Here is a 57,671-nt window from a genome sequence, read left to right as displayed (position 1 = left end):
TCGAAAACGTATGGGAGCTGCACTTTCTAAGGAGCAGCCAGTACCAGGGGCAGATATTGTTGTTGGTGTACCTAATTCAAGCTTGTCAGCTGCAGCAGGTTTTGCTGAGGCTACAGGTTTACCTAATGAGCTAGGTCTGGTAAAAAACCAATATATTGCGCGAACGTTTATTGAACCAACACAAGATAAACGTGAACGTGCTGTGAGAATGAAACTAAGTGCGGTTAAAGATGTTGTACGAGGTAAGAACGTCGTGTTGGTGGATGATTCTATTGTTCGTGGGACGACTTCTATGTTTATTGTCCGAATGTTAAAAGAAGCAGGGGCAAAATCAGTGCATGTTCGGATTGCTAGTCCAGTATTTAAATTCCCTTCATTTTATGGTATTGATATGCAAACTACTGAAGAGTTAATGGGCGCCACAAATTCACTAGATGAAATGCGTGATAAAATCGAAGCAGACTCAATTGGGTTCCTATCGGTTGACAGTCTGGTTGAAGCAATTGATTTACCTTATGATGGCGAAGGAACTGGACTCACGACGGCATATTTTGATGGTCATTATCCGAGCCCAATTTACGACTATGCGGCGAGTTTAGATCAATTTGTGGCATCAAATCGTGTTGGCTTTTCGCCTGAACCAACCACGACTTATCATCCACGGCAAGTGGCATCGTTGCGTAATGAAGAAATTTTGGACGATGGTACAATTCATTTAGATTCTCAAACAATTCAGGGAGTAGAATGATGACTGAAAAAAATGCCTATCAACAGGCAGGTGTAGATATTAAAGCGGGTGAACAAGCAGTTGAACTCATGAAAGATGCGGTGGCTGATACATATACACCTAATGTGTTGGATGGCATCGGTGGATTCGGCGCGGCATATGCTCTTGGGTCTAACTACAAAAATCCAGTTTTAGTGTCTGGTGCAGATGGCGTTGGAACAAAATTATTATTAGCCATTGCAGCTGATAAACATAATACGATTGGTCAGGATTTGGTGGCCATGGTGGCTAATGATATTTTGGCACAGGGTGCAAAACCAGCTTTCATACTAGATTATTTAGCAGTAGATAAAATGAGACCAGAAGTTGTTGCAGAAATTGTTACCGGTGTTGCAAAGGCTGCAAAGGCGTCTGGTATGGCACTTATTGGTGGCGAGAGCGCAGAGTTACCAGGTTTATATGCCAAAAACCACTATGATTTGGCAGCTTTTGCGGTTGGTGTGGCTGAGCGGGAGCAACTATTGGATCCCAATAATGTTGCCGTTGGTGATGTTTTAATTGGGTTACCATCATCAGGTATTCATTCGAATGGCTACTCATTAGTTCGACAAGTCTTAGGAATTACAACAAGTGAGCGTTTCAAAGATTTACCTATTGCCATGCAAGAAACGTTGTTAACACCAACAAAGTTGTATGCGCAGGCCGTATGGCCTTTAGTTGAACAAGGATTTGTGCAGTCAATGGCACATATCACGGGTGGCGGGCTCACTGAAAACTTGCCACGTGCGTATGCCAAAACATTATCTGCTAAAATCAACTGGGGTTCATGGCCTATTCTACCTATTTTTAACGAATTACAAGCAGCTGGAGACTTGTCTTTGGAGGACATGCTATTAACGTTTAATAATGGGCTAGGCATGGTTTTGGTTGTAAAATCAGAAGATACTCAAAAAGTTATATCACAATTATCGCAAACGAATCAAGCAGCTTATATTATTGGTGAAATGGTTAATGGTCAAGAGAGTGGTGTTGTTTTTGAAGGGGATGCACCATGGTGAAAAAAGCACGTTTAGCTATATTTGCTTCAGGAACTGGTACAAACTTTCAAGCCTTACATGATGCTGTTTTACAACGTCAACTCAATGCAAAAATTGTACGCTTAATTGTTGATAAATCAACAGCTGGTGCGCTTAATTTGGCAAAGTTGTTTGGTGTTCCTGCAACATTTATTAAATATTCAGATTATGCAACAAAAACGGATGCTGAACAGGCCATTTTAAAACAACTTGAAATAGACGATGTTGATGGCATTTTACTTGCCGGGTACATGCGTATTTTGACGCCAACATTGATTGATGACTATGCTGGTAAAATTGTAAATTTGCACCCAGCTTTATTACCTCACTTTCCAGGTAGGCATAGTATTTTAGATGCCTATGAAGCAGGTGTAGAATTTACTGGCGTGACGGTTCATTTTGTTGATACTGGCATTGACACTGGTGAAATTATTGTGCAACAAAAAGTGCCACGATTACCCAGTGATTCATTACAAGATTTAGAAACACGAATTCATCATGTTGAACATGTTTTGTATCCAAACACATTAGAGCAGTTACTTAACGAAGGAGTATTTTTAAAATGACACGTGCATTACTTAGTGTTTCTGACAAAAACGGGCTGGTACCATTTGCCCAAAAATTGGTTGAGCTTGGTTATGAGCTAGTTTCAACTGGTGGCACACATAAAGTTCTTGCTGAAGCAGGACTAGATGTCATTGCAATTGATGATGTGACGGATTTTCCAGAGATGTTGGATGGCCGTGTAAAAACATTACATCCCCGTGTTCATGCTGGATTATTGGCACGACGTGATTTGCCGGAACATATGGCAAAATTAGCGGAATTTAATATCACACCAATTGATTTAGTTGTAGTCAATTTATATCCATTTAAGGCAACAATTCAAAAGCCAAATGTTAGTGAGGCAGAAGCCATTGAAAATATTGATATTGGTGGTCCCTCGATGTTACGCTCGGCAGCTAAAAACTTTCAATCTGTTTTACCAATCATAGATCCAGCTGATTATGATAAGGTCATTGAAAAATTAGAGACAGATCATGTTGATGAAGCATTTCGTCAAGGATTAGCAGCCAAAGTATTTCAACATACGGCAGCTTATGACGCTTTGATTGCTGACTATCTCACAAAATCAGAATTTCCAACAAATTTGACGTTACCATATGAAAAATTTGATGATATGCGTTACGGTGAAAATCCACATCAAAATGCTGCTGCATACACAACGGCATTGCCAGAATCTTATTCGGTTTTGAATGCAAATATTTTACATGGTAAGCAATTGTCTTATAATAATATACGTGATGCTGACGCTGCTTTACGAATTATTGCTGAATTTGATGACACAACTGTTGTGACAGTTAAGCATATGAATCCAGCAGGTATTGGACAAGGGCAGACTTTAGAAGTAGCTTGGGATGCGGCATTTGCTGCAGATGATATCTCAATTTTTGGTGGCATTGTGGCATTGAATCGTGAAGTTGATGTCGCCACAGCAGAGAAGATGCATAACATTTTCTTAGAGATCATTATTGCACCAAGTTTTACACCAGAAGCGTTTGATATTTTGTCAGCAAAGAAAAATCTACGTTTATTGACATTGCCATTCACAACAAAAATATCTCAAAATCTAGAAGTAACATCTATCTTAGGCGGTGTGGTCGTACAAGAACGTGATTTAATCGGCGAATCAGAAGCTAATTTTGAAGTTGTTTCAAAAGCACAACCTACTGATGAACAATTACGCGCTATGATATTTGCTCAAAAAGCAGTGAAGCATGTGAAGTCAAATGCCATTGTTGTGGCACGTGATGGACAGACATTGGGTATTGGCGCAGGTCAACCAAATCGTATTGATTCAGTTATTTATGCAATTCAAAAAGCTGAAAAGAAACCAGGATATGACCAGGCAGTTTTGGCATCTGATGCATTCTTTCCGATGGATGATTCCGTACAGTATGCAGCAGATCACGGTATTAAAGCAATTGTTGAGCCGGGTGGATCAATCAAGGACAAAGATTCAATTGCCAAAGCAGATGAGCTTGGTGTTGTATTAATCTTTTCTGGATCGCGACATTTTAAACATTAAAAATTATTGTAAAACGCTGATTTCAGCGTTTTTTCTATGCTATAATTTCTCACAGAGGGTTAAAAATGGCACGAACAACACCAATTGAACTGACAAATATGATTATGATTGAAAATCCAAATACTCGTGAAATCTTAGTGCAAGATCGTCACAATCCAAGTTGGCCCGGTGTAACGTTTCCGGGTGGACATATTGAACCTGGTGAAACTGTTGTAAATAGTGCCATCCGTGAGGCAAAAGAAGAGACAGGTTTAATGATAGAAAATCCGCGCCTAGTTGGCATCAAGGAATGGGCACTAGACGGAGATGCTCGCTATATTGTAATGTTGTTCAAAGCAACAAAATTCCGTGGTGAAATTCATGCCAGTACAGAGGGCGATATATTTTGGACGACACGTGAATCATTGAAAAATATGAAAACACCACATACGTTTTTAGAGATGTTACCAGTATTTGATGAGGAAAAAATCAGTGAATTAGCTCTAGGAGATCCAGAAAAAGGGGAGCAAGTCATAACGTGGTTGTAACCGCATACATTCCAAACGTTCGTTTAAGAGTCTGAATATATTAATAACGTTCGTTTTTCACGAACATTCTTAATAATTGTGAGAAAAAAATAATTTATTAACGAACAAAAAATAAAAGTAATCTGCTAAACTAAGGTATAACATAAAATAAACAGTTTAGAGGTCATAATGAAAAAAGTATTGGTCATCGGTTCTGGGGCTCGAGAACATACATTAGCTCAGACATTTTTACGCAGTGAAGCGGTAGATACGGTCATTGTTGCACCTGGAAATGATGGCATGACAGATCCTGGATTAAGACGTGAGTCTATTGCAGTAACAGATTTAATAGGATTACGTGATCTTGCATTATTGGAAGCTGTCGATTTAACATTTGTCGGTAACGAAGAACCTCTAACTCTAGGTATTGTTGATTTGTTCCAATCCTCTGGCATAAGTATTTTTGGTCCATCTAAAGTTGCCGCTCAATTAGAAGGATCGAAGTCTTTTACAAAAAATCTTTTACAAAAATATGCAATTCCTACAGCACAATCGGTAACAGTCAATTCGCTTGATACGGCAATGGCGGTTTTACAAAAATTTGGTTTGCCAATTGTTTTTAAATTAGATGGTTTGGCGCTGGGAAAAGGCGTCACTATATTAACGAACGAATTAGAGGCGAAGAACTATCTAAATGATTTGTATGTTCAGGATGCAAACGCAACTTTGGTGATTGAAGAATACCTTGATGGTGTTGAATTTTCAATTTTCTCTCTCGTTGGTAAAAATGGTGTGGTAACACACGCGCCATTAGCGCAGGACCATAAACGTCGTTATGATGAAGATAAAGGGCCCAATACCGGCGGCATGGGCGCCTATAGCCCTGTTAATTGGCTTAGTGAGGAGATTAAAGCGCGTGCTATTTCTGAACTTGTGCTGCCCACAATTGATGCTATGGCACAAGAGGGCACACCGTTTACTGGTGTTTTATATACAGGTGTCATGTTGACCAAAGAGGGACCAAAAGTAATTGAATTTAACGTACGTTTTGGTGATCCAGAAGCTCAAGTTGTATTACCTCAGTATACAGGAGACTTTTATGAGTTAGTTACTCAGCTATTGGCCGGCAATCAAATTCATCCAAGTTGGCAAAAAAAGTATGTTTATGTTGGTGTTGTGTTAGCAGCAGCAGGGTATCCAGGAAATCCAAAGAAGGGCGCAATCGTACCAACTATCACTGATGTATCACCACTAACAATCAATTATGCAGGAGTGAAATCTGGTAAGGCAAATGGTGGTCGTGTTGTCACGATTGTGGCTCATGATGTGAATGCAACTTTGGCACAAAAGCGTGTCTATCGTACAATAGAAAACTTAGATACGGCACTACAATATCGCCATGATATTGCATATCAAGCAGTACAACATGAAAATAGTTAGTAGTTCTATTAATTTTTATTGATAAAATTATTTTAAGTATCAACTAACATATTTAGAAAATAGGGAAGGATCACAATGCAAACAGATATTGAAATTGCGCAAGCTGCTCATGTTAAACCAATTACTGAAATCGCAGCAAAAGCAGGACTACAAAGACAAGAAATTGAACCCTATGGTTATGACAAAGCTAAAATTAAGCTTGATCCATCAGTTAATCGTAAACAAGAATTAGGGAAATTAATTCTTGTCACATCAATCAATCCAACACCAGCTGGTGAGGGTAAATCTACGGTAACAGTTGGTTTGGCTGATGCTTTGCAATTGGCAGGCAAAAAGACAATGATTGCTCTGAGAGAACCTTCTTTGGGACCAGTTATGGGCATGAAGGGTGGTGCTACTGGGGGCGGGTATTCACAAGTTGTCCCAATGGCAGATATTAATTTACATTTTACGGGTGATTTTCACGCTTTGACGTCAGCACATGATACACTAGCTGCTGTTTTAGATAATAGTTTACAGCAAGGAAATCCTTTAAATATTGATCCGCGTCGTATTTTATGGAAACGGGTTTTAGATATTAACGATCGTGCATTACGCCACGTTAATATTGGTATGGGCGGACCAACTTCTGGTGTACCGCGTGAAGATGGTTTTGATATTACGGTTGCTTCTGAATTGATGGCTATTTTAACGTTATCGACTGATTTGATGGACTTGAAATCACGCGTTGAACGTATTGTTGTTGGTTACACTTATTCTAAGTCACCAGTGACCGTCAAAGATTTAGGAGTTGCTGGTGCATTGACTGTTTTACTTAAAGATGCCATTAAGCCTAATCTTGTTCAAACATTGGCGCATACACCAGCCATTATTCATGGTGGACCGTTTGCTAATATTGCTCAAGGAACAAACTCTATTTTGGCAACAAGAACTGCCCTACAATTGGCTGATTATGCTGTAACAGAAGCTGGTTTTGGTGCTGATTTAGGTGGAGAAAAGTTTTTAGATATTAAGGTACCATTACTTGGAAAAACACCTGATACAATTGTTGTTGTAGCAACGATTCGTGCATTAAAACATCATGGTGGGGTTGCGCTAACTGATTTGAATGAAGAAAATGTGACTGCATTAAAAGTTGGTTTAGAAAATCTTGGACAACATTTGAGTGCAATGGGGCGCTACGGTGTACCTGTCGTTGTGGCTATCAATCGATTTACCGCTGACACAGAAGCTGAACTGCAAACCATTAAAGATTATGTTGAGCAGTTTGGTTCAGAAGCCTACACGACTGAAGTTTGGGCAAAAGGCGGTGCTGGTGCTAAAGAACTAGCCGCTGCAGTGATTGAAAAAACAGCTCAGCAATCAGATTTCACACCATTATATAAAAATGAGGATTCAGCGATTGATAAACTCAATGCTATTGTTCAAACAATTTATGGTGGTGCACATGTTGTGTTATCTGCGTTAGCTCAAAAGCAATTAGAAGAGTTTAAACAACGTGGCTGGGATAAGTTACCAATCATTATGGCTAAGACGCAGTATTCATTGTCTGATGATGCTAAAAAATTAGCGGCACCAAAAGATTTCACCATTCACGTTCGAGAATTCGTACCTAAACTAGGTGCAGGTTTTCTTGTGGCTATGACTGGTTCAATTTTAACGATGCCTGGATTACCGAAGCATCCGGCAGCATTAGATATTGATATCGATGAAGATGGGGTCATTACAGGTCTTTTTTAGGCAAAGACTAAAAGTAATGGTTCAAAAAAATTTGATAAGTATTGATATATGTGAGAGGAGTGAGTATGGCTTTTTTACAGGTGAACTATTATTCTGAAGTTCTGGGAATGGACCGTGTGATGAATGTTATTTTGCCAGAATTATCTGATCATAATCCAGATTGGACAGTGGCTGATTTACAAGACGTCCCAGTCTTATATTTATTGCATGGCATGTCAGGAGATCAAGCGGTTTGGCAAAGACGAACTAGTATCGAGCGGTTAATACGACAAACACCCTTAGCTATTGTCATGCCATCTACCGATTTGGCTTGGTATACCAATACACAGTATGGCATGGCATATTTTGACGCCTTAATTGATGAATTGCCTCAAAAGGTAGCAACACTTTTCCCACAAATTTCAAAAAAACGTGATAAGAATTTTGTTGCGGGTTTGTCGATGGGTGGTTATGGTGCTTTTAAAATGGCATTTGCTAGCCAGCAATTTAGTTATGCTGCCTCATTATCTGGTGCGTTAATTGGCGATTTGAATTTTCCTGGTCGCGATGATTGGCAAAATAGTGACTATTGGCGTGGCATATTTGGTAACTTGTCAAATTTTAAGGGCTCTGAAAATGATATTCTTGCGTTAGCCAAAAAACAAAAAGAAGAACAAAATTTATTGCCCAAACTTTATGCTTGGATTGGTGAGCAGGATTATTTATTTGAGAATAATCAACACGCTATTGCCAACATTAAGACACTTGGATATGATGTGACCTTTGAAACCAGTCCGGGTGAGCATGAATGGTATTATTGGGATAAAAAAATCGAACGGGTGCTTGAATGGTTGCCCATTCATTATCAACCAGAAAAAAGATTATCTTAAGAACGCTCTTTTAGATAAGTGTTAATTTAGATGTTTTATAGTGTCACTTTAAAAATAAATAGTTGAAATTACAAGATGGGAAATTAGCATGGAAAATAAATGGGTGAGAGCTGCTTTACCGGCCTTATTGATTCATGGAAGTATTGGCACTGTTTATGCTTGGAGCGTTTTCAAACAAGCAATTGCAGATGATATTGGTACGACAGTGCCAAACACAGAATGGGCATTTTCAATTGCAATATTATTTTTGGGACTGTCAGCTGCAGCATTAGGGCACTTCGTAGAACGCGATATAAAAAAAGCGGCCTTAGTGTCCACATTGTTTTTTGTTGTTGGTATGATTGGTACGGGAATAAGTATCCAGCAAAAATCACTACTTGGCATTTATATATTCTATGGTGTAATTATGGGGATTGGACTAGGAATTGGCTACTTAACGCCTGTAAAAAATTTAATGTTGTGGTTTAAAGATAATAAAGGCCTTGGAACTGGTTTAGCCGTAGCTGGTTTTGGCTTAGCAAAAATGATTTTTTCGCCGATTATGATTTATCTACAAGCACAATTTGGTTTATGGCAGATGTTTGTCATTTTGGGTGGGGTATTTGCCATTATGATGTTGATCGGTTCTGTTTTGATTCAAAAGCCAAGCGACTGGCAAGAAAAACCGCTTAAAAGCAGATTTAATCCAGTAGTGCTCATCAAAAATCCTAACTTTATTGGTATTTGGTTGATGTTTTACCTTAATATTACGGCGGGCTTAGCAATTATTTCCCAAGAAAAAGATATTTTAATGTCTTTAACAAATAGCGAGGGTGTTGCTGTATTTTCAGTTGCTACGATTACAATCATTGTCAGTATTGATGCATTTTTTAATGCTGCTGGACGTATCGGATTCGCTAGCTTTTCGGATCGGTTAAAAGATCGTAATACAATTTATCGCGTTATATTTATTATGTCATTACTCATTTCACTTGTCGCATATTTAATGCCGGATCATTCGATTGTATTACCAATAATTACTGTACTAGCTTTTTTCCTCATTAATGCTGGTTATGGTGGTGGATTCTCAGCACTACCACCACTATTGGCAGATCGATTTGGTATGCAGGCTATTTCAAAAATTCATGGCATCGCCTTGACAGCTTGGGCAGCAGCTGGATTATCTGGGAATCAATTAGCCAGTTTTATTGTTCACGGATTAGGTATGCATTACAGTGTGGTCTTTGTTGCGATTGCTGTGTTATATACAATTGCTTTTTTAATCTCGATAAGTGTTGTCAATTCAAAACAAACATTAATTAAGTAAAACGCTTACATACTTAACGTTCGGATTTGTTTTTTTAAGACGATCTTTTATAGCTAATAAACGAACAATATCTCTTTATTGTGAGATAAAACTTATAAAATTGCGAACGCAAATCACCAATTAACTGGTACAATTATATTGAAAGATAGAACATAGACATAAAGGAACTGAAAAAATGATAGAACGATATTCTCGTCAGGAACTCCGTGACATTTGGTCAATGCAAAATCAATACCAAACTTGGCTCGATGTTGAAATTGCCGTTGATGCTGGTTGGGTAGCTGCTGGTCATATTCCAGCAGACGATCTTGAAAAAATTCGTGACCATGCCACATTTGATCCAAAACGTATTGCAGAAATTGAACTGTCAACGCGTCATGATGTTGTTGCTTTTACTCGGAATGTATCAGAATCACTCGGTGATGAGCGAAAATGGATTCATTATGGTTTGACGTCAACAGATGTTGTGGATACAGCACAAGCATTGCGTCTTCGCCAAGCTAATCTAATTATTAAACAAGATTTGCAGGAATGGCGTGAAGCAATTAAGAAACTAGCTTTAGAGTACAAAGATACAGTGATGATGGGACGTACACATGGTGTACACGCAGAACCAACAACTTTTGGGTTAAAAATGGCACGTTTCTATGCTTCAGCAACACGTGCGATTGAGCGATTTGATCGTGTTGCAGCAGAGGTTGAAACTGGGAAATTATCTGGTGCTGTAGGTACATTTGCTAATGTACCACCACATGTTGAAGCTGTTGCAATGAAAGAACTTGGTTTAACGCCGCAACCAATAGGGTCACAAGTATTACCTCGTGACTTGCATGCGGATTATATTCAAACAATTGCTCTCATTGGTACGCAAATGGAAGAATTAGCGACAGAAATACGCTCGTTGCAACGTTCTGAAATTCATGAGGTTGAAGAGGGCTTTGCTAAGGGTCAAAAAGGTTCTTCGGCAATGCCACACAAACGAAATCCAATTGGAGATGAAAACATTACTGGATTAGCCCGTGTTTTGCGTGGTTACGCTGTTACTGCCTTAGAAAATGTGACTTTGTGGCATGAACGTGATATCTCACATTCTTCTGCCGAACGTATTATTTTAGCTGATGCAACTGCGCTTATCGATTATATGCTACAACGACACACAAGTATTTTGGATAACCTAGGTGTATTTCCAGATACTATGCGACAAAATATGGATAGAACATATGGCTTAATTTATTCTCAACGATTGTTACTGAGCTTGATTGATGCTGGTTTGTCACGAGAACAAGCATATGATACTGTCCAACCTCTAACGGCGCGTTCATGGGACGAACGTTTGATGTTCCGTGATTTGGTTGATGCCGATAAAACGATTACATCTAATTTATCCAAGGAACAAATTGATGAAGCATTTGATTACCACTATCATCTGCGCCATGTGGATGAAATTTTTAAGAGAGTTGGCTTGTCATGAGATCATTAATTAACCATCCTGCTATTAAAACAGTTTTGGCAACAGAAACTGATATTCAGGCGCAAGTACAGCGGGTTGCTAATGAGTTAACGGATAAATTTGAAAACTGCAGTCAGCGTCCAATATTTATTGCTGTGCTCAAAGGTGGCGTGATTTTTGCGACTGACTTGTTACGTAAAATGCCACTTGATGTTGATTTTGATTTTATTGATGTCAAAAGTTATTCGGGAAAGGCATCAACTGGGCAAGTGAAAGTTGTGCACGATGTTAGCATGGATTTAACTGATCGCGATGTTGTGATTGTGGATGAAATTATTGATTCTGGTCGAACAATGCAGTGGTTGAATAATTATTTTGAACTCAAAGGCGCATCTAGTGTAACAACAGTGGCGTTGGCGGATAAGAAAACAGCACGCGTTGTTGATTTTGAAGTTGATTATTTTGGATTAGATGTGCCAGATGAATTTTTAGTAGGGTATGGAATGGATTACAATAATTTTTTCCGTAACTTACCAGTTATTGCTGTTATTGACTTTGATAAGTTAGATTTAATTAAATAGGTGTCAACTACAAATGAAAACGCGACTTTTAACGAGTCGCGTTTTCATTTTGTTGTATAAAATTATATAAGCTTGGTGAATATAAACGTTCAGCTTGCTGTAAGGCCTTGATATTTTTTGATCCGAGCAGTGTAAATAGACGTGGCAGTGCATGTTGCCAATCATTTATTTGTTGGATAAGTGCGTTTTGACCTTTGTCCATCAATGTCTCTAGCATAAAACCAGCACTAGATGTTAGTGTTGCACCTAGCATGATACTTGTGACGATATCATTGGCAGTTTGAATGCCACCAGTTGCGACAATTGGCGTATTATTAGAAGTCAATTGTGCTGATAATAAACTTTCAACAGTTGATAAGCCATATTGATCAAGATTAAAAGTGTCAGGTTGCCGGTTGCGACGACGTTCAATAATAGCAAAATTAGTACCGTTAGCACCACCAATATTTATCGCACTTGGATTAAGCTTTTTAATGATTTCAACAGATCTGGTACTCATGCCAAATCCAACTTCTTTGATAATAACTGGGACAGGCGACTTAGCAATAACAGTTGCAAGGTTATCTAGCCAATAAAAATCGCGATCACCCTCAGACATGACTAACTCTTGTGCCACATTAACATGCATTTCGATTGCATTTGCATCAATCATATCAATTGCATCTCTAACATTTTCAATAGGATGATCAGCGCCAAGATTTGCGATTAAAAAACCATCGGGATGGTTTTGCCGTGCGATTTTAAAAGAAGATACGGCATCAGGTTCTTTTAAAGCAATTGATTGTGAACCTACCGCCATTGCTAAATCTGTTTTTTGTGCAACTTGCGCTAATTCGCCATTGATGCGACCGGTTAAATTAGAACCACCAGTCATTGCTTCAATGTAAAAAGGCCATTTAAAATCATGGCCCAAAATATTAGTGCTAACGTCAACATCTGAGACTGACATTTCTGGGAAAGTCGTTGGTAACCAACGTATATCATCAAACGTGGCACCAACCTGCAATCGTTGTGATTGGCGCCAGAGATTGACACCAAGTGATAAATGTTCATCTTTGCGATGCGCCTGATTAGATTCACTCATAGTTAACCTCGTTTTTGTGGTGAAATCATGATTACTTGTGCATCAATGTGATGTGTTGTCCAAGTAGTGATGATTTTATCAGCATTGTCGCGAAATACAGCAAAGCCATTATCTCCAAAACCAGCGCCACTAACTTTGCCAGCAACATCTTTTAAACTTTCAAGTAACAATGTAAGCTTTGGTGTAAGATAACCCGCAGGTAAGTTATTATTAAGTAAAAGTTGATTCGCACGTAATGCTTTGGAAAAATTAGCATAGTTATTATCTAAAACAGTGGTAATAATATTTTGAACAATATTTTGACTTTCAGATAAAAATTTCTTGGCTAAATTGATATTGGCAATTGCAGATTTTGTGTCAGCAGATTCATGTGTTGCACCTAATAATAATTGCCAATGTGTCGGCCAAGGTAAGGGTATAACAGATAGTTTTGGCCATTTTGCGTCGATAATTTCAGGATTTAACCAATCATTTTTGGTTTGCAAAAATGATGATAAATCTGGACTTTGATATGCAATAACACCGCCATATGTAATCGCTGCAATATCACCTAAAGAACCATTTTGTTGCACATGCAGATGAGCTATACTGGCTAGTTTAAAGCGTGTCAAAATAGGTAAGTTAAGTTGAAAGTGTGTATCTAGGGCTTCAATTATACCAACAACAACAGCAGCAGAAGAACCGAGCCCGATTTTACCAAACTTACTATTTAATTCGCTAGTAATGGTAATGTTAACTTCATTCAAACTAATTTTGGCATGATTGAAATCAATATATGTTTTTAGTAATTTGATGGCAGCACGTACATAACGCCAGTCGTCCACATATTGATTTTCTATATGGTTAATTTGAAATTGCCATTGCTGAGAAAGTGTATTTGAAGTACTTGTTGATATGGTGTCTGTGCTGTTAATTTCAATGGTTAAACCAGTTGCTGTTGCAGCGATGATTGCTGTATTGCCTGGATTTGTAATCGCATATTCACCAGCCAAAAAAAGTTTACCCGGGATGAAAACCTTAGTCATAATTTATACCTGATCCGCTTGTGGCGGTTTCTATATGAATGTGTGGCAGTGCATCATGTAGTGCAGCTGTAACAATTGGTGCAGTTGTTATTGTCGTAATAATTTTAACATTTGGTCCAGCATCTATTGTAGCAAAAGCTAAAATTCCTTGTTGACGTAGATCTTGCACAATGGCCAATATTTGTTGTGTTTCACTAGTAAAATACGTGAAAGGTTTTTGACTGGCCGTTAGATTAAGTGCATGCATACTTAAGGCATTATCTTCTGCAATGCTACCAATTTTTTCTATGTCCGTAGCCATAACAGCTGACTGCATATCTTGAAATTGTAGTTTACTCTTAGTTAACCAATCATGATAGTTTGGTGAGGTAAGTGCACGTCGCATACCTTCGCTGGAACTAACCTTTTTAACACGAGAAGAAACTTCAGCAACGACAAGGGCAATTGGCATGTCAGGGGCGTTCAAGCTTTCAGAAAATGAAGTAACATCATCTACTCCTTCATGCCAAACAGCAAAATGACCATAAAAAGAACGTGAAGCTGAGCCTGAACCACGACGAGCAAGCCGTGACAGTGCTACTTTATTCAAATCACAGCCAATTTCACGTGTGACAGCGCCGGTTAATGCCGCAAATGCTGAGGCAGAAGATGCAAGTCCAGCACTAGTAGGAACATGATTCTCTGACGTCACAGTTAATGGGCTAAAATGGCCCAGTTGACCACGTAAAACATCTAAAAATTGGTGTGTTCTAGTTGTATCTGATTCTTCACCATTCAAAATTAATTGATCAGCCAGAGCATTAGGCGTTACAGTGGTCACTGTGTAAAATTGTTTAAGCGTCAATGACAGTGAACTAGTTGTTGGTAGGTTTAAACGAGTATCTTTTTTTCCCCAATATTTAATCAGGGCGATATTTGTATGGGCAGTTGCAGTGGTTGACATGAGGGCATCTTTCTAAAAATATAAGTTACTTTAATATTATCATATTTAATTAATTTCAGCAGTATTCATAGTTGAATTAACTAAATAACCTAAACGATGAGTGGCTTGAATATGTTAATATAGAAGCAATAACTTATTTCTATAGTCACATCTCGCATTGATTTGGATTTATAAATAATAACTGGAGGGTTTCATGATAAGAGATAAAGAACAAAAATCATGGTATAGTCGATGGTTTTCAGGTAATAATATACTACATGGATTGATTGTCATATTAATGATTTTGCTAATTATATTCTTAGGCTGGCAGATACGGTTTGTATTTGAACCGGTCCGAGCATTATTTACGGCTGTGGGGGCACCGATTTTAATTGCAGGAGTATTGTATTACTTGCTTAGCCCGGTCGTTAATTTAGTCAGTAAATATACGCGATTACCACGTGGTTTGTCAATAGGAATCATATTAGTACTACTCTTTGCTATAGCAGCTGGGATTTTAACTGTCGTTGTACTTGTGTTACGTGAGCAAGTGATCACATTTATTGATAATTGGCCAAGTTACTGGCACACAAGTCAAAATTTTATTAATGAAAATTTCAGTTCTGACCAATTTAGGCAAGTACGTGAGTTTTTAAATCATACAAATACAAATATTAACCAAAATGTGATTGACTGGAGTCGTACGTATTTAACTAGTGGAGTAGCAGGCATTAGTTCATTTGCATCAACGATTACAACTGTCAGTGTTACAGCCATAGCAACGCCATTTATTTTATATTATATGTTGCTAGATGGTCACAAATTTTCAGGTTTTATTTCTGAAAAATTTCCACCACAAGCAAAACACTCTATACAACAATTGCTACGAGACATTAGTAACCAAATCGCTCAATATATTCGTGGTCAATTAGGTGTTGCTTTTGCGGTTACCATCATGTTTAGTATTGGTTTTACTGTAATTGGTTTACCATATGGTATTCTACTTGCGTTGATGGCTGGACTCTTTAATATGATTCCATATGTTGGATCAATACTAGCACAAATACCTGTTTGGGCTGTAGCACTTATAGCTGGTGGACCTAAATTGCTTGTCTTAGCAATTATTGTTTTGGCAATTGAACAACCAATTGAAGGGCATGTTATTGCACCTAAAATTTTGGGTGAGGCACTGTCTATTCATCCAGTAACAGTCATTGTTGTATTATTGAGTAGTGGTCATATTTTTGGTGTGTTAGGAATTGTTTTAGCAGTACCAACTTATGCTGTTGTAAAGGTTATCGTGACACGTATCTATACTTGGTGGCGCCATAACTCTGATTTTTATAAAGATGAAGTGGAAGAAAGACAAAAATGACAAACCATATTGTATTATTTGAACCCTTAATGCCAGCAAATACTGGTAATATTGCACGTACAACTGCGGGAACAAATGCAGTGTTGCATTTAATTGAACCACTAGGTTTTGAACTTGATGATAAACATGTTAAGCGTGCGGGATTAGACTATTGGGAGCATGTGCAGTTAGTGAAACATCCAAGTTTACCGGATTTTCTGTCGACGTTAACACCACAAGATCATCTATATTTGGTTTCAAAATTTGCAAACATGGATTATACACAGCCAGATTATACGGAATCACAAGGTGATCATTATTTCTTATTTGGTAAAGAAACAACAGGATTACCAGAAATTTTCATGCGCCAGAATCCAGAAAAAGCAATTCGTATACCACAAAATGACAAGCATATTCGTTCATTAAACTTATCTAATACGGTTGCGATAGTTTTGTATGAGGCGTTACGGCAACAAGATTTTCATAATTTAGAAACAATCCATACGTATGAGCAAGATAAGTTGAAGGGTTGACAATGTATTAAATCGTTGATACTATAGTATAGTTGTTTCAGTAATGAAAACATCACTGACCATGGCTCGTTGGTCAAGTGGCTAAGACGCTGCCCTTTCACGGCGGAATCGAGAGTTCGATTCTCTCACGAGCTATATCAAGTCGCAACTTCGGTTGCGGCTTTTTATATTATAAACGATAGTTTAAAAATTAAAACGAACAAACGTTTGCTTTAATTTCATGTTAAAATAAAGTATTAAGAAATAATTAACTATAAAGGGTAAGAAAATTGGCAACTCGAAAAACACCACAAAAACGGCGTACAACTAGATCACAAAAAAGAACAAATACAAATCGTATTATTAGCAAAAACGTACTCATTTTGTTGAGCGCACTATTTGGTATATTGGGTATATTTAAATTAGGGTTATTGGGCGTATACGTTGCAAATATCTTTCGTTTTTTCTTTGGTAATTTGTATTTAGGCTGCTTGGTTCCTCTAACTGTCGCTGCACTGTATTATTTTATTTTCAAAAAGCTGCCCAAAATTTCAGGTCATTTCTTGGTTGGCCTCGTGATGATTTTTACTGCGTTGCTGACAATATCTTCGTTGCTTTTTTTCACATATACACTTAAAAATGGTAATGGTTATGCGCAAGAAATTGTGCGTTTAATCGGACGGGACTTTATAAATAAGGCGGCCAATACACCTGTTGGGGGTGGCGCCTTAGGGGCAATACTTTATCAAATCTTATTTACGTTGATGGCAAATATTGGTACATGGATATTTACATTAATTTTACTATTTGGTGGTGTTGTCGTATTTTTCCGTATTCCCGCACGTGATTTAACTCAAAAAGGTATTGAAAGAGCACAGGAAGGTGTTGCATATGTGCAAGAAAAACGTGCAAATATGACAGAAAGAACACCACTTTTCAAAAAACGTGATCGACAAAAAAAGAGCAGCGTTGATTTTGGAAACGATCCACTGGGAGTTCATAAAAAAACAGACACGGACCAATCAACGATAGATCAAAATCAACTGCCCTCTACGAGTGAGACACAACAAACAGTTGATGATTTTGTTGAGCCGGAGATTAAATGGGGTGGTCCTATAACTGAGGACACCAAAAACACAGATAAAACGATTAGTGAGACACATTCAGCTTCTGAACAGAAACGTGATACGGACACTAATGACAATGAACATATAGAATTAGCTACTGGTACACAAGAAAGTGACAATCCAGATTACCAGCTACCAACAATTGACCTACTAACGCGAGTTGCGCCAACTGACCAAACAAAAGAATTTAAAAGTTTAACAGAGAAGTCGCGACTAGTTCATGACACGCTATTGAGCTTTGGTGTCGAGGCAGAGGTCACGAGTGTATCTCTTGGACCTACTGTTACGCAGTATGAACTCAAACCAGGTCAAGGTGTTAAGGTAAATCGTATTGCTAATCTAGCAGATGATTTGGCGTTGGCGCTTGCGGCCAAATCAATTCGTATTGAGGCACCCATACCAGGAAAACCATATGTTGGTATTGAGGTACCAAATGATACGCAATCCATTGTAGGTTTTCGTGACATGATTGAGCAAGCGCCAAAAGATGATGAGCACTTATTAAATGTGCCATTGGGACGTGATGTTACAGGAAATATTATTATGGCAAATCTAGCTGATATGCCACATTTGCTTATAGCTGGATCAACAGGATCAGGTAAATCAGTTGGCTTAAATGGTATTATTATATCTATAATATTAAAGGCAAAACCAAGCGAAGTAAAACTGATGATGGTAGATCCTAAAGTGGTTGAGTTATCAGTCTATAATGGCATTCCACATCTATTAACACCGGTAGTCTCTGATCCTCGAAAGGCTGCTAAGTCTTTGCAAAAAGTAGTTGATGAGATGGAGAATCGCTATAAGCTACTCGCACAGTTTGGAAAACGTAATATCGGCGAATACAACTTAGCCGTTGATAAGCAAAATGATGAAGCAAAGGAAACAGGAGCTTCAATTATGCAAAAAATGCCTTATATTGTTGCAATAGTTGATGAGTTTGCTGATTTGATGAGTACTGTAGGTTCCGAAATAGAAGTGTCGATTGCACGATTAGGTGCAAAAGCTCGAGCTGCAGGAATTCACATGATTTTAGCAACTCAAAGACCAGATGTAAAGGTTATTAACGGTACAATTAAGAGTAACATTCCTGGAAGAATTGCTTTTAGAACGGCTTCAGGTATTGATTCACGTACAATTTTGGATAGTAATGGTGCGGAAAAGCTGTTAGGTAAAGGTGACATGATTTTTGCGCCACCTGGTAAACCAACGCAACGTGTTCAGGGTGCATTTATCAGTAATACTGACGTTACCAACGTGGTGGAATTTGTTAAATCACAACAAGAAGCACAATACTCCGAGTCAATGACTGTGACTGATGAGGAAATTTCTCAAGACACTAGTGATGGTGTGAGTCAAGGAGACAGTGAGGATGAGTTATTTCAAGAGGCAATCCAATTTATTATGGCGCAACAAAAAGCATCCACTTCGTTGCTACAAAGACGTTTTCGAATTGGATATAATCGCGCAGCACGTTTAATTGATGACTTGGAAGCAGGGGGATATATTGGACCGGCTGATGGTTCACGGCCACGTCATGTCAATATCAGTGATGGTAGTTCTGGTGTTGAACACGATTAAATTAGATGCTATTTAAAAAATACAGGTACTAAGAAACGCAGTTTCTTAGTACCTGTATTTTTATTTTTCAGTAAATAGTGGTTTGATTTGCTTAGCGAAACTACCGTCTGGATCAGTAATGAATTTAGTGTAGTCATGCCAATAATTATCGGATAATATAACGGGTTCGGCAATATTATCTGGAATTAGTTTTCTAGGAATGTTGCCCTGTTCAGTTAGCGGCCCATCATATTGATCTGAAAAGTCGTGTAGTTTTTTTTCAATAACGATGGATTGTGGTCCGAACCAATTATAAGGCTCTCGATGTATTTTACTATCATCTGTTGAAAAGAGAGTATATTGCGTTGGAATTTTAAATGGATGAACAAGAGAGACAAATGTCATCTGATTATTATTGACATAGACGATACCGCCAGCCATTTCGGAGGGTAGATTAGGCTTTATATTTTTTTCAGCAGCTAATAATAATAAACCAGAATAATTAATTTCTAAATCAACTGATTTGCCTAGTAATATTGTTAATAATTTTTCGGGTGAGATGCTGAGTGTTTTCATAACTAGTCCTGTACCTTAATAAATGAAAAACTATTGAAGTCAAACAAACCTTGATCAGTTATTTTTAAGCTTGGAATAACTGGTAAAGCCATGAACGACAGTGTCAAAAAGGGATCATAATTGATATCACTAATTTTAGCGAACGCATCTTGTAACAGTTGATTAGCCTTAATAACATCAGCAAACGGTTGATCAGACATCAAACCACCGATAGCTAGAGGTAAGATGGTTATTTGACCATCAGACACAACGACCTGACCACCACCTATTTCACGTAAGGTATCTGCGGCTTTGATAATATCATCATCATTGGTACCGGCAATAATCAGATTGTGTGAATCATGAGCAATTGTGGATGCAATAGCACCAGATTTGAGGTTAAAGCCCTTGATAATACCGATTCCATTACCTAAATTATGATAACGTTCTGCAACTATAATTTTGGCATAGGACTCATTTGGTGTGAAATAGCCACTGCTACTTGGTACATTTTCGATAACGTGTTGCGTTGTGATGTGATGTGGCATAATACTGATAACGTGAGCTGGCTTATTTGGATTAATTGGTAAGGCGATATCTGACCGAGACAAAGTAAAGTTGAGCGATTGATTAGCAAGGGGAGTGACAGTTGTTTCAGGCTGGACATACCAATTGCCATCAATCATTGTTCTTTTTACTGTGAAATCTTCTAATTGGTCAATAACAACTAAATCAGCAACGAAACCATCGGTCAGGGCACCAACATATTGTAAATGTTGTGCTTGCGCTGCGTTATAACTGCTAAGAGTAAATGCCATAGCCGGATCCATGCCATTTTGAATGGCTAGCCTAACGTTAAAATCAATTGAACCTTCACGTTGAATATCATTGGCAGTTTTATCATCAGTGGCAAATGAGAAATGTGATTGATTAGCGGCGTTTATTGCTGGTAGTATAGCAGCTTCGTCACGTTCTACTGTGCCTTCACGGACAAAAACGGAAAAACCAGCACTTAAACGTTCAAGTGCTTGGGCTGCGTTCTCACTTTCATGGTCCGTATCAATGCCGTATTTTCTATAAATGGCCAATTGTTGACGAGACAAACCAGATGCATGACCATCAACATGTTTACCAGCTGACTGTGCATCAATGATTTTTTGATGCATGTCATCATCTTCATTGAACACAGCAGGAAAATCCATTACTTCAGCAAGTCCGTTGACTTCAGGTACACTATAAAAAGGCTTGAGTGCATCAGCATGTAATGTGGCACCAGCATGCTCAAACGGTGTGGCTGGTACTGACGAAGGTAACATATAATGAATGTGTAGTGGTGATTGTCGGGCTTCTTCTAACATGTATTGAATACCAGAAACACCGGAAACGCTTGCAATTTCATGTGGATCAGCAAAAATTCGTGTAATACCATGAGGCAAGACAAGTTTGCTAAATTCACTAGGTGCTAAGAGAGAACTTTCAACGTGTACGTGCGCATCGATTAATCCAGGAACAATGTATTGTCCTTGAGCATCATAAGTATTTATTGCTTGAAAATCAGAACGTTTACCACGATAAACAATTTTTGTTTGATCAATCCAAAGTTCAGTTTCTTCAAATTCAAGGTTAAACACATCTAAAATTTTGGCATTAATGATATGCCATGTCACGTTTTTTGTCACAACAAGTCTCGCTTTCAGTTTTTAATAGTTTAACACAAGTTACTGCTTGATAGCGTGAGCAAATTGAACGACACGCATTTAAATAACTGTAAAAAGTAACTATACCAATTTTTAAAATTGTTGACAAATCATTGCTATTACTTTAAAATATTGAGTGTTAGTTAAATATACAACTATTAATCAATTTAAAAAAGAGGATATATTATATGTGTGGAATTGTTGGTGCTACAGGTGTGAATCAAGTCTTGCCAAGTTTACTAAAGGGATTAGAAAAGTTAGAGTATCGTGGTTATGATTCAGCTGGTGTGTACGTTAATGGCGGAAAAGACGGTGATTTTTTAGTACGAGAAAAAGGGCGTGTTTCGAGACTAAAAGCAGCAACCGAAAATAAACATATCACGGGAACAGCCGGGATTGCCCATACACGCTGGGCTACGCATGGTGGCGTTTCAGTTGAAAATGCACATCCTCATATGTCAGAAGATGGTAGATTTTATTTGGTTCACAATGGTGTAATTGAAAACTTCGATGAACTACGTGATAATTATCTTCAAGGCGTTAAATTACAATCAGAAACCGATACAGAAATTGCTGTACAATTGATTGATAAGTTTTCTAAAGAAGATAATTTATCAACATTTGATGCATTACGTAAGATGATTTCTTTATTAGACGACAACTCAGCCTATGGATTCTTGTTAATGGATAATGAAACACCTGACTTAATGTATGCTGCTAAAAAGAAGTCACCTTTACTGATTGGTGTTTCTGATCAAGCAAATGTTGTGACATCAGATGCTGCAGCTATGCTTGATATTACGCAAGATTTTATTGAATTGATGGATGGTGAAGTAGCCATTATTGATAAAGAAAAAGTTACTTTGTTTGACGTTCAGGGCAAGCAAATTGAACGCGAATCATTTCATTTAGATATCGATGCATCAGAAACAGATAAGGGTGTCTATCCATATTATATGTTAAAAGAAATTGACGAACAGGTTATCGTAGCTCATACTTTGTCACAACACTATTTTGACGATGATGCTAATGTCCAAAACATTGATGATGAAATTATTGATGCCATTAAAGCTTCAGATAGATTATATATTGTGGCTGCAGGAACTTCATACCATGCAGGTCTAGTGGGTAAACGCTATTTTGAAAAATGGACCGGTATACCTACAGAAGTTCATATTTCTTCTGAGTTTGCGTATGATCAACCACTCTTGAGTCAACGACCATTTTTTATCTTTTTAAGTCAGTCTGGTGAAACAGCGGATTCACGAGAGGTGCTTGATAACGTTGTCAAGCAAGGCTATCCTTCATTAACCATTGCTAATGTTATGAACTCAACTTTAACACGTGAAGCTACTTTTGCTTTACCTTTGCTAGCAGGACCAGAAATTGCTGTGGCTTCTACGAAAGCATATACTGCCCAAATTATTGTTGAAGCAATTTTGGCACATGCGGTAGGTAACAGTGAAGTAGATTTGAAAAACGAACTAGCAAAAGCTGCAGTTGAGATGCAAGTGATTATTGATCAAAAAGATAAATTCAAAATAATTGCAGAACAAGCATTGAAAAATCAATCATCAGCTTTTTACATTGGTCGTGGTTTAGATGCAGCAGTAGCTGTTGAAGCAGCATTGAAACTTAAAGAAATATCATATATTCAAACAGAAGGTTTTGCAGCAGGCGAATTAAAGCATGGGACAATTTCATTAATTGAGGAAGGGACGCCTGTTCTAGGTTTGGTGACACAATCAAAAACTGCTGGATTGGTACGTGGTGAAATAGCACAAGTTTCAGCACGAGGAGCCAATACGGTGATCATTGCTAGTAAGTCTCTTGCAAAGGCAAATGATGCTTATGTGTTACCAGATGTTGACGAACTATTAATGCCATTGCTCACCGTTATCCCTGCACAATTAATTGCTTATTATGCGACGTTAGATCGCGGATTAGATGTTGATCGTCCAAGAAATCTAGCAAAATCAGTTACTGTACAATAATGAATAGACGTGATAAGTAAATTCTTATTACGTTTTTTTGTGCATGAGCCTTACTTCTGGTAAAATATAATAGATATCATTGCGCACAATGTGCATGAAGGAGGGGGCCGCTTTGGCGCTTTTTAAAACAAAAACAGATATGAGTGTTGCACAGATGCAACTTAAAATACCCAATCATATTGCAATTATTATGGATGGTAATGGTCGTTGGGCTAAACGACGATTAATGCCACGTGTTGCCGGTCATAAATCGGCGATGAATACTGTCAAAAAAATTGCAACAGCAGCTAGTGATTTGGGCGTTAAAGTGTTAACGCTATATACTTTTTCAACTGAGAATTGGTCACGTCCTAGTGATGAAGTAAACTTTTTAATGCAACTACCAATTGATTTTTTTAATGATTTCGTACCTGATTTGATTAAAAATAATATCAAAGTACAAGTTATGGGTGATATTGAAGGTCTACCAGATGCGACACAAATATCAGTCAAAAATGCAATCAAACAAACGGCACAAGGCACGGGAATGATTTTAAACTTTGCTTTGAATTATGGTGGACAAATTGAAATTATTGAAGCCACAAAAAAGCTAGCTCAGCAAGTTGCAAATGGTGAGATATTACCAGATGATATTGATGAAACGACTTTCTCACAGGCACTACAAACTGGAAATCTTGGTAGCATGGCAGCGCCTGACTTGATGATTAGAACGTCAGGTGAATTACGTTTAAGTAATTTTATGCCCTACCAGTCAGCATACTCTGAACTGTATTTTACTGATATACTATGGCCGGATTATACAGCTGAAAATTTAGTAGAAGCAATTGAGTCATTTACATTACGTGATCGTCGATTTGGCGGTTTGAACGACAAAATCGAAAGTGAGCCTTAACGCATGAAAACACGTGTTATAACGGCCGTTGTGGCCTTGATTGTTTTTATACCTCTTCTAATTATTGCTAAATTACCTTTATTGATTTTGACGTTGATAATGGGTGTTATTGGTGTCAGTGAAATTTTACGTATGAAACATAGTTTTTTTGTTTCAACAGAGGCCATAATTTCATTTCTAGGTGTTATTGCAATTATTTTACCCAATAGTTTTTGGCACAATGTACCATTTATTGAAAGCTCCCATGTTGTTTTTTATATTTTGGCTTTCTTAATGTTACTTAATACAATAGTTGTTCGTAGACGCTTTAATTTTGATGATGCGGGAGCATTGACGCTTGCTATGCTTTATATTGGTACTGGATTCCATTATTTTTATCAGGCAGCCAGTGTGAATTTAGCAACAGTTATGTTTGGTATGTTAATTGTATGGATAACGGACTCGGGGGCCTACATTGTTGGTCGTGCCATTGGTAAAAATAAATTAGCACCAAAAATAAGTCCCAACAAAACTTGGGAAGGATCAATTGGTGGGAGTTTGATTGCTGTGGTAGCTATTCCTGTATTGTTTAGTATTTTTTCTTGGTTACCTCATTACAACTTCTTTGAATTATTGCTATTTGCTATTGTATTATCAATAGCTGGACAACTTGGTGATTTAATCGAATCAGGATTTAAACGTCACTATGGTGTAAAGGATTCTGGGAATATATTACCTGGTCACGGCGGAATATTAGACCGTTTTGACTCAATGCTCATTGTTATGCCATTGATGGCTATTTTAGGCATGTTAGGATAAAGACATATGAATTTAACCGCAATTATTGCATTTATATTTGTTTTCGGTATTTTAGTAATCGTACATGAATTTGGTCATTTTTTTGTTGCTAAAAAATCTGGTGTGCTAGTTAGGGAGTTTGCCATTGGCATGGGACCAAAATTACTCAGCTGGAACCGCAATAACACAGCCTATACACTGCGTATATTACCAGTCGGTGGCTATGTACGCATGGCTGGGTTGGATGAAGAATCAGATTTGGATCCCGGACAGCGATTACGACTGAGCTTTAATGAACAAAATCATATTATAAAAATAGATACACGTGTTGATGAAGCTGTTTATGGTGTGCCATTTCAAGTTGACACTTTTGATTTAACAGATGACTTAGTATTAACTGGATTTTTAGATAACGATTCAACAATAAAAACTTTGACAGTTGATCATGATGCAACGATTGTTGAAACTAACGGAACAGAAGTACAAATAGCACCGAGAGATTCTTGGATTCAAAGTGCTAAAGTATATAAACGTGCATTGATAAATATTGCAGGTCCCTTTATGAATTTTGTTTTGGCATTGGTCGTATTTTCTGGACTAGCTTTTGCATTACCTAGAGTGACACTAAATGAACCAATTATCGGCACTGTTCAAAATAATATGCCTGCAGAGGTTGCTGGTTTGAAGTCAGCTGACCGCATAATTGCCATTAATGACAAAAAAGTGACAACTTGGAATCAAGTTGCAACGACAATTAGTACATCAAAAAACAAATCTTTAACATTCTCTGTGTTACGTGGTGACAAGACGCTTAGTTTTAAGATGGTGCCAAAAATTGTTAAAGTTGACGGTGTTAATAACGCACTTGTAGGTATCACTAACAAGACGTATACTGATATTGGATCAAAAATTAAGTATGGTGTCTTAACAACTGGTGCAGGAATACAAAGAATATGGTATGCCTTAACCCACCTTTTTTCTGGTGGCTTTAGTCTCGATAAGCTCGGTGGGCCGGTCTCTATTGCAAGGCAAACATCGACGGTAGCGAAAGCAGGATTCTTAAACATTTTAGCGTTTATGGCTATGTTATCATTGAATTTGGGTATCATGAATTTGATTCCAATACCAGCGCTAGATGGTGGAAAACTAGTGTTAAACGCTATCGAAGCTCTATTGCGTCGACCATTACCAGCATCATTTGAAAATGCTGTAACAATTGGTGGTGCAGCATTTATGTTTGTTTTGATGATTGCTGTAACGATAAATGACTTATTACGATAATTAAAATTGGTTATCGTAATAGATTTAATCTGGCGCGTAGCGCCGTACATAATTAAAAAAAGAAAATTGAGGACTAATCATTCATGCAACAATCTAAATTATTTATGCCAACCTTAAGAGAAGTACCGGCTGATGCCGAAGTGAAAAGTCACCAACTACTTTTAAAAGCTGGTTTCATTCGTCCAGTTGCTGCGGGTATGTTTTCATATTTGCCACTGGCTAAGCGTGTGCTTAACAAAATTGAACGTATTATTCGTGAAGAGATGGACAGCATTGATGCAAATGAAATGTTAGTACCAGAAATTTTACCGGCTGAACTTTGGGAAAAATCTGGTCGATATGAAACATATGGACCAGCGCTTTATAAGTTTAAAAATCGCCAGAATCGTGACTTCATCTTAGGACCCACTCATGAAGAAACTTTTACACAATTATTGTCTGATGATATTAAATCATATAAGAAGTTACCATTGGTAGTTTATCAAATTCAACCAAAGTTTCGTGATGAAAATCGACCACGTTTTGGTTTATTACGGACACGTGAATTTATTATGAAGGATGCATATTCATTTAGTGCAGACCAAGCAGGACTAGATCAAGCTTTTCATAATATGGAAACAGCCTATATTAAAATTTTTGATCGTATTGGTTTGTCTTATCGTGCAATTGTTGGTGATGCGGGTGCAATGGGCGGTTCTGATTCAAAAGAATTTTCAGCACCAGCGGTTGCTGGTGAAGATATTATTGCCTACTCTGACGCAACAGACTATGCTGCTAACTTAGAAATGGCTAAAGATTTTTACCAACGCGAAAATGTTAACACACAATTAGAATCTTTGAAGACAATTGATACACCAAATGAAAAAACAATTGATGATACAGCAGCTTTGTTGTCAGTACCAAAATCTAAGCTAGCAAAAACAATCATGTTTATTGCTGATGGAGAATTAGTTGCAGTTGTTACAACAGGTGATTTTGAAGTAAATACTGTTAAGGTTCAGAACTTTTTACATGCAGATACGCTTGAAGTTGCTGAAGAAAAGCAAGTGCGTGATATAGTTGGTGCCGGTTTTGGATCACTTGGTCCGGTCGGCCTACCAGAAGAAGTGCGTTTACTAGTTGATGAACGTGCAGCCGACTTGGTTAACTTTGTTGCTGGAGCTAACGAAGACGGCAAACATTATCTTAATATTAATTGGCAGCGAGATGTTGTGATACCGGAAGAAAATATTAATGATTTCCGAACAGCCCGAGAGGGTGATTTAGCTGTTGATGGTAAGGGGCACTTGGTATTTACGCCGGGTATTGAAATTGGGCATATTTTCAAATTAGGTACGCGTTATTCAAAGTCCTTGGGCGCGCAAGTATTAGATGAAAATGGTCGTCAAACGGATATGATAATGGGATCATATGGCATTGGTGTATCACGGTTACTTAGCGCAATTGTTGAGCAAAAGGCTGATGAAGACGGCTTAGTATGGCCATCAAGTGTGGCACCATTTGATGTGCATATTGTACCTGTTAACGCAAAAAATGATGATCAAATGCGTGTGGCGGAACAATTAAATGAATTATTAACAGCACAAGGTTTAGAAGTGTTAGTTGATGATCGTAAGGAACGTGCTGGTGTTAAATTTGCTGATGCAGATTTGATTGGCTTGCCAATTCGTATCACAGTTGGTAAGAAGGCAAGTGAAGAAATTGTTGAAGTTAAAGTACGTGCAAGCAATACAAACATTGAAATGCGGCTTAGTGAGGTTGTTGATTCTGTGTCAGTTTTGTTAAACGGTGATAAATAAGTCAAAAAGCCGATTTTTTCGGTTTTTTTAATCAATTGATTAGGGGAAGATATGGCATTAACCCAAAAAGAACAATTGCAACATTTGATAAATCAAATTCAATTACCTGAAGAAACTAAACATTTTTTTACAAATGGTGAATTAACACGTGTGTTAGTTGCTAGAAGCGCTAAAACGTGGACTTTTCAGGTGGTGCTTGAGCAGGTATTGCCGGCTAATGTATTTATACAATTTCGCCAATATTTAAAGACGGCATTTACCAATATCGCAAATACGTCATTAGTAATTAAAACACCAATTCAGGCACTCGATGATGATCTGGTAAACCAATATTGGCATATTGCATTATCTAGTTCAAATCTTAACCATGCAGAAGTTCAACAAATAGCAAGTAATACAATCCTAAAAAGAATTGATGAAAACCAATATGATATTGCTGTTGGTGCACAATCATTATTTAACGCTTTAAACGATTCAGCATTAGATTCAATTGTGACAGCCTACCAAGGTTTTGGGTTTCCAAAAATCATTTTAACACCCAGTCAAGATTCAGCGTTAGCACAACAAATCCAGGAAAGTGTTGCACAACATCACGCCAAAGCACACGAAGATTTACAAAAGGTTATCCAAGCAAACGAACAAACAAAACCAAAAGCGTCAGGTAATGGTGTGGCTTTAAAATTAGGGCGCAAAATCAGTTCGGATGCTGAAATAACACGTATTGAAGAAATTGATAGTGAAGAAAATCGTGTTGTTGTGGAAGGCTATATTTTTGCTAGTGAGGTTCGTGAGTTACGTTCCGGTCGTAAACTTATGACAATCAAAGTGACGGATTATTCAAGTGCTATTGCTGCAAAAAAGTTTTCAAATAATGAGAATGAAGAGGCCGTTTTTGAAAATTTGAAGATTGGTACCTGGGTGCGTTTGTCTGGTAATGTACAAGAAGATACCTACGCTAGAGAATTAGTGCTTAATATTTATGATTTGCAAGCTATTGACCATGAAGGTCGTCAAGAGACTTATCAGGGTGACAAAAAACGTGTTGAACTACACGTTCATTCCACAATGTCAACTATGGATGCTGTAACTGATTATGCGTCTGTTGCAAAATTGGCTAAAAGTTGGGGTCAGGAAGCGTTAGCGGTTGTTGATACAGCTAACGTGCAAGGATTTCCAGAGGCAGTTGCTGCTGGTCAAAAAAATGATCTCAAAATGATTTATGGTATGGAGGCAAATCTTGTTGAAGATGGTGAACCAATAGGTTTTAATTTAGCACCAACTGACTTACTTGCTAAAGATACGATGTATGTGGCTTTTGATTTGGAAACAACTGGATTGTCAGCTGTTACCGACAAAATTATTGAATTATCAGCTGTAAAAATGCAATTGGGTAATGTGATTGAAAAATTTTCTGAATATATTAATCCAGGTTTTCCATTATCAGAATTTACAACGAAGTTGACTTCAATCACAGATACAATGGTAGCAAATGCTGATACAGAAGAAAGTATCATTGGTCGTTTTCGTCAATGGGCTGGAGATGCTATTTTAATTGGGCACAATGTGACGTTTGATGTTGGCTTCATGAATGCTGCCTACGCGCGATATGGTCAACTGCCAATTAAAAATCCAATTGTGGACACATTACCATTTACACGGTGGTTGTATCCTGATTACAAATCGTATCGTCTGGGTACAATTGCAAAGCGATTTAATATTAATTTAGAACAAGCACACCGTGCAATTTTTGATGCTGAAACAACTGGTCACATTGCATGGCGGTTAATTAAAGAAGCCAATAGTCGTTATGCATTGATTCGACATGATCAATTAAATGATCATATGACTGAAGGCGATGCTTGGCGACACGGGCGACCAGTTCATATTACATTACTTGTACAAAATGATTTAGGCTTGAAAAATCTATATAAACTCGTCACGAGATCAAATATTGAATTCTTTTCTCGTGTACCAAGAATTCCGCGTTCTATTCTAGATCAGCATCGTGAAGGTTTGATTATTGGAACTGGTGATACGAGTGGTGACGTCATTGTTACTTTGATAGAAAAAGGACGAGAAGAAGCGCTTAGAAAAGCAAAGTATTATGACTACATTGAGATTCAACCAACTGCAAATTACAGTCCGATGCTTGAAACTGAATTGATAGCCAGTACAGAAAAGTTATATGATATTTTAAAAGATATGATTTCGATTGGGGATGAATTGCATTTACCCGTCGTGGTAACAGGCGATGTTAAATATACAAATCCCGAAGATAAAATTTATCGAGACATTTTAATTGCAACACAACCCGGAAATCCACAAAATAGAACAGCTTTACCAGATCTTTATTTTCGTACAACACAAGATCTGTTAGATGACTATGCTTTCTTGGGTGAAGCAACCGCCAAAAAGGTCGTCATCGATAATACTCACACTGTTGTTAATATGCTTGAAACAATCAAGCCATTAAAAAGTGGATCATATCCACCCAATATTCCTGGCGCTGGTGACGAACTTACAAAAAGAACGTTTGAAACTGCAAAAAAATGGTATGGTGATCCACTACCAGATGTTATTCAAGCACGAATTGATCAAGAACTAGCCGCAATTATTGGTAATGGCTTTGCGCCACATTATATTATTGCACAACGGTTAGTTGAGAAATCTAATAAAGATGGCTATTTAGTTGGTTCTCGAGGATCTGTTGGTTCTTCCTTTGTTGCAACAATGTCTGGTATAACTGAAGTTAACCCATTTGCGCCACACTACCGTAGCGCTTATGGTGATTATTTTGAGTTAGCAGATACAACAATTTATGAATCGGGTTATGATCTTCCTGATAAACCCGACCCTAATCATCCCGGAAGTATGTTAATCGGAGATGGCCAAAATATCCCTTTTGAAACGTTTATGGGATTTAAGGGTGACAAAGTGCCAGATATTGATTTGAATTTTTCTGGTGATTATCAACCAATCGCGCATAATTATATGAAAGTGTTGTTTGGTGAACATAATGTTTATCGTGCAGGAACAATTGCAACAGTAGCTGAAAAAACCGCGTTTGGCTATGTTAAAGGCTATGAAAGAGATCATGAAAAGCAGTATCGTGGTGCGGAAGTGGAACGCTTAGCCCAAGGTGTAACAGGTGTTAAACGTACAACGGGTCAACATCCTGGAGGCATTTTGATTGTGCCGCGTGAGTATGAAGTATATGATTTTACACCAGTTCAGTATCCAGCAGATGATCAAAAATCTTTGTGGCAAACGACGCACATGGATTATCATTCAATTCACGATAATTTGTTAAAAATGGATATTTTGGGTCATGATGATCCCACTATGGTGCGTACCTTAAAAGATATGTCAGGAATTGATCCTCAGTCCATTCCGGTTAATGATCCTGGTGTGTTAAGCTTATTTACCTCACCAAAAGCATTAGGTGTAACCGAAGAACAAATTTTTTCAAAAACAGGAACACTTGGCTTGCCAGAATTTGGGACAAATTTTGTTCGCGGTATGTTAGAAGAAACCCAACCTCACAATTATTCTGAATTGTTACAAATTTCTGGATTATCGCATGGTACAGATGTTTGGTTGGGTAATGCCAATGAGTTAATCGAAAATGGTACAGCAACTATTGGTACTGTGATTGGAACACGTGATAAAATTATGACTGATTTAATTAACTGGGGATTTCCGTCTGCTGATGCTTTTAATGTTATGGAAAAAGTACGTAAGGGTAAGGGCATCACTGATGAATATCAGGCACAATTACGTGAAGCGAAAATACCAGAATGGTATATTCAGTCCATGTTAAAAATAAAGTACATGTTCCCACGTGCTCATGCGGCAGCTTATGTTTTGATGGCTTTGCGTATTGCATATTTTAAAGTATATTTTCCGACTATTTATTACGCGACATATTTTTCTGTTCGTGCAGATCAGTTTGATATTGTGGCAATGAGTCGTGGTAAGAATGCAACAAAAGAAGCGCTAAAACGTTTACGTGCACTTGGTAATGATGCCACTGTTGGAGATAAAAACTTACTCACAGTCCTTGAAATGGCAAATGAGGCGCTTGAACGTCATATCACTTTTTCAATGGTTGATTTATATAAATCGGAAGCAAATGAGTGGGTGATTGATGGAGAAACTTTGATTCCGCCTTTTTCTGCAGTACCTAGCCTAGGTGACAACGTTGCAAAGCAGATTATAGTGGCACGTCAAGAGAAGCCTTTTTTGAGTAAAGAAGATCTTAAAAAACGCGGTAAAGTATCACAAACCGTTATTGATTATTTAACGCGGCATTCAGTTTTAGATGGTATGCCAGATGAGAACCAATTAAGCTTGTTTGATTTTTAAGTAGTTATCAAATAAAAAGCGAATCAAAAAACATACAGCTATTAAATTTATTGTATGTTAAAAAATAGGAGCCCGTGTATGAGACATGAATGGCATCAAAAAGTTGCAAACTATTTTGAATATGTATTAAATATCGTGATGATTATCATTGGTTTTGTTATTTTTGGTTTTTTGCTACGTGAAATTTATAATTTAGCCCACTTATTATTAACAATCGATAATACACGCGTACATTTTAACGAAATAACTGAGGCGACACTAGCTGTATTTTTATTTTTTGAATTTATGAGTCTTGTACGAGAGTATTTTATTAAAGATGCCCATATTAGTATGGAAAGTTTTTTATATATTGGTGTGACAGCGCTTATTCGTGCTATTTTGGTATATCATGATCAAACAACTAAGACATTATTATTAGCAATCTCAATTTGCTTACTGGTTCTAGCTTTGACAATTTATCGTTTTTTCAGAGAAAAAACAAAAAATATTGAAAAGACTAATGCGATTCAAAAACAAGATGCCTAGTTATTGCTATGGTTAAGTATGCGCTACTTTTGCTTACTATCAAAAAAATGGGAACTAGGTTAAGATCTAGTTCCCATTTATTTTAGACAATTTTTTTCAAAGTGTTGACATGATTTAACTATATTAGCAATCATGGTATGATAATAGATAACAGAAAAATGACGGAGGAAACATGTTTAATCACAATACCTATCGACACTTTAGATGGCTTGTTAGGTGATCACACACCTTTAAAATCATCTCATATGTTAGTAAAAAAATTGTGGCTAAACGTTTTAAAACATGACTAAAAATATCGTTGTACTCGGTAGTTTAAATGCCGATAATATTATGAAGATGCCACGTATGCCACTTGTTGGGGAGACAATGGCGTTGACAGACGTCACAACAGCACCAGGTGGAAAAGGTGCTAATCAAGCAGTTGCTGCGTCACGACAAGGTGCAAATGTATCCTTTATCGGTGCTGTGGGTAATGATAGTAATGGTCAATTTATGCGAGCAACATTACTTACAAATGGTGTTAATGTGGATGCCGTTACAACAAATAGTGAGGTACCTACAGGATCAGCATATATTATGCTACAAGAAAATGGTGCAAATACAATTTTGATTCATGGTGGCGCTAATCAAGCGCTAACGACTATGGAAATAGATGCAGATGTCATTGCGCAAGCAGACACTTTAATTGCACAATTCGAAGTACCCTTGGATGTTATTACAACTGCTTTTAAGATTGCAAAAGCTAATAATGTACAAACAATTTTAAATCCTGCACCAGCTGTCTATGACTTAACACCTGAACTTATGCGTGTGACTGATATTATATTACCAAATGAAACTGAGGCACAATTATTGTCTGGTATAACTGTTAAAAATGATGAGGCAGTTTTGAATCGTGTGAGTGATGCATTGTTGGCAAAAGGTGTGGCACGTAGCATTATCACACTGGGTGCTGCTGGGTCATTTGTTGCGGATGGTGATAAACGTTGGTGGGCAAAACCGAATAAAGTGCATGCTGTGGATACAACTGGAGCAGGAGATACATTTATTGGTACATTAGCAAGTGTTATTGATTCAGATTTTAGTAATTTAGATGAAGCTGTAAAACGTGCCAGCATTGCTAGTGCCATTGCAGTGACCAGGGCAGGAGCAATTCCGTCCATTCCAACACGTGATGAGGTTGATGCTTTCTAATGGCAACTTTACCAGAAAAATTCATAGAAAAATATACGCGTTTACTGGGAACAGAAGCGCCTAATTTTTTTAAAACATTTGATGAGCCAATACAAAAAGGCTATCGTATTAATCCGTTAAAAGCAAATACGCATACTTTTGACACAACAGATGATGGAAAGATACCATATGGTGATTGGGGTCATTATGGTACGGTATCCGGTCACGCTGTGTCGCATGTGACGGGTGTTGTTTATTCCCAAGAACCTTCAGCACAGTTTGTCGGTGAAGTTGTTCATCCAGACCTTGGAGAAAAAATATTAGATTTAGCTGCTGCACCTGGTGGAAAAACTACCCATTTAGCTGCATTTATGCAACAAACGGGTCTTTTATGGTCGAATGAAATTTTTATGGGCCGTGCTAAAATACTGAGTGAAAACGTTGAGCGTATGGGTGTGCAAAATGTTATTGTGAGCTCACATTCACCAGCAGAATTAAGTGCTAAATTGCCACAGTATTTTGATAAAATATTACTTGACGCACCTTGTTCAGGTGAAGGTATGTTTCGAAAAAATAGTGCAGCAATCACGCAATGGCATCAAGATTTCCCACAAGAGTTGGCGGAATTACAAAGAAATATCTTACGTGATGCGGTCAAAATGTTGCGTCCTGGTGGTCAAATTATATACTCAACATGTACATTTTCACCAGAAGAAGATGAACAAATCATTGCATGGCTAATGTCAGAGTACCCTGAATTTACATTAGAAACAATTGATAAGCTAGCCGACACACATATTAGTGATGGTAGACCGGATTGGGCAGACAAGCAATTTACAGATGGTCAAACAATTCAAAGTACCACCAGTGATCATACAGAACTAAAAAAAACAGCCCGTTTATGGCCTCAAAATTTAAATGGGGATGGACATTTCGTCGCAAAGCTATCACAATCTCTGGATGTGCCAGTTATATCTCAAACAATTAAACCCATCAAGTCAACGCAATTAAATCGTGAACAACAGATACTGCTTGATGCATTTATACAAGAATCATTTATTCATTTTCAACGTCGTAATCGGCAATATGTTTTATTTGGCACGCGTTTATATTTAGCGCCGTTAGAAGCACCAGACATTTCAAAAATGAAAATATTACGTTTGGGCATTGAAATGGGAACATTTAAAAAGAATCGTTTTGAACCAGCACATGCATTGGCTCTTGCGATCCATCCTACTGAATTTGCACAAACTTATGATTTAAACCATGATGATTGGGCAAAATTTGTTCATGGAGATGTCATCCAAACAGGTACAGACCACCAGCTAAAAAAAGGCTGGGTTTTAATGGCAGCAAATGGCAATGGCGCAGGTTGGGGACGCTATGTTAACGGACAAATTAAAAACTTTTTTCCAAAGGGATTAAGATTTGCGGCTAAACAAACTGCAGATGAATTTATTGAGGAATTTTAATATCGTTTAAAAATAAATTGTTTGTCAAGGACACTATTGGGCCTTTTTCTCCTATATAGATGTCGTATAATATTAGTTTGTACTTATAGCAAACGAAAAAAAGAGGTTGGTGCTATGCAATTGCATACCTCGAAAAAGGAGAATAATCACCGTGAATAGATCAACTAAAATTATCATAAGCATTGCTGCTGTAGCAATTGTAGGTGGCGGCATTTACGCGGCAACTTCACAAAAAAAATCAGAAAATACAAGTAGCACAAGTAAGGCAGCAAAGTTGGGCTTGGTATTAGATGTTGGTGGTGTTGATGATCATTCGTTCAACCAATCAGCTTGGGAAGGTGCCCAAAAGTATGCAAAGACGAATGATTTGAAATCAGGACAAAATGCACCTGTAACATATTTCACTGCAACAGATCATTCGGATTTTGATCAAAATTTCAATTTAGCTACAAAAAATAAAGCATATGGTATCGTGTATGGTATTGGTTACACATTAAATCAATCTATCACTAAATCGGCTAAGTTAAATCCAAACCAAAAGTTTGTTTTGATAGATGATATTGTGCCAAATCAAAAAAATATTGCCTCTGTTATGTTTAGATCAGAGCAATCATCATACTTGGCAGGTGTAGCAGCTGCCACTAAAGCTAAAGCAAATGGTGAGACAAAACTTGGGTTTATTGGTGGTATTCACGGTAATATTATAGACGCATTTGATGCTGGTTTTGAAGCTGGGGTGAAAGCAACAGATCCTTCTCTTACTATTGAAAAGCAATATGCTAATTCATTTACAGATTCAGCTAAAGGGAAAACAATCGCTGCTACAATGTATGCTTCAGGCATAAAAACGATTTTTGCAGCAGCTGGTTTTGTAGGTAATGGTGCTTTTTCAGAAGCTAAAGCTGAAAACTCAAAATTGACAGCTGATTCAAAGGATAGATTGTATATTATTGGTGTTGATCGTGATCAAAAGTCTGATGGTGCATATACATCAAAAGATGGCAAGAAGGAAACGTCAACGCTTGCTTCTTCTATTACGTCCGTTGGTGCAGGTGTTAAAAATATTGCCGATGCATATAACAAAGACAAGACTTTTCCAGGTGGCAAAACCATTGCTTATGGTTTAAAGGAAAATGGGGTATACTTAACAGATTCAGAATTAACTAATTCAGAGAAATCTGCAGTTGAAAAAGCACAAAAATCAATTATTAACGGCACAATTAAAGTGCCAAATCATCCAAAGGGATCACAATTTGATCAAAAGTTTTAAAAAATATAGCATTGTTCTTCTAATTAGGAGAAACAATAAAATTAAGAAGTGTCATAATTTTGACGCTTTTTTTGTTATAATGAGAATAGTATATTTTAGGAGGAAGTGGGCTGATATACCTTTTATGATGGGCAAAATGTTAAAATTGGCGTTCTGAAATAATGAGTTAGGCACACAAAAAAACAATGGCTTTTAACAAAAAAGTAACGATAGCAGGTGACGCAACTTATCAGCTAAGTAATCAAATTAAAAAATACACACTAGGAGATCTCGGATTTATTACTAATAATGCCGGTGTCTACGTGTTACATCGATCACTTGAATCAGATAAATCAGTAGCTAATGCAATCCAGTTAAAAGTATCAATTAACCAAGATTTAACGGGTTTTAAACTCAGTACTGTATCCGCTGGGGATGTTGTGCGAGTTGATATTTTTAAAAATAATCATGCTGAAGAAATGGTTAAATTATACCAGTTTTTTATGGCAGAATTAGTAGCACGAGGTGTGCTGGAAAAGATTTAATATGACTAAATTTTATTTCGTCCGTCATGGACAAACTGAATGGAACCTCGAACGCCGATTTCAAGGTGGTCATGGTGATTCCAATTTATTACCTTCTAGCTATCACGATATGGCAAAAGTTGGTGATTTTTTAAATGATGTTACATTTGCACGTGTCTTTGCTTCACCATTACGACGTGCAAGAATCACGGCTGTTAATATTTTACGTCATCTAAAATATCGCGATCGGCTGTCTTTGCGCTCAAATATTGCCGAAGTTGGTCTTGGCAAATGGGAGGGAGAGCTTGTAGCAAATATTGCAACAAACTATGCAAATGCATACCACAACTATCGTGACGATCTAGATAAATTTGAAGGTGAAGAATTTGAAGGTGAAGGTTATACAAGAGCTGAAGCGCGTTTTGTAAGGTTCATCAAAAATATCGCCAAACATTACCCAAATGAAAATATTTTAATTGTGTCACATGGAATGGCATTGTCATTTGGAATTAATGGTCTATTGAAACAGCCACGAATGAGTATTCGTGAACGTGGTGGTTTGAGTAATACGTCGACTACGATTTTATCTACGACTGATGGTCAAAATTTTGTTGTTGATGATTGGAACAACACCACATATTTGAATAAAAAGCAGAATGAATCAACGACAATCTAAAGGATATTTAATAACCTGCTGGCGTAGGATACACAATTAATGGCATATCAAGAAGCACAATTAGAAAAAATTACTGGTACATTGCAAAATGTTATTTTTGCGTCGAGTGACTCTTATTTTAAAATTTTATCGGTTCAAATTCAAGATACAACACTTGAAAACTGGGACGAATCAGAAATTATTGCCACCGGTACATTTGCTGATGTTCAGGAAGGTAGTGTGTATTCTTTTTATGGTGTCGTTGTTCGCCATCCCAAGTACGGTCAGCAACTTAAAGTGGTACGTTATGAAAATGAACTACCACCGGATGAAGCAGGATTGATTAAATATTTTGTGAGTGGGCAATTTTCGGGAATCGGTAAAAAAACGGCTGAAAAAATTGTTGAGCATTTGGGACTAAATGCGGTTAATTTGATTTTAGATGATGTCCATGTTTTAGATGGTATTGTCAAGGAACCGACTGCCAAAAAATTAGTGCGTAGCCTACAATTGAATCTGGGTTTAGAACGGTTATTTCAAGTTGGTAATCAATTTGGTATTGGTGCTGATATTGCCGGACGTTTATATGATCAATATGGTGGGGAAGCTCAAGATATATTGATGCAGGATCCTTATCGCTTGGTATTTGAATTTGATGGTATATCATTTAAAATGGCTGATTTAATTGGTCAAAAAGTTGGTATTAATCGTACGGATGATAAACGTGTTCAAGCAGCAGTGTATGCGGCCATAATGAACACCAGTTTTCAGTATGGTCATACTTATCTCATGAGAGAACAATTATTGCAAGTCAGTATGCAACTATTACATGACGAGGCAACAAAATCTGATTTAGATCAAGCAATTGCTAAATTGTTATCAAGCCATATTTTAGTGGCTGATGATGATAAATTATACACAGCAAATCTATACGAGGCTGAATCACAAACTGCAAATGATTTAAAGCGTTTACTACAGGCAGAACAACCTTTTGGCATATCTGCTCATGAAATATCAGAAAATTTTGTGACACCTAAAAGCTTAACACTTGATAATACACAGATTGATGCAGTAAAGTCAGCTTTAAATGAGCAGGTCTTTTTATTGACTGGCGGACCTGGCACAGGTAAAACAACAATCGTACAATCAATTGTTGCAACATGGCAAAAATTACTACAAGTGCATGCAAAATATGCGGATAATACATCTGATTTCTTAAAATCATATGCAGTTAAAATGGCCTCACCTACCGGACGTGCTGCTAAACGTATGACGGAAGTAACTGGTTATGATGCGACAACGATTCATCGTTTATTAGGTATTGCAGATTTAGGTGAGCCGGAATTTACTGATGATAATCCTATTGCGGGCGGTCTTCTCATTATTGATGAAGCGTCAATGCTTGATATTGAATTGACTTCTAAATTATTAGCTGCAGTACCAACTGGTATGAAATTAATTATCGTGGGGGATTCAGATCAGTTACCTTCGGTTGGTCCTGGAAATGTTTTGGCAGATTTGGTTAACAGTCAGATAATAGCTCATGTAGAGTTAGATACAATTTATCGTCAAGGTCGTGGTAGTAGTATTACAACGTTAGCTCAGCATATTAAAAATGGCGAATTACCTACTGACTTTATGCAAAACCAGCGTGATAGATCGACTTTTATGGTATCACATGATCAAACAGCCATTGCAATTAGACAAATCGTGGAGGCCGCGCTAAAAAAAGGCTACACTCAAGATGACTTACAAATTTTGACACCAATCTATAAAACAACATCTGGCGTTCACGCATTGAACACAATGGCACAAGAACTGTTTAATCCAATGAAACCAGCGCAGAAATCACTTCAATTTGGAACAACGGTTTTCCGAAAAGGTGATAAAATTTTACAGCTTGAAAACGATAGTGAACGCGATGTTTATAATGGTGATATGGGTCAAGTTATTGCAGTGCAATATAAAAATGATAAGAGTAATGACGATAATGAAGATCGATTAGTTGTTGATTTTGACGGAAAAGAGCTATCTTATCCTAAGAAAAATTTGAATCAACTATCTTTGGCGTACGCAACAACTGTACATAAAGCACAGGGTAACGAGTTTAAACTTGTTATTGTGGCATTGACAACGCGTTTTGGTTTGATGCTCAATCGAAATTTGTTATACACAGGTATTACGCGCGCTAAAGAGGCACTAATACTAGTGGGTGAATATGCGGCTTTTAGTCGTGCAGCGCAGACAGCAGTACCGTTTCGAGCGACATTTTTAAAGGAACGATTGCAAGGTAGTGAGACGGTAACCAAGCCGAAGAAGAGTGATAAGCAAATTAATGGTGTGTTAGATTTAGAAAACGTCTTGACAGATGAAATCATTAATTCACATAGAGTTTCACCCTTAATTGGACTTAATGGTATTACGCCATATGATTTTATGCCAAATTAAAAGATGCCTGTTATAATGAAATAAGAAAACAAAATGGAGTAAAAATCATGACGACCCCTGAATATCAAATATTTAGTCTTGGCAGCAACCCAGAATTAGGTATTGAAATTGCTAAAATCTTAGGTACTGATTTATCTACAATAGATACAAGACAGTTTGCTGATAATGAAATTTATGAACGTATTGAGCACACTGTTCGAGGGCGGGACTTGTATGTTATTCAAGGTATTTCAGATCCCGTTAATGATAATTTTATGAAACTCATGATTTTTATAGACGCAGCACGTCGTGCGTCAGCCAATACAATTAATGTGGTAATTCCTTATTTTGGTTATGCGCGTTCTGATCGTAAAGCACGTTCACGTGAACCAATTTCTGCACGTATGATTGCAAACATGTTAGAGTCGCAAGGCATAAAGCGTGTTATTACCATGGACCTTCATGCAGATCAAGTGCAAGGATTTTTTGATGTACCAGTAGATCATTTACTTTCAATGCCTGCATTGGGTCATTATTTCTATGAAAATAAGTTACTCGGGGATGATTTAGTTGTTGTCGCACCAGATCACTCTAGTGTGGGTCGGGCACGAAAATTTGCTAAATTATTACATGCAGAGTGGGCTGTTGTTGATCGTCGTGTTGATAATTCCGTACCAGACAAGGCGTATGCTGTTACAGGCAATGTTGCTGGTAAACGTGCAATTCTGATAGATGATATTATTGATACGGGATCGAGCATGGTGCTTGCCAGTGAGGCACTATTGGCAGCCGGCGTGACTCAGATGTATGCAGTTGCACCACACGCCGTTTTTTCAGATCATGCGGTAGAAAAGCTTGAAAAATCAGCAATTCAACAAGTATTGGTAACCAACACGATTGAGGTTCCGGCTGCAAAACAGTTTAGTAAATTACTGCAAGTATCTGTTGCTTCAACATTTGCTGAAACAATTCGTCGTGTTAATTCTTTTGAGAGTATTGAAGATTTAATAAAAAGTCCAGATAATGTGGATGTGATGTTATGAAAAATGTGTGCTTAAAACCTTTTTTGTCGGCTGAATGGGGCATAAGGGACGATAAGTTCATGACGACCCAATTAGGCGCAATCATAGAATTTACGACAATTGGTGTTTCTCATGTCATGCTGGATTTTGTAATCAAAGATCATCCTGTAACTTTTGCAATACGCTTTAATGACGAATCTTGGAAAATTGCGTCCGTAAAAGATCAACAATTAGTTTTTAATGTACCGAGTGAGTTAACACGCGTTTATGTCATGTTGTGTTCGGCAGGTACAAATAGCGAAATGCTCTGGCAGGATACGGTTGTCGTAACAAGCATGTTTGTTGACCAGGGTGAGGTATCACAGATTACCTATGAAAAGCCATATGTCACATTTGTAGGTGATTCAATCTCTGCTGGCGAAGATATGGCAATTGATGGTAATCATCCCGAGGTGAGTTACCCGATGTTAGTGGCTGAATCACTTGGTAAACCACTTAATCGTATCGCCTATGGTGGTACAGGATTAACAACGCATGCACCATTTCAAAATCCAACTGCAATTGAGGCGTTATGGCATGTAGCAGAAAACGTTGAAAGGCGACGTGTTGAAACTGATTTAGTCATTATTAATTATGGGACAAATGATTTTAATTATGGCGCAACGGTTTCGTCTTTTGCCTTTGGCCTACGAATATATTTATTAGAATTGATAAAACGCTTTCATTCTGCTAAAATGATTTTGATGATACCATTTAACGGTGCGTTTAGAACGGTATTTCAAAATGAAGTTGCACGGTTTGACAACTTCATTATTATGGAAACAAATAGTTGGTTAATATCGACGGATAAAGTTCATCCATCAAGTGATGAACATCAGCAAATTGCTAAACAAATTTTGAAAGGAATTTAATATGGTTTACGCAGCAGAAGAACAACGTTATGAAAAATTACCTTATCGTCGAGTAAGTGACTCTGGACTGATATTACCGGCAGTTTCTTTTGGTTTATGGCGTAATTTAGGCGACCAAATGCCATTAGAAAATTCAAAAAAGGTCATTTTAAAAGCTTTTGATAGCGGTATTTTTAGTTTTGATAATGCTTCTAACTATGGTCCAAGCAATGGTACTGCCGAAGAAACATTTGGGCAAGTTTATAAACATGATTTAAAACCATATCGAGATGAATTAGTTATAACTACTAAAGCGGGTTATCATATGTGGCCAGGTCCATTAGGTGAGTTTTCTGGTAAGAAAACATTAACAGCCGCTTTGGATTTGAGTTTGAAAAGAATGCACCTTGATTATGTTGATATTTTTTATGCGCATCGATGGGACCCAAATACGCGACTTGAAGAAACTGCCTATGCGTTAGATTTGCTAGTCAAGCAAGGAAAGACACTATATGTTGGTGTGTCCAACTATACTGCTGAGCAGACTGAAGCGATTGCTAAAATATTCGCTAAATTAGGTACACCCTTTGTAGGTAATCAAGTTTCTTACAACATGTTAAACCGAACAGCGGAAGCTGATGGATTGCTTGATGTGTTAGACACAAATCATGCAGGATTAATTGCATATGGCCCATTGGCAGAAGGATTGTTGACGGATAGGTATCTCAATAACATTCCAGATGACTACCCAATACATCGAACAAATGAGTTTTTATTTGAAAATGGGAAAGAAGTACTAGTTTCAAAGTTAAATGCTTTAAATCAAGTTGCAGCTGAACGTGGTCAAAAGTTATCACAGATGGCATTGGCATGGTTGTTAAAAGATGAACGCGTAGCAAGTGTGGTTATCGGCGCCAGTAAAGTAGAGCATCTGGTAGATAATCTAGCATTTAGTGACAATATGACGTTTAGTGATGATGAACTTAAACGTATTGAAAACATCTTAAAATAAATAATAACCAACATACGAAACTAGTGTGTTGTTTTTTGTTTTTATGAGTAAACTAAAAATGCTAAGGACAGATTATGTTTCCGTTTATATATTCAATAACGTTAGTCAATGAAACATCACAGAATAGCCGACAGTTGATTTTAGTTGGTATCATTTTTTTGAGTACAATTATTTTATTTACTATTGGCCAATTAATTATAAAATATAAACGAAAAAAATATCACATTTCAATATTAAATTCAATCATTTCTGCATGTATTATCACATTTTTTTCGATTGCTGGATTGTATGCTTATCAGATTAATATATTTGGGGTTAAAGATATTTCTCGGAAATATCTACAAAAATATGAGCGTCAGAAAATTGATAAACAAAGTACCAACGATAAAACAACATATGATGCTATTCAAAAAATGGTCATGCGTGATGCATCTAAAGGTTTAGAAAAACAAGGTTTTGTTGCTATTCCTAGTCAGAATATTTTATTACCCATCTATAATGATGCTTATTCTGAAAAAGGGTTAAACGCAGGGGCTAATTATGCAAATCGATCTGCAGTTGATCCAGAAGGCAGTAAAGTGCCGATAATGGGACAGGGAAATTATGGGTTGGCTGCACATAATTTTAATGATGGGCATACAGGCTTTAGTGCGTTACAACAATCAACCAACCACGATAGTCCTTATTTGGTTAACGGCCAATTAAAAGGATCATCTTGGCTGAATGGCAAAACAATACTCATGGCCAATAATAAGGGTATCTACCGCTATGTTATAACGGGACAAACAGCCGTTAGTTCTTCACAAGTATCAGTATTAAATCCAACTCGTCAACCAGAGCTGACGATTATTAGCTGTCTTTTTCCATCAACAGATTTCCGCATTATTACGCGTGCAAAGCTACGGACAACTTATACTTGGCGTCAAGCACCAAGTAAATATGTTAGTGAATTCAACCTTAAGGTAAGAAATACGAATGCACACGTAGATTGGTGGAATCCTGGTGTAGAAGAGGGTGCCAATGGTGATCAAGGTGGCTTAAAAAAATAGAAAATGCAACACAGAGACATTATAAAAAGCGTATTCTTTGAAGCATAAGCTCAAAGAATACGCTTTTTATAATGGTTGAATCCAAGTATTTTGAGCACCTGCTTTGGTTAGTGCATTGGCAATTGTAATTGCCTCATCGTTATTTTTAGCTAAAGCAAACATGGCACCACCAATTCCAGCACCAGTTAATTTGGCCCCTAATGCGCCAGCATGAATAGCGGCATTCACAAGGTTATCTAACTTGGGATGTGAGATACCCAGCGATTGCAGTTCATGGTGGGCAGATGTAAACAATAAACCGGCGTGAACTGGGTTATTTTCAGTTAGATCTGTACGCACTTTACTGGCAATTTGACCAAGATGAACAATTTTTTGCCAAGTTAACTCGTAATCCGTGTCAAGTTGATTTTTAACAATATTAACAGCATGCATTGTTTGGCCATGTATGCCAGTATCAGCAACTACTAAGGTGCCAGTTAATGACATTGTAAATGGCGTCAGCTGCTGATGTTTTATAAACCAAATTGGATCACTTGATCCAACAGTGGCGGCATCTAAGCCAGAGGCTGACCCATGGGAAATACTTTCTTCAATATCTGTAAAGTATTTTAACTCTTCTGCATCTAATGGTGCCTTAACATAATCAAAAAAAGCTTTTGTAATAGATGTTGCAAAAGCCGCTGATGCACCAAAACCTCTTTCTTGCGGTATATTTGTATCAATTGCAATTGTTAATGGTACATCGTTTAGTTTGAATTTTGTTAGCAAACGCAAAATTAGTTGTCGTAAACCTTCAACATTGGCACCTAGCTCATCTAAATCACCATGAAACGTACTACTTTCAATGGTTTGTGAATGAAAGGCCGGACGAATGGTTGTGGTAACGGTAAGGTTTGTCAGGGGAATTGCAATGGCTGGTTGACCATAGACAACAGCGTGTTCACCGATTAAAATTATTTTGGCGTGGGCAATACCGACACCGATCATTTGACTAATCATGTTTTTTCTCCGAATATCCTATACTATTGTACCGCATGGTAGTAAATAGTGTAAAATAATAAGAGAATTACGTTGTTAAGTTTGTCGTAAATTTAATATTTAAGATGAAGTTAACAACGTAATTCAAAAAATCTATTATAGAAAGGTGTTTGTTATGAACGCCAACACAACCTTTGTAGTTGTTGATTTGGAAACAACGGGGCAGAGTGTCACTAGAGGTGGCCGTATTATACAAATCGGCATGACATTTATTAAGCAACGAAAGATTGTTGATCATTTTGAATCGTTTGTTAATCCTGGTCAATTAATTGATCGCAATATCCAACAGTTGACACATATTACGCAAAAAGATGTCAAAAATGCACCGTATTTCGAAGAATTAGCACCCATGTTACAAAATATTTTAAAAAATACGGTGATTATTGCACATAATGTGAATTTTGATTATCCTTATTTAAATGAGGAATTTGTTCGAACTGGTTTTGAACCGTTGACGGCAGATGCCATTGATACCGTACAATTAGCACAAATTTTATTACCCTCGGCACCGGGGTATCGTTTATTGGATTTAACAACTCATCTAGATATTACGCTTAATCATGCACATCGTGCAAATGCTGATGCGCATGCTACTGCGCTATTGTTTTTGAAACTGTGGCGACAAGCTGAACGACTGCCAGCGAGTATCTTAAAGCAGCTGCAAAATGGTCAGTGGCCTTTACTGAGACAAACCCAAGATTTTCTAAAAATAATTAAAACGCATACGCAAAATGAAAAAGTTAATATAGTTGGTAATTTGGCATTTAAAGAAATTGTTCAACCAAATGTTGTTCATATGCAAAATTTACCGGCTTATCCAATGACTGCTGGTGAAAAAATTAAATTATTTGGTCATTGGTTGACGGCAAACGATGCACAAAACAATCTGATGAACCGAGTAAATAGTTTTTTAGCGAAGCGTTCTGATGGCATTTTGACGATCTTAACAGCGCCAAAGATTGGTAAAACATTAGGTTACTTAGTGCCATTGTTATTAGACGCAAGGTCAAGACCAACAATTTTACTGACAAATGATGGTAGTTTACAAAGCCAACAAGTAACATTAGTGCAAAGATTGTCAAAATTGTTAGATATTCAATTAAATACAGCTATCTTATATGATCCAGCTGAGTATATTGATTTGGCACGATTTGATACTATTCTGCAAAGAGAAACGGACTCTACTCAGGTACAATTTTTTAAGGCTCGTATGCTTGTTTGGTTAACACAAACAAAAACAGGACTATTAAGAGAAATTCAAGTTGGTACGCAAAATATCGACATACTATCAGAAATTCAGGGTGATTCAGAAAGCATGTATTTTAAACGTGCCAAAGCTGTTGCCCAAATTGCTGATGTTATTATTATGAATTTTGATTCATATTTTAACTTGGAAAAAAATTTGCGAACTACTAAAAAACTTGAAAAATGGCCAATTGTTGTTATGGAAACACCGAGTCAATTTGTTATAAATCTGCAAAAATATTTTCACGTTGAATTAAATTTGACGCAAATACAAAGTACGTTAAAAGATTTAATACACAGCGAAATTACCGGGTTGACACACAAACAACGCGCGTTTATTAGACAAAGTTCAGGTGAAGCCCTGAAAGTAATTAAGCAATTTTTTTACTCTGAAAATGCATTGACTTTATCCAATCTAAAGCGTATTGAGCGACTATTGAAAATGATAGCGCATTTAACAGATGTTGTTAAACTCGGTGGCACACCAGTACCTCATGCATGGGAACAAGTTGACGAACAGTTAATCAAGGTACAACGTTTACAAAAACAAACTAACATAATCAGTCGAATTGAAGTACAAACAATAAATGAACAAGAACAAACTGTTGTTTCTTTTGATATTTTGGATAGTTATATATATCGAGAACAATTTATTACACACGTGCACAAATTGTTAATTGTGAGTGAGTATTTAGATAAAAATGTTAGCGATTTTCTACGCGACGTGCCAAAACAAATCACAGTTGAACGTGATTTTATTCATAATCAGGCGAACCCAGTTCGTGTTATACAAATGCAAAAATCAACACCGATTGCACATTTACAAGCAATCACACAGCGAAATGTTGGTGAAATAGTAATGATTTTGCCAGATATTGAACGTGTTAATCATTGGTATCAGAAGGTCAAGCATACAGTAACAACGCAATATAATATTATTGCCGAGAGTGTTACTGGATCTTTGGAAAAGATACAAAGACAAAGTCACCAGGAACAATCAAATATTGTCATTGTTAGTGCCAAAATATTTAGTACAATGTGGTTACGTGATCAAGAATTGCCAGCAATTGTCATTGTACCTGAACAAATAGTCTGGCAACCTGTATCGCGGTTGGCGTTAGTTTTAACACAAATGCAAAGACACGAGTCATCATTGCTAATTACACAGCTAAATGCTATGCAGCGTAATCGATTTAAATCTCAAATGAAAATTGTTACTAAATTTGATGTCAAAAATAATTTAACGCAACAGTATAGTCAAATTTTAAAAGATGTTTGATATAATATTAAGAAGTGTTTGTTGGAGGAAATGAAGGTATGATGCAATTTAAAAATGATATTCGAATCCGACACCGACAGAAACAAAGACGTGTTCATTGGGCAAGAATTTGGTTTATTAGTGCTGGTATTGTCATATTAATAAGTGCATTAGTACTGGGTTATTTTTATATTTCTTTGTCACCAATGAGACATGATGAAGCAAGATTGCAACGATTTGTCAAAGCTAAAACAGATATTGCTACAGTGCAGCAAATAAATGTTGATTATCGTCAAAAAACAACGTATGCTGTTACTGGAACAACAGCTACAGGTAAACAAAAAGTGGCGATTGTTCAAGACGATATGAAGCAGGTTAAGACTTACGATCGGCGGGATGGTTTATCTAATCAAAAGGTACGTCAACTCATTTTAACGAAGTATAAACCCAAAAAAATTTACTCAGTTAATATTAGTGAATATAAAAATACTTTGGTCTGGGAAGTAAGTTATAAAGGGCAAAATAATGACTTGAATTATATCACGCTTGATTTTAAAACGGGGCAATCTTATCGTGTCATTAATGGCCTCTAAGCGAGCCTAATAGGGAGAAAAAATGATTTCAAAAAGAGCGAGAGCAGTAAATCCAGCGGCTACACTGGCGATGAGTAGATTAGCCAAAGAAATGCAAGCTGAGGGTGTTGATGTCATTAATTTGGGTGTTGGTGAATCAGATTTTCAAACGCCTCAAAATGTGACTGATGCGGCCATTGCAGCAATTGAATCTCACCAAACAAGTTTTTACACACCTACAAGCGGTGTAAAGGAACTCAAACAAGCAATTATTAATCAAGTTGCACAGCGTTATCAGGCTGAGATCTCATTAAGTAATGTCACAGTGACTACAGGCGCTAAATTATCTTTATATGTTTTAATGCAGGTTCTGTTAGATCCAGGTGATATTGTTGTCGCATCGTCTCCTTTGTGGGTTAGTTATGTTGAACAAATTAAATTGGCTGGTGGTGTGATGCAAACCATTCAACCCAATAATGATGAGCTAAAACTTACAATTTCTGATTTGAAACAATTGTCGACTAAAATAAAAGTGATTATTGTCAATTCACCAACGAATCCTACAGGACAAGTCTACACACGTGACGAATTGGTTGCGATATTAAATTGGGCTAACAAGCACGATGTTTATATCATATTAGACGAAATTTATGGACAGTTGGTTTACAATGGCGCTGAATTTACATCGGGATTGCAAATTCAATCCTTGGAAAATAGCCGTATGATTATTGTTGATGGTGTATCAAAAGCTTATGCAATGACAGGTTGGCGTATAGGTTGGACACTGGCTACCTCTGAGATCATTGCTACAATGAATAAATTGCTAGACCATATGACATCTAATCCCACAGCAGTTGCACAATATGCAGCAATTGCAGCGCTGAATGGTGATCAAAGTACTGTTGAATTAATGCGTGTGGCTTTTGAAAAAAGATTAAATACAACTTTTGATTTGCTCAACACAGTGCCTGGGTTACAGGTCGCTAAAAAACCACAAGGGGCATTTTATTTATTTCCAAAAGTATCATCACAAGTCCTAACAAAAGCTGGTGTTGCTGATACTACGGCACTATCAATGAAAATTCTTCAGGAAGCACATGTTGCTATGCCGTCTGGTGAAGGATTTGGCATGCCAGGTTATTTACGTATGGGGTATGCGAAGGATCAAAGTGTGCTAAATGAAGCAATTCGTCGACTAACAGCGTTTTTTAAACAATACAATTAATTGAAAAAAGATAGGAGAAATATGTTGACAAACGCTGAGGTTTTTGTCATTTTGGTGAGTTGTTTGAATACCAAAATGTGGCATTCCTCGCTGCTTTAAACATATAATATATATAGTCATGACACAAGAAATTCCCACAATTCAGATAATCAACGCTAAAAATCATGTTGGTCAAACAGTTAAAATTGGCGCATGGTTACGACAAAAACGTGGTTCTGGAAAGATTGCTTTTTTGCAGTTGCGAGATGGCTCAGCTTTTTTTCAAGCGGTTGTAGCCAAAGCTGATGTGACAGAGGCGCTATTTGAATTAGCTAAGGGATTAAAACAGGAAACAAGTCTATACGTTACTGGTGAAATTCATGAAGACACGCGGTCATCGTTTGGTTATGAAATGGCTGTTTCAAATATTGAAATTATTGGTGAAAGCCATGATTATCCAATTACACCCAAAGAACATGGTACGGAATTCTTGTTTGATGAGCGTCACCTATATTTACGCCATTTAAAACCCTTTGCAACTTTAAAGATACGTAATACATTGATTGCAGCCACTTATGAATTTTTCAATGATGAGGGTTTTACAAAGCTGGATGCACCTTTGCTAACGGGTTCAGCGCCCGAAGGAACAACTGAATTATTTGAGACGGATTATTTTGGAGAACCTGCTTTCTTATCTCAAACAGGTCAATTATATGGTGAGGCAGGCGCCATGGCATTTGGAAAAGTCTTTACCTTTGGACCAACGTTCCGTGCTGAAAAATCTAAAACACGTCGTCACCTAACTGAATTTTGGATGATTGAACCAGAAATGGCCTTTACACATCAAGAGGAAAGTTTGCAAATTCAGGAACGCTATATTTCATTTCTTATTTCCAAAGTGCTTGAAAAAAATGAACAAGAATTAGATATTTTAAATCGTGATAAAGAATTATTAAAATCATATACGCAATTACCTTATCCACGGGTAAGTTATGATGACGCTATTAAATTGTTGCAAGATAATGGATTTGATGTTTCGTGGGGTGTTGATTTTGGATCACCTGAAGAAACATTTTTGGCAAACTATTATGCTAAACCTGTCTTTATTGTGAATTTTCCTAAAGCCATTAAGGCCTTTTATATGAAGCGACATGCCACGCGTGACGATGTTGTCGTATCAGCAGATTTACTAGCACCGGAAGGCTATGGTGAAATTATTGGTGGATCTGAGCGTGATACAGACTACGATTATTTGAAACAACGTATCGAAGAAGAAGGCTTAAATCTGAACGAATATGAATGGTACTTGGATTTGCGACGCTATGGGTCAGTACCTCATTCGGGATTTGGTCTTGGACTTGAACGAATGGTGACGTTTGTGACAGGGGAAGAACATATCCGTGAAGCAATACCATTTCCACGCATGACGAACCGACTACGTCCATAAATCATTAATTTACTAAAACGGGCATTAAGAAAACATGTTAAACTATAACTAAGTAGAAAAAACGTCCAAGTTAGCCTTGGACGTTTTTCAAACGACATCTGAAGAAATGAGAGTGGTGAAATATGACGTTAGACAGCCGTTTAAAGCAATATATTAAGGCTGGTCAATCAACAATTAGCAATGATTTATTATTGCACTACCAAGAAATAGGTATGGATAATGATGATTTGGTTTTGTTTTTACAAGTCATGCGTATTCAAAATCAAGGTGATGCAGCAAGTCCGAGTGTTTTAGCACATATATTACATCTTACAGAAAATGTTGTTGTTACGAGATTGAAAAGTTTGATTGCCAGAGACTTGATGTCAATTGCTACAACGACTAAACAGATTGAGACCTATGATTTCACACCAATGATCGAAAAGTTGTTGGCAGGTAAAAATGTGTCATCTGAACCAATTGTTTCAGATGGTAAGTCAGTACGTAAGGAAATTTTTCAGACCATTGAGGCGGAATTTGGTAGACCGTTGACACCAATGGAAATGCAGACAATTGGCCATTGGTTTGATCAAGAACATTTTGAACCTGATTTAATGCTATTGGCGATACAGGAAGCCGTTGCCAATAATGCACGTAGTCTAAGATATATTGAAACGATATTGATTAATTGGCAGCGTGATAACATTAAAACAGCGACACAGGCTCAAATTGCTAAACAAAAGCGACGTGGCGTGACATATAATTATGATAATTTATTTTAGAATTATATGGGGTATCTTGTCGTTAAGTGTTAAACGAAATCCAAATATGGGATGTTGGTTTTGGGCGAATATTTGAGTTTCACTGCTCATTTCACGTAACCGCGCTGTAAATTGTGATAGCGTCATTGGTTTCTCTCCAGTCACAATTAATAAATTAGGGGAATCATCTGCATAACGCACCTGTGAAATTGCCAAAATAGCGTCATTTTCTTGCCAAAAGAGCAAACTTTTTGGGGACATATATTGTGTTAAGTTATTAAAATCCAATAATTTCATATCAGCACCACGTAGCATAGAAAATTAATTAAACAATGTTTTATTAATTATAGTATAAAGGAAAACTAATGGAAAAAACATATCATTTAATGGCGACTGCAGCAGCTGGATTAGAGTCGCTTGTTGGAAAAGAACTCGAGCGACTAAATTACGATCATCAAGTTGAAAATTATCGTGTACGTTTTGACGGAACAGCTCGAGATATTTTAAATACTAATGTTTGGTTGAGAACAGCTGATCGTATTAAAATCATTGTAGGAGAGTTTGAAGCAAAAACTTTTGATGATTTATTTGAAGGCGTCAAGGCGTTACCTTGGGAATCTTATTTAAATTATGATTCAGAATTCCCGGTTGCTGGTCGATCAAAAAAATCAGAGTTATTTAGTGTACCAGATGTGCAGGCAATTACAAAAAAGGCGATTGTTAATCGATTACAAGAAGCATATCATATACATACACGGTTACCTGAAAATGGCTACTTCGCACAATTAGAAGTAATGATAGACAAAGACCATGTGATGGTCACACTTGATACAACTGGTCCATCATTGTTTAAGCGTGGTTACCGTGTCGATAAGGGTGGCGCACCGCTAAAAGAAAATTTTGCAGCAGCGCTGGTGTTGTTAACAAATTGGCATCCTGATAGACCATTCGTTGATCCAACAACGGGTTCTGGCACGCTTGCAATTGAAGCTGCTTTAATTGGACGCAACATTGCACCTGGTTTAATTCGTGATTTTGACATTGAACAAATGGATTGGTTCGATAAATCATTGTCTGACTCCGTGCGTGATGAGGCTGAAGCACAAGCTGATTATGATCGAAAATTAGATATCGAAGCATTTGACATCGATGAAAAAATGATTGAAATTGCGATTGAAAATGCTAAGCATGCCGGTCTAGGACAAGACATTGTTTTCAAACAATTAGCGGCTAAGGATTGGTCAACTGATAAAGTTAATGGTGTTCTTGTGTCTAATCCACCATATGGTGAAAGATTAGGCGAACTAGATGCTGCTCGAGAGCTTTATGTTGAAATGGGTAATGTATATCGTCAACTACCAAGTTGGAGTAAATATATTTTGACAAGCGATTTAGAATTTGAGACGTCTTATGGTGAAAAAGCTACTAAGCGACGCAAATTATATAATGGTGCAATGCGTGTTGACTATTTCCAGTATTGGGGCAAGCGTATTAAATAAAAAAGAAAATATTATGCATTGTGCATAATATTTTCTTTTTTATTGTTACTAATTACAATATGAGCAAGCAAATAAAATGATAGAATTAGTAACAATATTTATTACTGTAGAAAAGAGATGGATTAATGCATAAAACAAAAGAAAGTTTACATCATATTTTTTCAGACAATCTAAATCAAGTAACACCTAGTCCAATTCATTCATTTAGTGAAAGAGTAAGTCAGATACCAAATATCTTGAAATTAACAATTGGAGAACCAGATTTTGCGATACCAGAACATATTAAGTTGGCAGCAGTGCGTGCGATTAATGCAGATGATTCGCATTATTCCGTATCTGCGGGAACAATGAAACTTCGTCAGGCAGCAAGTAATTTTTTGGAAAAACGCTATGATTTGAAATATGAAGCTGAATCAGAAATATTAGCAACAGTTGGGGCAACGGAAGGATTATATACGATTTTTACTGCTATTTTAAATCAGGGTGATCAGATTCTTATTCCAACACCTGCTTATCCTGTGTACGCTGAAATGGTACGTATCAATGGTGGCACGCCTGTTTTTGTCGATGTGAGCCAAGATGGGTTCATTTTAACACCATCGAAATTGCGTCAAGCAATCAATGAAAGTAAGGGATGCATTAAGGCAATTGTGCTGACGAATCCATCCAACCCAACTGGCGTTACGTATACTGATAAGCAATTACGGGACATAGCTGATGTTTTGCGTGAGACCAATATTTTGGTTATTTCTGATGAAATTTATGCCGAATTAAATTATGATAATTCACACGTGTCAATGGCAAAGTACTTACCAGAGCAAACTGTTATTGTAAATGGTGTGTCAAAATCACATGCTATGACAGGATATCGTATTGGTATTTTGGCTGGACCAGCAGACTTAATAGAACAATTTAATAAAGTGCATTGTTTTGTGATTATGACACCATCCAATCCAGCAATGGCAGCAGCGACAGAGGCATTTGATAGTGAACTAAGCTGGCACGATACTGCCCAAATGAAGCAGGCATATCAAAACCGACGAGACTTTTTAGTTAATGAACTAACAGCGCTTGGATTTAGTATTGCCAAACCTGGTGGGGCTTTTTATATATTTGCAAAAATACCTGGTGATTTTATTCAAAATGATGTCGCATTTGCCAATGACTTGGTTGATAAACAACAATTAGCAGTTGTTGCAGGATCCGGATTTGGACCAGGTGGGGAAGGCTATATTCGCATGAGCTATGCTGCATCAATGGCTATGTTAAAAGAAGCAATCTTTAGATTGACAGCATATGCAAGAAATGTGCGTCAAACTAATGTTTTGATTAGTCATGCTGAGCAACAAAAAATTGATTCCTTCTAGCAAAATACTTAACTGTTGTTTAATATTTTGTTGTGATCTAAAATGGTAGCTTGTTATGATAAAATAAACTATCATATAGAAGGGATTGGTTATGTTTGAAGTAGCCTAAATATTATTATGTCAACAGTATATATGCGTCAAGCGAAGAATAAAGATCTAATTCATATTACGGCCATTATAGATGATTCACGTCATTTTCTTAAAAAGCAAGGTCTGGACCAATGGCAATCGGGATATCCTAATCAAAATACCATTGTTAGTGATTTGCAACAAGAACGTGGTTATGTATTAATTGTTGATAATCAAGTGGCTGGTTACGTGGCTTTGCTGTCTGGAGAAGATCCGGTGTATACAAATATAACAAGTGGAAAATGGTTGAATCAGTCAGCAGAGTATGTCGCTATTCATCGTTTTGCAATATCTAATCAATATCGTGGTCAAAAACTGGCGCAACGTTTTATGACTGCAATTTTAACTTATTTCTTTCAAATGGGTATAGTTGATTTTAGAATTGATACACATCCTGAAAACTTACCCATGCAAGCGGTTATTGCGGGAAATGGTTTTTCTAGGCAGGGAAATATTTATATTGATGACAATAATAGCCGTAAACTACGTTGGGCATACCAATTAGTATTAGTGTAATTGATATTTTACTTTACTTATTATAAGTAAGCTGTTAGAATATTAGTAATAACTCATACTAAAATGTATCCAAGGAGGAAGTGTATGTCTCTTTCGTTAGTTAATTATGAAGAGATGTACACCAAATAATTATGGCATTTACTGATTTACAACAGCAACGACGTTCAATTTACGCACTTGGTAATGAGGTATCTCAAACACCTGAAGAATTATTTGAATTAGTTAAGTCTGCGGTGAGAAATTCACCAACTGCTTTTAACAATCAATCAGTTCGTACAATTGTATTAACAGGTGATGCACATGAAAAGTTGTGGCGTTTGACAGCTGAACGTTTAAAGCAAGAAGTTCCTGATGAAGAGGCTTATAATAACACTTTGGCAAAAATTAATAACGCATTTAGAGTTGGTTTTGGAACTGTCTTGTTCTTTACTGATACTTCTATTGTTAAGTCATTTGAAGAAAATGTACCATTATATGCTGAAAACTTTTATGATTGGTCGGAGCAGGGTCATGGTATTGCTGAGTATGCCACTTGGTTGGCATTGACAGAAGCAGGCCTTGGTGCCTCGTTACAGCATTATAATCCGTTAATTGATAAACAGGTAAGTGAGGCATTTGATGTACCAGCCTCATGGCGTCTGCGTGCACAATTACCTTTTGGTTCTATTGAAGCACCAGCAGCTGATAAAGATTACGTTGCCGATGAGGGTCGTTTTAAGTTAATTAAATAAATACTCATTATAAAAGGCGTATTTCAATATGAAGTGCGCTTTTTATAATGCAATGAGTATGGCGGAAAAAATTGTGATATTCGTGATATATCATTGTAATACTATTTTAGTATAGTAATAATAATGTAGAGATTGGAGAATTATATTTTGAAAAATAAAAAGGCAATTATCATAATTTTTTCGGCGCTTTTTTTTATTGGTATAAAGCAGGTATCAGCAGCAAGTCTGGTGAATAATTATATTCTAAATAATAAGATTGCACCTGCTAAAGAACAAGTTAATTATCGTATTAGTATGCAGGATTCTTCTAAAAATGATGGCATCAATATGAACTTTCAAGATGGCAAACCAAAAATGGTCATCATTCATGATGTTGGTACCGAAGGCAGTAAAATAGATAATGAAATTACATATATGGTAAATCATCAAGATAGTGCATTTGTTCATAGTTTTGTAGATGGTAGTCAACTTAAAACGATTGCCAACACGAACAAAAAAGCTTGGGGATCTGGGCCATTTGGGAATCGTTATGCAGACCAAATTGAACAAATTCGCGTCAATAGTAAAACAGAATTTGCGCATCAAATTGCTTCTCTTGCGAATTGGACGGCAAACCAAATGATTAAATATCAGATGGGCGCGCCAAAATTAGTCTCAATTAGTAGTAAAAATTTAGACGGTAATCTTGCTAGTCACGAAAATATTTCATATAAGTGGGGAGGAACAGATCATATTGATCCAGTAGAATACTGGCGTGGCCGTGGGCAAAAATACTTTTCTCAAGCATATGATATGAACCAATTTAAGGACTTGGTTACTGTTTATTACAATAAAAATAATTATGACGTCATAAGCAACCAACGCGTTGTAAACTATGTCGCAAAAATCAATCAAACAGGCCGTAATGATGGTTTGTTTGCAGGTGGGCCATGGCGTACCACAGCAAGTAGCATGAGTGCCAAAGAACGCGCAACAAGTTATAACCAGCAACAAGTTAAAGTAACAAAATTAGCAGATACAAAAAATGCAACATGGGCAGAGATAACTTTAAATAATGGACGCAAATACTGGATTGATGTTAAGGGTGTGCAAGAACAAAAGCCACAACAAAAACAGCAGCAGTATGACGTCATAAGCAACCAACGCGTTGTAAACTATGTCGCAAAAATCAATCAAACAGGCCGTAATGATGGTTTGTT

General features: G+C 37.1%; 48 protein-coding genes and 1 tRNA gene (1 of these 49 running past the window's edge). 42 read left to right on the top strand and 7 right to left on the bottom strand.

Annotation, left to right across the window (positions count from 1 at the left end; genetic code table 11):
- The 11 genes from purF to hpt form a co-directional block, all read left to right on the top strand.
- On the top strand, positions 1–748 hold the end of the coding sequence (purF, locus tag K5Q13_RS03610; protein ID WP_220740026.1) for an amidophosphoribosyltransferase. 872 nt of this gene lie to the left of the window's left edge; 748 of the gene's 1,620 nt are visible here — the last part of the coding sequence; its start codon lies off the left edge, out of view; the stop codon is at positions 746–748.
- A complete protein-coding gene (gene purM, locus K5Q13_RS03605) occupies positions 748–1,785 on the top strand; it encodes a phosphoribosylformylglycinamidine cyclo-ligase (RefSeq protein ID WP_220740024.1) in 1,038 nt (345 codons plus the stop codon). Before purF ends, purM begins: the two co-directional genes overlap by 1 nt.
- The gene (gene purN, locus K5Q13_RS03600; protein ID WP_220740023.1) at positions 1,779–2,369 is read left to right on the top strand and encodes a phosphoribosylglycinamide formyltransferase; all 591 of its coding nucleotides are present in this window, start codon (positions 1,779–1,781) and stop codon (positions 2,367–2,369) included. The genes purM and purN overlap by 7 nt, the downstream gene beginning before the upstream one ends.
- Complete coding sequence (purH, locus tag K5Q13_RS03595) at positions 2,366–3,892, top strand: bifunctional phosphoribosylaminoimidazolecarboxamide formyltransferase/IMP cyclohydrolase (protein WP_220740021.1); 1,527 nt, start codon at positions 2,366–2,368, stop codon at positions 3,890–3,892. Before purN ends, purH begins: the two co-directional genes overlap by 4 nt.
- 65 nt (positions 3,893–3,957) lie before the next feature.
- The gene (locus K5Q13_RS03590; protein ID WP_220740019.1) at positions 3,958–4,419 is read left to right on the top strand and encodes an 8-oxo-dGTP diphosphatase; all 462 of its coding nucleotides are present in this window, start codon (positions 3,958–3,960) and stop codon (positions 4,417–4,419) included.
- A 168-nt stretch (positions 4,420–4,587) separates the two neighbouring features.
- Positions 4,588–5,838, top strand: a complete 1,251-nt coding sequence (gene purD, locus K5Q13_RS03585) for a phosphoribosylamine--glycine ligase (RefSeq protein ID WP_220740017.1) — start codon at positions 4,588–4,590, stop codon at positions 5,836–5,838.
- Positions 5,839–5,913: 75 nt separating this feature from the next.
- Positions 5,914–7,578: a formate--tetrahydrofolate ligase gene (locus tag K5Q13_RS03580; RefSeq protein WP_220740015.1), complete on the top strand. Its 1,665-nt coding sequence runs from the start codon at positions 5,914–5,916 to the stop codon at positions 7,576–7,578.
- Positions 7,579–7,643: 65 nt separating this feature from the next.
- On the top strand, positions 7,644–8,447 hold the full coding sequence (locus K5Q13_RS03575; protein WP_220740013.1) for an alpha/beta hydrolase: 804 nt from the start codon (positions 7,644–7,646) through the stop codon (positions 8,445–8,447).
- 88 nt (positions 8,448–8,535) lie between these two features.
- The gene (locus tag K5Q13_RS03570; protein WP_220740011.1) at positions 8,536–9,753 is read left to right on the top strand and encodes an OFA family MFS transporter; all 1,218 of its coding nucleotides are present in this window, start codon (positions 8,536–8,538) and stop codon (positions 9,751–9,753) included.
- A gap of 175 nt (positions 9,754–9,928) precedes the next feature.
- A complete protein-coding gene (purB, locus tag K5Q13_RS03565) occupies positions 9,929–11,224 on the top strand; it encodes an adenylosuccinate lyase (RefSeq protein ID WP_220740009.1) in 1,296 nt (431 codons plus the stop codon).
- Positions 11,221–11,784 carry a hypoxanthine phosphoribosyltransferase gene (hpt, locus tag K5Q13_RS03560; protein WP_220740007.1) on the top strand — a complete coding sequence of 188 codons (564 nt, stop codon included), beginning with the start codon at positions 11,221–11,223 and terminating at the stop codon, positions 11,782–11,784. Before purB ends, hpt begins: the two co-directional genes overlap by 4 nt.
- 28 nt (positions 11,785–11,812) lie before the next feature.
- Here the strand turns inward: hpt and fni are convergent, their stop codons facing one another.
- From fni to mvaD, 3 genes are read right to left on the bottom strand one after another with little or no spacing between them, the layout of a single operon-like run.
- Complete coding sequence (gene fni / locus K5Q13_RS03555) at positions 11,813–12,868, bottom strand: type 2 isopentenyl-diphosphate Delta-isomerase (protein WP_220740005.1); 1,056 nt, start codon at positions 12,866–12,868, stop codon at positions 11,813–11,815.
- Between the two features lie 2 nt (positions 12,869–12,870).
- Entirely contained in the window at positions 12,871–13,893 is a 1,023-nt protein-coding gene (locus tag K5Q13_RS03550; RefSeq protein ID WP_220740003.1) for a phosphomevalonate kinase, read from the bottom strand.
- Positions 13,886–14,836: a diphosphomevalonate decarboxylase gene (gene mvaD, locus K5Q13_RS03545; protein ID WP_220740000.1), complete on the bottom strand. Its 951-nt coding sequence runs from the start codon at positions 14,834–14,836 to the stop codon at positions 13,886–13,888. The genes K5Q13_RS03550 and mvaD overlap by 8 nt, the downstream gene beginning before the upstream one ends.
- Before the next feature lie 193 nt (positions 14,837–15,029).
- Here mvaD and K5Q13_RS03540 point away from each other — a divergent pair, with 193 nt between their 5' ends.
- The 4 genes from K5Q13_RS03540 to K5Q13_RS03525 all read left to right on the top strand — a co-directional run bounded on the left by K5Q13_RS03540 (position 15,030) and on the right by K5Q13_RS03525 (position 19,389).
- Positions 15,030–16,190, top strand: a complete 1,161-nt coding sequence (locus K5Q13_RS03540; RefSeq protein WP_220739998.1) for an AI-2E family transporter — start codon at positions 15,030–15,032, stop codon at positions 16,188–16,190.
- On the top strand, positions 16,187–16,702 hold the full coding sequence (locus K5Q13_RS03535; protein WP_220739996.1) for a tRNA (cytidine(34)-2'-O)-methyltransferase: 516 nt from the start codon (positions 16,187–16,189) through the stop codon (positions 16,700–16,702). Before K5Q13_RS03540 ends, K5Q13_RS03535 begins: the two co-directional genes overlap by 4 nt.
- Before the next feature lie 63 nt (positions 16,703–16,765).
- Positions 16,766–16,837 (top strand) — tRNA-Glu (locus K5Q13_RS03530).
- Positions 16,838–16,971: 134 nt separating this feature from the next.
- Positions 16,972–19,389 carry an FtsK/SpoIIIE family DNA translocase gene (locus K5Q13_RS03525; RefSeq protein ID WP_220739994.1) on the top strand — a complete coding sequence of 806 codons (2,418 nt, stop codon included), beginning with the start codon at positions 16,972–16,974 and terminating at the stop codon, positions 19,387–19,389.
- 60 nt (positions 19,390–19,449) lie between these two features.
- Here K5Q13_RS03525 and K5Q13_RS03520 read toward each other — a convergent pair whose 3' ends face one another.
- Positions 19,450–19,944 (bottom strand): hypothetical protein, encoded by a 495-nt coding sequence (locus K5Q13_RS03520; RefSeq protein WP_220739992.1) that lies wholly within the window; start codon positions 19,942–19,944, stop codon positions 19,450–19,452.
- 2 nt (positions 19,945–19,946) lie between these two features.
- Complete coding sequence (gene ade, locus K5Q13_RS03515; RefSeq protein WP_220739990.1) at positions 19,947–21,602, bottom strand: adenine deaminase; 1,656 nt, start codon at positions 21,600–21,602, stop codon at positions 19,947–19,949.
- A gap of 206 nt (positions 21,603–21,808) precedes the next feature.
- Between ade and glmS the strand changes: the two genes are divergently transcribed.
- The 17 genes from glmS (at position 21,809) to K5Q13_RS03430 (ending at position 44,726) form a co-directional block, all read left to right on the top strand.
- Positions 21,809–23,614 (top strand): glutamine--fructose-6-phosphate transaminase (isomerizing), encoded by a 1,806-nt coding sequence (gene glmS, locus K5Q13_RS03510; RefSeq protein WP_220739988.1) that lies wholly within the window; start codon positions 21,809–21,811, stop codon positions 23,612–23,614.
- Positions 23,615–23,726: 112 nt separating this feature from the next.
- Entirely contained in the window at positions 23,727–24,506 is a 780-nt protein-coding gene (gene uppS / locus K5Q13_RS03505; RefSeq protein WP_220739986.1) for an undecaprenyl pyrophosphate synthase, read from the top strand.
- A 3-nt stretch (positions 24,507–24,509) separates the two neighbouring features.
- Positions 24,510–25,304: a phosphatidate cytidylyltransferase gene (locus tag K5Q13_RS03500; protein WP_220739984.1), complete on the top strand. Its 795-nt coding sequence runs from the start codon at positions 24,510–24,512 to the stop codon at positions 25,302–25,304.
- A gap of 6 nt (positions 25,305–25,310) precedes the next feature.
- Positions 25,311–26,564 carry an RIP metalloprotease RseP gene (rseP, locus tag K5Q13_RS03495; protein ID WP_220739982.1) on the top strand — a complete coding sequence of 418 codons (1,254 nt, stop codon included), beginning with the start codon at positions 25,311–25,313 and terminating at the stop codon, positions 26,562–26,564.
- Positions 26,565–26,647: 83 nt separating this feature from the next.
- On the top strand, positions 26,648–28,363 hold the full coding sequence (locus K5Q13_RS03490) for a proline--tRNA ligase (protein ID WP_220739979.1): 1,716 nt from the start codon (positions 26,648–26,650) through the stop codon (positions 28,361–28,363).
- Between the two features lie 51 nt (positions 28,364–28,414).
- Positions 28,415–32,728 carry a PolC-type DNA polymerase III gene (locus K5Q13_RS03485; RefSeq protein WP_220739977.1) on the top strand — a complete coding sequence of 1,438 codons (4,314 nt, stop codon included), beginning with the start codon at positions 28,415–28,417 and terminating at the stop codon, positions 32,726–32,728.
- A gap of 78 nt (positions 32,729–32,806) precedes the next feature.
- Positions 32,807–33,253 carry a phosphate-starvation-inducible protein PsiE gene (locus K5Q13_RS03480; protein ID WP_220739975.1) on the top strand — a complete coding sequence of 149 codons (447 nt, stop codon included), beginning with the start codon at positions 32,807–32,809 and terminating at the stop codon, positions 33,251–33,253.
- A gap of 282 nt (positions 33,254–33,535) precedes the next feature.
- Complete coding sequence (gene rbsK, locus K5Q13_RS03475; RefSeq protein WP_220739973.1) at positions 33,536–34,447, top strand: ribokinase; 912 nt, start codon at positions 33,536–33,538, stop codon at positions 34,445–34,447.
- The gene (locus tag K5Q13_RS03470; RefSeq protein ID WP_220739971.1) at positions 34,447–35,898 is read left to right on the top strand and encodes an RsmB/NOP family class I SAM-dependent RNA methyltransferase; all 1,452 of its coding nucleotides are present in this window, start codon (positions 34,447–34,449) and stop codon (positions 35,896–35,898) included. Before rbsK ends, K5Q13_RS03470 begins: the two co-directional genes overlap by 1 nt.
- Positions 35,899–36,049: 151 nt before the next feature.
- Positions 36,050–37,168: a BMP family lipoprotein gene (locus tag K5Q13_RS03465; RefSeq protein ID WP_220739969.1), complete on the top strand. Its 1,119-nt coding sequence runs from the start codon at positions 36,050–36,052 to the stop codon at positions 37,166–37,168.
- 185 nt (positions 37,169–37,353) lie between these two features.
- Positions 37,354–37,692: a DUF1831 domain-containing protein gene (locus tag K5Q13_RS03460; RefSeq protein WP_220739967.1), complete on the top strand. Its 339-nt coding sequence runs from the start codon at positions 37,354–37,356 to the stop codon at positions 37,690–37,692.
- 1 nt (position 37,693) lies between these two features.
- Positions 37,694–38,347 (top strand): histidine phosphatase family protein, encoded by a 654-nt coding sequence (locus K5Q13_RS03455; RefSeq protein ID WP_220739965.1) that lies wholly within the window; start codon positions 37,694–37,696, stop codon positions 38,345–38,347.
- Between the two features lie 39 nt (positions 38,348–38,386).
- Positions 38,387–40,774, top strand: coding sequence for an SF1B family DNA helicase RecD2 (recD2, locus tag K5Q13_RS03450; RefSeq protein WP_220739962.1), 2,388 nt, complete (start codon positions 38,387–38,389; stop codon positions 40,772–40,774).
- A 47-nt stretch (positions 40,775–40,821) separates the two neighbouring features.
- On the top strand, positions 40,822–41,796 hold the full coding sequence (locus tag K5Q13_RS03445) for a ribose-phosphate diphosphokinase (protein WP_220739960.1): 975 nt from the start codon (positions 40,822–40,824) through the stop codon (positions 41,794–41,796).
- On the top strand, positions 41,793–42,686 hold the full coding sequence (locus K5Q13_RS03440) for a GDSL-type esterase/lipase family protein (protein ID WP_220739958.1): 894 nt from the start codon (positions 41,793–41,795) through the stop codon (positions 42,684–42,686). Before K5Q13_RS03445 ends, K5Q13_RS03440 begins: the two co-directional genes overlap by 4 nt.
- A 1-nt stretch (position 42,687) precedes the next feature.
- The gene (locus K5Q13_RS03435; protein WP_220739956.1) at positions 42,688–43,677 is read left to right on the top strand and encodes an aldo/keto reductase; all 990 of its coding nucleotides are present in this window, start codon (positions 42,688–42,690) and stop codon (positions 43,675–43,677) included.
- Positions 43,678–43,751: 74 nt separating this feature from the next.
- Complete coding sequence (locus K5Q13_RS03430; RefSeq protein ID WP_220739954.1) at positions 43,752–44,726, top strand: class A sortase; 975 nt, start codon at positions 43,752–43,754, stop codon at positions 44,724–44,726.
- Between the two features lie 66 nt (positions 44,727–44,792).
- On the opposite strand, the gene mvk is transcribed toward K5Q13_RS03430, so the two are convergent.
- Positions 44,793–45,725, bottom strand: a complete 933-nt coding sequence (gene mvk, locus K5Q13_RS03425) for a mevalonate kinase (RefSeq protein WP_220739952.1) — start codon at positions 45,723–45,725, stop codon at positions 44,793–44,795.
- A 154-nt stretch (positions 45,726–45,879) separates the two neighbouring features.
- Between mvk and K5Q13_RS03420 the strand changes: the two genes are divergently transcribed.
- The 5 genes from K5Q13_RS03420 to K5Q13_RS03400 all read left to right on the top strand — a co-directional run bounded on the left by K5Q13_RS03420 (position 45,880) and on the right by K5Q13_RS03400 (position 52,251).
- Positions 45,880–48,288, top strand: coding sequence for an exonuclease domain-containing protein (locus K5Q13_RS03420; RefSeq protein WP_220739949.1), 2,409 nt, complete (start codon positions 45,880–45,882; stop codon positions 48,286–48,288).
- 38 nt (positions 48,289–48,326) lie between these two features.
- A complete protein-coding gene (locus tag K5Q13_RS03415) occupies positions 48,327–48,860 on the top strand; it encodes a hypothetical protein (protein WP_220739947.1) in 534 nt (177 codons plus the stop codon).
- A gap of 22 nt (positions 48,861–48,882) precedes the next feature.
- Positions 48,883–50,064 (top strand): pyridoxal phosphate-dependent aminotransferase, encoded by a 1,182-nt coding sequence (locus K5Q13_RS03410; protein WP_220739945.1) that lies wholly within the window; start codon positions 48,883–48,885, stop codon positions 50,062–50,064.
- Positions 50,065–50,182: 118 nt separating this feature from the next.
- Complete coding sequence (asnS, locus tag K5Q13_RS03405; protein WP_220739943.1) at positions 50,183–51,490, top strand: asparagine--tRNA ligase; 1,308 nt, start codon at positions 50,183–50,185, stop codon at positions 51,488–51,490.
- A 122-nt stretch (positions 51,491–51,612) separates the two neighbouring features.
- Positions 51,613–52,251, top strand: a complete 639-nt coding sequence (locus K5Q13_RS03400; RefSeq protein WP_220739941.1) for a DnaD domain-containing protein — start codon at positions 51,613–51,615, stop codon at positions 52,249–52,251.
- On the opposite strand, the gene K5Q13_RS03395 is transcribed toward K5Q13_RS03400, so the two are convergent.
- On the bottom strand, positions 52,243–52,527 hold the full coding sequence (locus K5Q13_RS03395) for a hypothetical protein (RefSeq protein WP_220739939.1): 285 nt from the start codon (positions 52,525–52,527) through the stop codon (positions 52,243–52,245). The genes K5Q13_RS03400 and K5Q13_RS03395 overlap by 9 nt on opposite strands.
- Positions 52,528–52,595: 68 nt before the next feature.
- Here K5Q13_RS03395 and K5Q13_RS03390 point away from each other — a divergent pair, with 68 nt between their 5' ends.
- From K5Q13_RS03390 to K5Q13_RS03370, 5 genes are all read left to right on the top strand, one after another.
- Entirely contained in the window at positions 52,596–53,729 is a 1,134-nt protein-coding gene (locus K5Q13_RS03390) for a THUMP domain-containing class I SAM-dependent RNA methyltransferase (RefSeq protein WP_220739937.1), read from the top strand.
- A 125-nt stretch (positions 53,730–53,854) separates the two neighbouring features.
- Complete coding sequence (locus K5Q13_RS03385) at positions 53,855–55,096, top strand: aminotransferase class I/II-fold pyridoxal phosphate-dependent enzyme (RefSeq protein ID WP_220739934.1); 1,242 nt, start codon at positions 53,855–53,857, stop codon at positions 55,094–55,096.
- A gap of 117 nt (positions 55,097–55,213) precedes the next feature.
- On the top strand, positions 55,214–55,741 hold the full coding sequence (locus K5Q13_RS03380) for a GNAT family N-acetyltransferase (protein ID WP_220739932.1): 528 nt from the start codon (positions 55,214–55,216) through the stop codon (positions 55,739–55,741).
- Positions 55,742–55,872: 131 nt separating this feature from the next.
- Positions 55,873–56,472: a nitroreductase family protein gene (locus K5Q13_RS03375; protein ID WP_220739930.1), complete on the top strand. Its 600-nt coding sequence runs from the start codon at positions 55,873–55,875 to the stop codon at positions 56,470–56,472.
- A gap of 147 nt (positions 56,473–56,619) precedes the next feature.
- The coding region (locus tag K5Q13_RS03370) for a GW dipeptide domain-containing protein (RefSeq protein WP_220739928.1) at positions 56,620–57,671 on the top strand (1,052 nt) is incomplete at its 3' end.

Source organism: Leuconostoc miyukkimchii, assembly GCF_019656055.1.
Taxonomy (GTDB): domain Bacteria; phylum Bacillota; class Bacilli; order Lactobacillales; family Lactobacillaceae; genus Leuconostoc; species Leuconostoc miyukkimchii.
The sequence above is the reverse complement of the archived record's forward strand: the minus strand, read 5'-3'. Positions and strand labels throughout refer to the sequence as shown.

Excerpts from the sequence above, each read along its gene's own strand:
- purM (WP_220740024.1), top strand. The coding sequence starts at position 748 with ATGACTGAAAAAAATGCCTATCAACAGGCAGGTGTAGATATTAAAGCG.
- purN (WP_220740023.1), top strand. The coding sequence starts at position 1,779 with ATGGTGAAAAAAGCACGTTTAGCTATATTTGCTTCAGGAACTGGTACA.
- purH (WP_220740021.1), top strand. The coding sequence starts at position 2,366 with ATGACACGTGCATTACTTAGTGTTTCTGACAAAAACGGGCTGGTACCA.
- K5Q13_RS03590 (WP_220740019.1), top strand. The coding sequence starts at position 3,958 with ATGGCACGAACAACACCAATTGAACTGACAAATATGATTATGATTGAA.
- purD (WP_220740017.1), top strand. The coding sequence starts at position 4,588 with ATGAAAAAAGTATTGGTCATCGGTTCTGGGGCTCGAGAACATACATTA.
- K5Q13_RS03580 (WP_220740015.1), top strand. The coding sequence starts at position 5,914 with ATGCAAACAGATATTGAAATTGCGCAAGCTGCTCATGTTAAACCAATT.
- K5Q13_RS03575 (WP_220740013.1), top strand. The coding sequence starts at position 7,644 with ATGGCTTTTTTACAGGTGAACTATTATTCTGAAGTTCTGGGAATGGAC.
- K5Q13_RS03570 (WP_220740011.1), top strand. The coding sequence starts at position 8,536 with ATGGAAAATAAATGGGTGAGAGCTGCTTTACCGGCCTTATTGATTCAT.
- purB (WP_220740009.1), top strand. The coding sequence starts at position 9,929 with ATGATAGAACGATATTCTCGTCAGGAACTCCGTGACATTTGGTCAATG.
- hpt (WP_220740007.1), top strand. The coding sequence starts at position 11,221 with ATGAGATCATTAATTAACCATCCTGCTATTAAAACAGTTTTGGCAACA.
- fni (WP_220740005.1), bottom strand. The coding sequence starts at position 12,868 with ATGAGTGAATCTAATCAGGCGCATCGCAAAGATGAACATTTATCACTT.
- K5Q13_RS03550 (WP_220740003.1), bottom strand. The coding sequence starts at position 13,893 with ATGACTAAGGTTTTCATCCCGGGTAAACTTTTTTTGGCTGGTGAATAT.
- mvaD (WP_220740000.1), bottom strand. The coding sequence starts at position 14,836 with ATGTCAACCACTGCAACTGCCCATACAAATATCGCCCTGATTAAATAT.
- K5Q13_RS03540 (WP_220739998.1), top strand. The coding sequence starts at position 15,030 with ATGATAAGAGATAAAGAACAAAAATCATGGTATAGTCGATGGTTTTCA.
- K5Q13_RS03535 (WP_220739996.1), top strand. The coding sequence starts at position 16,187 with ATGACAAACCATATTGTATTATTTGAACCCTTAATGCCAGCAAATACT.
- K5Q13_RS03520 (WP_220739992.1), bottom strand. The coding sequence starts at position 19,944 with ATGAAAACACTCAGCATCTCACCCGAAAAATTATTAACAATATTACTA.
- glmS (WP_220739988.1), top strand. The coding sequence starts at position 21,809 with ATGTGTGGAATTGTTGGTGCTACAGGTGTGAATCAAGTCTTGCCAAGT.
- K5Q13_RS03500 (WP_220739984.1), top strand. The coding sequence starts at position 24,510 with ATGAAAACACGTGTTATAACGGCCGTTGTGGCCTTGATTGTTTTTATA.
- rseP (WP_220739982.1), top strand. The coding sequence starts at position 25,311 with ATGAATTTAACCGCAATTATTGCATTTATATTTGTTTTCGGTATTTTA.
- K5Q13_RS03490 (WP_220739979.1), top strand. The coding sequence starts at position 26,648 with ATGCAACAATCTAAATTATTTATGCCAACCTTAAGAGAAGTACCGGCT.
- K5Q13_RS03485 (WP_220739977.1), top strand. The coding sequence starts at position 28,415 with ATGGCATTAACCCAAAAAGAACAATTGCAACATTTGATAAATCAAATT.
- K5Q13_RS03480 (WP_220739975.1), top strand. The coding sequence starts at position 32,807 with ATGAGACATGAATGGCATCAAAAAGTTGCAAACTATTTTGAATATGTA.
- rbsK (WP_220739973.1), top strand. The coding sequence starts at position 33,536 with ATGACTAAAAATATCGTTGTACTCGGTAGTTTAAATGCCGATAATATT.
- K5Q13_RS03470 (WP_220739971.1), top strand. The coding sequence starts at position 34,447 with ATGGCAACTTTACCAGAAAAATTCATAGAAAAATATACGCGTTTACTG.
- K5Q13_RS03460 (WP_220739967.1), top strand. The coding sequence starts at position 37,354 with ATGGCTTTTAACAAAAAAGTAACGATAGCAGGTGACGCAACTTATCAG.
- K5Q13_RS03455 (WP_220739965.1), top strand. The coding sequence starts at position 37,694 with ATGACTAAATTTTATTTCGTCCGTCATGGACAAACTGAATGGAACCTC.
- recD2 (WP_220739962.1), top strand. The coding sequence starts at position 38,387 with ATGGCATATCAAGAAGCACAATTAGAAAAAATTACTGGTACATTGCAA.
- K5Q13_RS03445 (WP_220739960.1), top strand. The coding sequence starts at position 40,822 with ATGACGACCCCTGAATATCAAATATTTAGTCTTGGCAGCAACCCAGAA.
- K5Q13_RS03440 (WP_220739958.1), top strand. The coding sequence starts at position 41,793 with ATGAAAAATGTGTGCTTAAAACCTTTTTTGTCGGCTGAATGGGGCATA.
- K5Q13_RS03435 (WP_220739956.1), top strand. The coding sequence starts at position 42,688 with ATGGTTTACGCAGCAGAAGAACAACGTTATGAAAAATTACCTTATCGT.
- K5Q13_RS03430 (WP_220739954.1), top strand. The coding sequence starts at position 43,752 with ATGTTTCCGTTTATATATTCAATAACGTTAGTCAATGAAACATCACAG.
- mvk (WP_220739952.1), bottom strand. The coding sequence starts at position 45,725 with ATGATTAGTCAAATGATCGGTGTCGGTATTGCCCACGCCAAAATAATT.
- K5Q13_RS03420 (WP_220739949.1), top strand. The coding sequence starts at position 45,880 with ATGAACGCCAACACAACCTTTGTAGTTGTTGATTTGGAAACAACGGGG.
- K5Q13_RS03415 (WP_220739947.1), top strand. The coding sequence starts at position 48,327 with ATGATGCAATTTAAAAATGATATTCGAATCCGACACCGACAGAAACAA.
- K5Q13_RS03410 (WP_220739945.1), top strand. The coding sequence starts at position 48,883 with ATGATTTCAAAAAGAGCGAGAGCAGTAAATCCAGCGGCTACACTGGCG.
- asnS (WP_220739943.1), top strand. The coding sequence starts at position 50,183 with ATGACACAAGAAATTCCCACAATTCAGATAATCAACGCTAAAAATCAT.
- K5Q13_RS03400 (WP_220739941.1), top strand. The coding sequence starts at position 51,613 with ATGACGTTAGACAGCCGTTTAAAGCAATATATTAAGGCTGGTCAATCA.
- K5Q13_RS03395 (WP_220739939.1), bottom strand. The coding sequence starts at position 52,527 with ATGAAATTATTGGATTTTAATAACTTAACACAATATATGTCCCCAAAA.
- K5Q13_RS03390 (WP_220739937.1), top strand. The coding sequence starts at position 52,596 with ATGGAAAAAACATATCATTTAATGGCGACTGCAGCAGCTGGATTAGAG.
- K5Q13_RS03385 (WP_220739934.1), top strand. The coding sequence starts at position 53,855 with ATGCATAAAACAAAAGAAAGTTTACATCATATTTTTTCAGACAATCTA.
- K5Q13_RS03380 (WP_220739932.1), top strand. The coding sequence starts at position 55,214 with ATGTCAACAGTATATATGCGTCAAGCGAAGAATAAAGATCTAATTCAT.
- K5Q13_RS03375 (WP_220739930.1), top strand. The coding sequence starts at position 55,873 with ATGGCATTTACTGATTTACAACAGCAACGACGTTCAATTTACGCACTT.